47 protein-coding genes (1 of these 47 running past the window's edge) are annotated in these 57671 nt (G+C 63.0%); 17 read left to right on the forward strand and 30 right to left on the reverse strand.

Translation table 11 applies throughout. From position 1 onward, the window contains the following. Positions 1–481: 481 nt before the first annotated feature. Genes V8352_RS11745 through V8352_RS11755 form a run of 3 tightly spaced genes read left to right on the forward strand, consistent with a single transcriptional unit; the run spans position 482 to position 4358 of the window. Positions 482–1096, forward strand: a complete 615-nt coding sequence (locus V8352_RS11745) for a (2Fe-2S)-binding protein (RefSeq protein WP_336424483.1) — start codon at positions 482–484, stop codon at positions 1094–1096. Between the two features lie 2 nt (positions 1097–1098). Then, positions 1099–2100 (forward strand): FAD binding domain-containing protein, encoded by a 1002-nt coding sequence (locus V8352_RS11750; protein ID WP_336424484.1) that lies wholly within the window; start codon positions 1099–1101, stop codon positions 2098–2100. Beyond that, a complete protein-coding gene (locus V8352_RS11755) occupies positions 2100–4358 on the forward strand; it encodes a xanthine dehydrogenase family protein molybdopterin-binding subunit (protein WP_336424485.1) in 2259 nt (752 codons plus the stop codon). The genes V8352_RS11750 and V8352_RS11755 overlap by 1 nt, the downstream gene beginning before the upstream one ends. 343 nt (positions 4359–4701) lie before the next feature. Here V8352_RS11755 and V8352_RS11760 read toward each other — a convergent pair whose 3' ends face one another. The 7 genes from V8352_RS11760 to V8352_RS11790 form a co-directional block, all read right to left on the reverse strand. Then, the gene (locus V8352_RS11760; RefSeq protein ID WP_336424486.1) at positions 4702–4935 is read right to left on the reverse strand and encodes a trypsin-like peptidase domain-containing protein; all 234 of its coding nucleotides are present in this window, start codon (positions 4933–4935) and stop codon (positions 4702–4704) included. A 42-nt stretch (positions 4936–4977) separates the two neighbouring features. Beyond that, positions 4978–5733, reverse strand: coding sequence for a molybdopterin-dependent oxidoreductase (locus V8352_RS11765; protein ID WP_336424487.1), 756 nt, complete (start codon positions 5731–5733; stop codon positions 4978–4980). Beyond that, entirely contained in the window at positions 5730–6572 is an 843-nt protein-coding gene (locus tag V8352_RS11770) for a cytochrome b/b6 domain-containing protein (RefSeq protein ID WP_336424488.1), read from the reverse strand. Before V8352_RS11770 ends, V8352_RS11765 begins: the two co-directional genes overlap by 4 nt. Positions 6573–6632: 60 nt before the next feature. Then, on the reverse strand, positions 6633–7058 hold the full coding sequence (locus V8352_RS11775; protein WP_336424489.1) for a hypothetical protein: 426 nt from the start codon (positions 7056–7058) through the stop codon (positions 6633–6635). Between the two features lie 219 nt (positions 7059–7277). Next, positions 7278–7517, reverse strand: a complete 240-nt coding sequence (locus V8352_RS11780) for a hypothetical protein (RefSeq protein WP_336424490.1) — start codon at positions 7515–7517, stop codon at positions 7278–7280. Between the two features lie 447 nt (positions 7518–7964). Further along, the gene (locus tag V8352_RS11785) at positions 7965–9254 is read right to left on the reverse strand and encodes an MFS transporter (protein ID WP_336424491.1); all 1290 of its coding nucleotides are present in this window, start codon (positions 9252–9254) and stop codon (positions 7965–7967) included. Positions 9255–9540: 286 nt separating this feature from the next. Further along, positions 9541–10149, reverse strand: coding sequence for a LysE family translocator (locus V8352_RS11790; RefSeq protein WP_336424492.1), 609 nt, complete (start codon positions 10147–10149; stop codon positions 9541–9543). A gap of 201 nt (positions 10150–10350) precedes the next feature. On the opposite strand from V8352_RS11790, the gene V8352_RS11795 reads away from it, so the two are divergent. Beyond that, entirely contained in the window at positions 10351–11418 is a 1068-nt protein-coding gene (locus V8352_RS11795; protein ID WP_336424493.1) for a GlxA family transcriptional regulator, read from the forward strand. A gap of 403 nt (positions 11419–11821) precedes the next feature. Here V8352_RS11795 and V8352_RS11800 read toward each other — a convergent pair whose 3' ends face one another. The 5 genes from V8352_RS11800 to V8352_RS11820 form a co-directional block, all read right to left on the reverse strand. Then, positions 11822–14368: a hybrid sensor histidine kinase/response regulator gene (locus V8352_RS11800; RefSeq protein ID WP_336424494.1), complete on the reverse strand. Its 2547-nt coding sequence runs from the start codon at positions 14366–14368 to the stop codon at positions 11822–11824. Positions 14369–14390: 22 nt separating this feature from the next. Further along, complete coding sequence (locus V8352_RS11805; RefSeq protein ID WP_336424495.1) at positions 14391–14909, reverse strand: oxidoreductase; 519 nt, start codon at positions 14907–14909, stop codon at positions 14391–14393. A 601-nt stretch (positions 14910–15510) separates the two neighbouring features. Further along, positions 15511–15951 carry a hypothetical protein gene (locus tag V8352_RS11810; protein WP_336424496.1) on the reverse strand — a complete coding sequence of 147 codons (441 nt, stop codon included), beginning with the start codon at positions 15949–15951 and terminating at the stop codon, positions 15511–15513. Positions 15952–16030: 79 nt separating this feature from the next. Next, complete coding sequence (locus tag V8352_RS11815; RefSeq protein ID WP_336424497.1) at positions 16031–16438, reverse strand: hypothetical protein; 408 nt, start codon at positions 16436–16438, stop codon at positions 16031–16033. Between the two features lie 500 nt (positions 16439–16938). Continuing rightward, complete coding sequence (locus V8352_RS11820; protein WP_336424498.1) at positions 16939–19239, reverse strand: adenosylcobalamin-dependent ribonucleoside-diphosphate reductase; 2301 nt, start codon at positions 19237–19239, stop codon at positions 16939–16941. A 293-nt stretch (positions 19240–19532) separates the two neighbouring features. Between V8352_RS11820 and V8352_RS11825 the strand changes: the two genes are divergently transcribed. Beyond that, entirely contained in the window at positions 19533–19967 is a 435-nt protein-coding gene (locus tag V8352_RS11825) for a DUF1489 family protein (protein ID WP_336424499.1), read from the forward strand. Between the two features lie 304 nt (positions 19968–20271). Then, positions 20272–20865 (forward strand): outer membrane protein, encoded by a 594-nt coding sequence (locus V8352_RS11830; RefSeq protein WP_336424500.1) that lies wholly within the window; start codon positions 20272–20274, stop codon positions 20863–20865. A 114-nt stretch (positions 20866–20979) separates the two neighbouring features. On the opposite strand, the gene hisG is transcribed toward V8352_RS11830, so the two are convergent. Genes hisG through hisS form a run of 3 tightly spaced genes read right to left on the reverse strand, consistent with a single transcriptional unit; the run spans position 20980 to position 24271 of the window. Next, positions 20980–21675 (reverse strand): ATP phosphoribosyltransferase, encoded by a 696-nt coding sequence (hisG, locus tag V8352_RS11835; protein ID WP_336424501.1) that lies wholly within the window; start codon positions 21673–21675, stop codon positions 20980–20982. Beyond that, on the reverse strand, positions 21672–22787 hold the full coding sequence (locus tag V8352_RS11840) for an ATP phosphoribosyltransferase regulatory subunit (protein WP_336424502.1): 1116 nt from the start codon (positions 22785–22787) through the stop codon (positions 21672–21674). The genes hisG and V8352_RS11840 overlap by 4 nt, the downstream gene beginning before the upstream one ends. Beyond that, complete coding sequence (hisS, locus tag V8352_RS11845) at positions 22784–24271, reverse strand: histidine--tRNA ligase (protein ID WP_336424503.1); 1488 nt, start codon at positions 24269–24271, stop codon at positions 22784–22786. Before hisS ends, V8352_RS11840 begins: the two co-directional genes overlap by 4 nt. Positions 24272–24451: 180 nt before the next feature. Here hisS and V8352_RS11850 point away from each other — a divergent pair, with 180 nt between their 5' ends. After that, positions 24452–24646, forward strand: a complete 195-nt coding sequence (locus tag V8352_RS11850; protein WP_336424504.1) for a SlyX family protein — start codon at positions 24452–24454, stop codon at positions 24644–24646. A gap of 43 nt (positions 24647–24689) precedes the next feature. Here V8352_RS11850 and dnaE read toward each other — a convergent pair whose 3' ends face one another. Continuing rightward, positions 24690–28217, reverse strand: a complete 3528-nt coding sequence (gene dnaE, locus V8352_RS11855) for a DNA polymerase III subunit alpha (RefSeq protein ID WP_336424505.1) — start codon at positions 28215–28217, stop codon at positions 24690–24692. Positions 28218–28377: 160 nt separating this feature from the next. On the opposite strand from dnaE, the gene V8352_RS11860 reads away from it, so the two are divergent. Further along, positions 28378–29058, forward strand: coding sequence for a DUF938 domain-containing protein (locus tag V8352_RS11860; RefSeq protein WP_336424506.1), 681 nt, complete (start codon positions 28378–28380; stop codon positions 29056–29058). Here the strand turns inward: V8352_RS11860 and V8352_RS11865 are convergent. Next, positions 29046–30710: an amidohydrolase gene (locus tag V8352_RS11865; RefSeq protein WP_336424507.1), complete on the reverse strand. Its 1665-nt coding sequence runs from the start codon at positions 30708–30710 to the stop codon at positions 29046–29048. The genes V8352_RS11860 and V8352_RS11865 overlap by 13 nt on opposite strands. Before the next feature lie 236 nt (positions 30711–30946). Between V8352_RS11865 and V8352_RS11870 the strand changes: the two genes are divergently transcribed. The 9 genes from V8352_RS11870 (at position 30947) to V8352_RS11910 (ending at position 44736) form a co-directional block, all read left to right on the forward strand. Further along, positions 30947–32053 carry an ABC transporter ATP-binding protein gene (locus tag V8352_RS11870; RefSeq protein ID WP_442971021.1) on the forward strand — a complete coding sequence of 369 codons (1107 nt, stop codon included), beginning with the start codon at positions 30947–30949 and terminating at the stop codon, positions 32051–32053. Then, entirely contained in the window at positions 32053–33033 is a 981-nt protein-coding gene (locus V8352_RS11875) for an ABC transporter permease (RefSeq protein ID WP_336424508.1), read from the forward strand. Before V8352_RS11870 ends, V8352_RS11875 begins: the two co-directional genes overlap by 1 nt. A gap of 70 nt (positions 33034–33103) precedes the next feature. Next, positions 33104–33898 (forward strand): ABC transporter permease, encoded by a 795-nt coding sequence (locus tag V8352_RS11880; RefSeq protein WP_336424560.1) that lies wholly within the window; start codon positions 33104–33106, stop codon positions 33896–33898. A 37-nt stretch (positions 33899–33935) separates the two neighbouring features. Next, complete coding sequence (locus V8352_RS11885; protein WP_336424509.1) at positions 33936–34970, forward strand: extracellular solute-binding protein; 1035 nt, start codon at positions 33936–33938, stop codon at positions 34968–34970. An 83-nt stretch (positions 34971–35053) separates the two neighbouring features. Next, a complete protein-coding gene (locus tag V8352_RS11890) occupies positions 35054–36406 on the forward strand; it encodes a serine hydrolase domain-containing protein (protein WP_336424510.1) in 1353 nt (450 codons plus the stop codon). Positions 36407–36520: 114 nt separating this feature from the next. Continuing rightward, positions 36521–37735 carry an exonuclease subunit SbcD gene (gene sbcD / locus V8352_RS11895; RefSeq protein WP_336424511.1) on the forward strand — a complete coding sequence of 405 codons (1215 nt, stop codon included), beginning with the start codon at positions 36521–36523 and terminating at the stop codon, positions 37733–37735. Positions 37736–37738: 3 nt separating this feature from the next. Continuing rightward, positions 37739–41470, forward strand: coding sequence for an AAA family ATPase (locus V8352_RS11900; protein WP_336424512.1), 3732 nt, complete (start codon positions 37739–37741; stop codon positions 41468–41470). 220 nt (positions 41471–41690) lie between these two features. Further along, entirely contained in the window at positions 41691–43259 is a 1569-nt protein-coding gene (locus tag V8352_RS11905) for a Re/Si-specific NAD(P)(+) transhydrogenase subunit alpha (RefSeq protein ID WP_336424513.1), read from the forward strand. Positions 43260–43272: 13 nt separating this feature from the next. Next, complete coding sequence (locus tag V8352_RS11910; protein WP_336424514.1) at positions 43273–44736, forward strand: NAD(P)(+) transhydrogenase (Re/Si-specific) subunit beta; 1464 nt, start codon at positions 43273–43275, stop codon at positions 44734–44736. A 158-nt stretch (positions 44737–44894) separates the two neighbouring features. Here the strand turns inward: V8352_RS11910 and V8352_RS11915 are convergent, their stop codons facing one another. From V8352_RS11915 to bchB, 13 genes are all read right to left on the reverse strand, one after another. Beyond that, entirely contained in the window at positions 44895–45350 is a 456-nt protein-coding gene (locus tag V8352_RS11915) for a c-type cytochrome (RefSeq protein WP_336424515.1), read from the reverse strand. A 102-nt stretch (positions 45351–45452) separates the two neighbouring features. Beyond that, positions 45453–46667: a 5-aminolevulinate synthase gene (gene hemA, locus V8352_RS11920; protein WP_336424516.1), complete on the reverse strand. Its 1215-nt coding sequence runs from the start codon at positions 46665–46667 to the stop codon at positions 45453–45455. Further along, a complete protein-coding gene (gene puhE, locus V8352_RS11925) occupies positions 46657–47466 on the reverse strand; it encodes a putative photosynthetic complex assembly protein PuhE (RefSeq protein WP_336424517.1) in 810 nt (269 codons plus the stop codon). Before puhE ends, hemA begins: the two co-directional genes overlap by 11 nt. Further along, positions 47466–48596 carry a magnesium-protoporphyrin IX monomethyl ester (oxidative) cyclase gene (acsF, locus tag V8352_RS11930; RefSeq protein WP_336424518.1) on the reverse strand — a complete coding sequence of 377 codons (1131 nt, stop codon included), beginning with the start codon at positions 48594–48596 and terminating at the stop codon, positions 47466–47468. Before acsF ends, puhE begins: the two co-directional genes overlap by 1 nt. Continuing rightward, a complete protein-coding gene (locus V8352_RS11935) occupies positions 48593–48889 on the reverse strand; it encodes a hypothetical protein (protein ID WP_336424519.1) in 297 nt (98 codons plus the stop codon). Before V8352_RS11935 ends, acsF begins: the two co-directional genes overlap by 4 nt. Before the next feature lie 24 nt (positions 48890–48913). Then, a complete protein-coding gene (gene puhC / locus V8352_RS11940; protein WP_336424520.1) occupies positions 48914–49372 on the reverse strand; it encodes a photosynthetic complex assembly protein PuhC in 459 nt (152 codons plus the stop codon). A gap of 5 nt (positions 49373–49377) precedes the next feature. After that, the gene (gene puhB, locus V8352_RS11945) at positions 49378–50010 is read right to left on the reverse strand and encodes a photosynthetic complex putative assembly protein PuhB (protein WP_336424521.1); all 633 of its coding nucleotides are present in this window, start codon (positions 50008–50010) and stop codon (positions 49378–49380) included. 24 nt (positions 50011–50034) lie between these two features. Then, complete coding sequence (gene puhA / locus V8352_RS11950; RefSeq protein ID WP_336424522.1) at positions 50035–50808, reverse strand: photosynthetic reaction center subunit H; 774 nt, start codon at positions 50806–50808, stop codon at positions 50035–50037. A gap of 18 nt (positions 50809–50826) precedes the next feature. Then, a complete protein-coding gene (locus V8352_RS11955) occupies positions 50827–52254 on the reverse strand; it encodes an MFS transporter (RefSeq protein ID WP_336424523.1) in 1428 nt (475 codons plus the stop codon). Next, on the reverse strand, positions 52251–52943 hold the full coding sequence (gene bchM / locus V8352_RS11960) for a magnesium protoporphyrin IX methyltransferase (RefSeq protein ID WP_336424524.1): 693 nt from the start codon (positions 52941–52943) through the stop codon (positions 52251–52253). The genes V8352_RS11955 and bchM overlap by 4 nt, the downstream gene beginning before the upstream one ends. After that, positions 52943–53839 carry a ferredoxin:protochlorophyllide reductase (ATP-dependent) iron-sulfur ATP-binding protein gene (bchL, locus tag V8352_RS11965; protein WP_336424525.1) on the reverse strand — a complete coding sequence of 299 codons (897 nt, stop codon included), beginning with the start codon at positions 53837–53839 and terminating at the stop codon, positions 52943–52945. The genes bchM and bchL overlap by 1 nt, the downstream gene beginning before the upstream one ends. Positions 53840–53859: 20 nt before the next feature. Then, on the reverse strand, positions 53860–57402 hold the full coding sequence (locus tag V8352_RS11970; protein ID WP_336424526.1) for a magnesium chelatase subunit H: 3543 nt from the start codon (positions 57400–57402) through the stop codon (positions 53860–53862). After that, positions 57392–57671, reverse strand: partial view of a ferredoxin:protochlorophyllide reductase (ATP-dependent) subunit B gene (gene bchB / locus V8352_RS11975; protein ID WP_336424527.1) — the 3' end only. 1265 nt of this gene lie beyond the right edge of the window; 280 of the gene's 1545 nt are visible here — the last part of the coding sequence; the start codon falls outside the window, past its right edge — the gene reads right to left on this strand; its stop codon occupies positions 57392–57394. The genes V8352_RS11970 and bchB overlap by 11 nt, the downstream gene beginning before the upstream one ends.

A 57671-nucleotide genomic window follows, 5' to 3' on the forward strand; every position in this document is an offset into this window, starting at 1 on the left:
GTCGCCGGTCGGCTCAAGCACCTGCCCGCGTCACCCTACGACACAACATCTGGTGTGGTCGTGAACTGACCGGAGACCCGCACACCCACACAAACCGCGAAGAAGCCCTAATAATGCCCATTTCTCGCCGAGAGCTTGTCGCCATCGCTGCGGCTATGGGGGCCGGCCTCGCGGGTCCGCTCGGGTTCAGCCCGGCGCGCGCTCAGGGCGGCTCTAACGTGTGTTGAATGCAATCATTCATCACCACAACCCGGTAGCTCGCCATATGTTCAGCACGTCGCGTTGAGCCGCTCCGGATGGCCAATGCCAATTTAACATTTCCATCAGCTCCGAACTTAGCGCACCGCATCAATGACAAATCTGGTGTTGCGCTTTGCAGATCAAATTCGGGAACGCAGTCGATGGAACAGCGTTTGAAAGATTATCTGACACGATGACAAGCCGTACTTTTTTTACATTCAGACATGTCGCAGGAGTTCGAATGACCCATAAAGCACCCCCGCCGCGCGCCGGTCTTTCACGGCGCAGTTTTCTTGGCACATCCGGCGCGGTCGGTGCTGTTCTGGGTGTCGGCACACAGAGTGCTGTGGCGCAGCAGTCCGAAACGGCTGTCGCCTTCGATGCATGGCCAAAGATTGAACTGAGCGTCAACGGCAAGCACCGAACTTTGACGGTCGAGCCGCGCACAACCCTTGTCGAGGCGCTGCGCGACACACTGGGGCTGACCGGCACCAAAATCGGCTGCAACCAGGGGCAATGTGGCGCCTGCACCATCCTGATGAACGGCAGCCGCGTGAACTCCTGTCTGATCCTGGCGCTTTCCGCTGACACGGCAGAGATCACGACAGTAGAAGGCCTCGCCAATCCTGACGGCTCCTTGCACCCGATGCAGACCGCCTTTGCCGAGCAAGACGCATTCCAGTGCGGCTATTGCACGCCCGGGCAAATTCTTTCGGCCATCGCTTGCATCGATGAGGGGCACGCCGGGTCTGCGGATGAGATCCGAGAATACATGAGCGGCAACCTCTGCCGCTGTGGCGCCTATCCAAACATCGTCGCCGCCGTCGAGTCCGTTCGCAACAGCAGGGGGGGGTGAGCATGCGCAATTTCGTCTACCACAGCCCAAAAAACCTGTCAGACGCCATTGATGCCGTCACCGAAAGCGGTGGCGATATCTTGGCCGGTGGCACCACAGTGATCGACCTGATGAAGATCGGCGTGCGCGAGCCTTCTGCGCTGGTGGACATCACCGGTCTGACGGACCTGGAAGGTCACGAGATCGGCGCCGACAGCCTCCGCTTCGGCGCGCTGGCCCGCATGGCCCTTGTCGCTGACGATCCGGATCTGGTGACGGCGGCACCGGCTCTGACAGAATCTCTCTGGAAAGCGGCCAGTCCGCAGCTGCGCAACGTCGCGCGTCTTGGCGGCAACATTTTGCAACGCACCCGGTGTCCTTATTTCCGCGACACAGCCTATGCCCAGTGCAACAAGCGCGATCCGGGATCGGGCTGCGCGGCGCTGGACGGGGGCGTGACCAGCCATCACGCCATCCTCGGCGGATCGTCCGCTTGCGTGGCGATGTATCCCGGCGACTGGGCGCAGGCGCTGATCGCATTCGATGCCGCGGTTCACACGCACGGCCCCGGTGGCCGCCGCACGATCCCATTTGCCGATCTGCATGTCCTGCCCGGTGACACGCCCGACGTCGAGACGATCCTGAAATCCGGCGAGATCGTTACCGGGATCACCGTGCCTGTCGTGCCAGCCCTGAAGGCCAGCCATTACCTCAAGGCCCGGGACCGCGAAAGTTACGCCTTCGCCAGCGCCTCGGCCGCCGTCGGGGTCGAGATGGACGGCGACACCGTGCGCGACGTGCGCATCGCCCTCGGCGGCGTTGCCACGACACCGTGGCGCGCCCGCGCGGCCGAGGACAGCCTGAAAGGCAAGCCGCTGACAGAGGAAACCGCCCGCGAGGCGGGACGGATCGCCTTTGCTGACGCCTCGGAACTCGAAGGTTCGGCCTACAAGATCAAGCTCGGCGCGGATGTCGTCGCTGGGGCACTGATGACCGCAAAATCACGCGCGCCGGGAGGGAAATGATGGCCCAGACGATCAACACAGCCGTGACCCGCACCGATGCCCCCCGCAAGGTTACTGGTACCGCAACCTATGCCGCCGATGTGATGCCTGCGGGCATGCTGCACGGCGCGCTGGCGACATCGTCCGTGGCCGTCGGCACACTGACCAAAATCGACATCTCGAAAGCCGAGGCCGAACCTGGGGTCGTCGCGGTTTTCACGCACGAAACTTTGCCGGATTACAAATCGGTCAAGGGGTTCTATGCGGGTGGCCCCGGTTCGGCCAGCTTCTGGCCGATGGAAGATGGCCGGATCCGCTATGCCGGGCAGCCCATCGCCTATGTCGTTGCGGAAAACGCGGCGGCGGCGCGCCGGGGCGCACAGCTCATCGAAGCGAGCTATGACATCGCCGACAGCCACATCGCCATTAATCCCGCGGACAGTTTCGTCGTCGGGGCGAGCGACGACAGTGAAGGTATGATCACCACCACGGGCAATCTGGCAGAGGGTCTGTCCGGCGCGGCCCAGACCGTCGAGGCGGAATACATCACGCCGTTCCAGCACCACAATCCGATAGAGATGTTTTCGGCCACCGCAGAGTGGCATGGTGATCGGCTGACCGTCTGGATGCCGTCGCAATCCGTCAGGACCCTGCGGGCGGGCATCGCCCTGGCCTACGGCATGGCGGAAACCAGCGTCCGCGTGATCTCGCCCTTCGTGGGTGGCGCGTTCGGGTCCAAGGCAGGGATCACGCCCTACACCATGCTGACCATCGCGGCGGCCAAGGCTGTGGGCGCGCCCGTGCGGCTCATCGTAACACGGCCGCAGATGTACACGGTCGCCACCTTTCGCCCCGAATCCGTACAGCGGTTTCGCCTCGGGGCAGATGCCGAGGGCAGGCTGACCGCCTTCGAGCATGTCGAGATTTCCCAGACCTCGCAATTCGACGAGGTGGTAAACCCTGGCACCCACATGACCCGCGCGATGTATGCCTGTCCGAACATCCACACTGAACAGCGCCTGTCGCGGTCCGACACCAACACCGGCGGCTTCATGCGGGCGCCGAACGAAATGCAGACCTTCTTCGGTCTCGAACAGGCGATGGACGAACTTGCGATCAAGCTGGCCATGGATCCTGTCGAGCTGCGCCGCGTCAACGACAGCGACCGCCATCCCGTCGCGGACGTGCCGTTCTCGTCCCGCTCGCTAATGGAAAGCTACGACGCGGTGGCGGGCAGCTTCGGCTGGGCCGACCGCACGCCCGAGGTCGGGTCGATGACCGACGGTGACTGGCTGGTCGGCTACGGATGTGCCACGGCAACCTATCCGACGAACATCCTTGCGTCGAACGCGCGGGTGAGGATGCAGGGGACTGGCCACGCCTATATCGAGCTGGCGGCCCACGACGTCGGCACCGGCACCTATACCATACTGGCGCAGATCGCGGCTGCGCGTCTGGGCTTGCCGGTCGGTGCTTGCGACGTGGTGATGGGCGAAGGCGATCTGCCCGTTGCGCCGATTTCCGGCGGCTCGACCACGGCCGCCTCGGCCGGGTCGGCTGTTCACGACGCCTGCCTCAGGATCGGCGGCCAGATCGCGGCGCAGGTCTCGGCGATGTCCGAAGGCCCGCTGTCGGGCGTCGATCCGGCGCAGATCAAGCTTGAGAACGGTATGCTGACGGGGCCGGACGGCCAGACCCAGCCCCTGACCGACGCGGTGGCCTCGACCCCCCAAGGGGAGATCGAGGTGATCGGAGAGTTCCGCCACAAGGCGATGACCGACCAGATGATCAAATCGACCTTCAAGGGCGGCTATGGCAGCGCGGGCCCCGTGACCCCCGAGATGGCGATGTTCGCCTTTGGCGCGGAAATGGTGGAGGTGCGCGTGCATCGCTGGACCCATGAAATCCGTGTGCCGCGTCTGCATGGCGCCTTTGCGGCAGGAACGATCCTGAACCGCAAGACCGCCCATTCGCAACTAATGGGGGGCATGATCTGGGGCATCGGTTCCGCGCTGCACGAGGTGACCGAAATCGACAAGCCACGGGCGCGTTTCCTGAATACCAACATCGCAGAGTACCTGATTCCGGTGAACGCCGATGTGCGCGAGGTCCGGGTCGAGATGCTGGATGAGCGGGACGACTACGTGAATCCTCTTGGCGTCAAAGGCATCGGAGAGCTGGGCATCGTCGGCACGGCCGCGGCGATCGCCAACGCCGTCCACCACGCCACCGGCAAGCGCCTGCGCCACCTGCCGATCCGCATGTCCGATCTGGTGTGAAATAGTGGAGAATCTCGACGCGATCCAGGGCCTGATCGACTTCGGGCGTGACCTCGACATCCCGTTTCACGCGCGGTTCTTCGAAGGTGGCAATGGGGCGCCACCACATCAGGCCTTCGCTGGTTGCCGTCTTTTGCCGCACGTTCACCGAAGACTACAGTGCCCTTCCGATTGGACGTCCGACCGAATTGCGTGTCCGTTATTCCGGAGAGTCGTGACCTCCACGTCCTGAATAGGGAGTTTTGCCTCAAACCGATCTCGAAGCCGAGGGGATGGCCTGATGCTATCACTATCTTCTTGCGCTCAATTGCGGAGAACTGGACAGGCCAACTGATCGCGGTCATCATTTCGGGCTTCGATCGTGGTTGTCGGGCTCAATCCTGAGCAAGGCGATATTGGTGCCGGGATCGCCACTGACCAGTTCAACATCGAAACGGCGGCGATCCTTGAGCGTGACGATGATCTCTTCGCCATTTTCGACGACGTGATTATTGGTCAGGATGTCCCCCTTGTCGGAATCCATGATGACGCCAGAACCGGCACTGAGGCTCGTAATTGCCTTGGCGCGCCCGTACAACGCTGACCTTCCGAAAAAATCGCCGCAGGCCTGTGAATCCCATCAGATTCCGGCGTACCAGTCGTAGAAGCCGACATCCTCCCAGAAGCCGCCGCGTCCGCCCGCAATGCCGTCGAGAGAGGCCACCGCCTCGATCTGCATGATGAACTTGGCGTGCTTGTAGCCGAGCTGTCGCTCGACGCGGAGACGAAGCGGCGCACCATGACCAGTCGGCAGTTCGGCGTCGTTCATGCCGTAGGCGAGGATTGTCTGCGGATGGAAGGCGTCGATCAGGTCGATGCTCTCGTAATACGGGCGGTTTGAGAAGCTGTCGGCGCAATGGAAGACGATGTAGCGCGCCTGCGGTTGCAGGCGGACCTCGTCGAGTAGCGTGCCCAGCGGAACGCCGGTCCACTTGCCGATCGCCGACCACCCCTCGACGCAGTCGTGACGGGTGATCTGGCTGCGGGCCGGCTTCGACTTCAGCTCGGCGAGCGAATAGCCTCGCGGCGCAGCGACCAGCCCGCCGACGGAGAGCGACCAGTTGGCGAACGCCTCTTGCTGGTGGCGGCGGTATGCCGCGTCCTGCGGCTGGGTGTTGCCGTTGGTGCGGAAGTCGGGCGACATCTCGGACGGCTCGTACTCGCGCGCCAGCGCATTCGAACCAATCAGGCGGTGGACGCGGTAGGACAGCCACTCGCCCGAGCTGAGCACGGTGTTGCGAAAGCTCTCGGCCTGGCCAAGCCGGTCGCAGCCGGCGAGCACCGCTGGCGCCGCGAGGCCGACGAGCATCCGGCGACGGGTAATGAGGTGGGTCATTCGGACTTCTCCTTTGGCAGGCGGAACCAGCCTGTGATCATCGAGCGGACTTCGTTGAACGGTCCCGCCAGCAGGACCATCACCAGATGAACGATGACGAAGAGGACGAGGAACATCGCGACGATGAAGTGGATTGAGCGCGCCGACTGACGACCGCCGAACACGTCCAGCAGCCACGGCCAGCTTGCGACCATCGACGGCGACATCGTTAACCCGGTCAACACCACGACCGGGATTGCCACAACGACGACGGAGATGTAGCTCAGCTTCTGCAGGACGTTGTAGCTGGCCGCCGCAGCGCCCTTTGGGAAATTCAGCGTCGCGTGATGCCTGATTTCCCGCCAGATGTGGGCGAGTCTAAGCTCGCGCCGCTTGGGCAGGAGGTCGCGGCGGAAGTGACCGTTGACCAGGCTCCACGCCGCGTAGCACGTGATCCCGAGCGCCAGCACCCAGGCGAAGGTCAGATGCCAGCGTCGCGCCAGCGCCAGGTTGTAGCTCGACGGGATTGTCGACCAGGACGGAAAGGCGCGCGTCTGGATACGCCCGGAGCCATCGCTCCAGCGGCCGAGGACGCCGGTGGTCTCGATCTGCACGTCGCCGATCCGAAGGTAGCCCTGATCCCCAGCCGACCCTATCTCAAGCCAGGCGGGATCGGGGTTGGCGCCATACTGGCCCCAGTAGAGCCGGGGATGCGCGTTGAAGATCATCAGTCCGCTCATCAGCAACACCAGCAGTGTCGCGGCATTGATCCAGTGCCAGATCCGCGTCGACAATCGGTGCCGTCGCACCAGGTCGCCGCCAGCAGGCGAAGTGGAAGTCGGTATTGTTTTGGCGCTCATGCCGGATGCCTCCTTGCCGAAGCGGGGACGCAGGATACCCACGCCCCCGGGACCAATAGATCATTGATCCATGGCCGACATCATGGCGTCCATCGCCATCATGTCCGGATTGCCTTCACAAGCCGCGCTCATCGCAGCCATCTGCTCCTCCATCATCCCGTCGCCTTCGGCCATCATGGCATCGTCACCGCCGTCGGCCATCTCACCTTCGGTAGCCATTTCGCCTTCCGCGGCCATCTCACCTTCGGCAGCCATCTCGCCTTCCGCGGCCATCTCACCTTCGGCCATCATGCTGTCGGACGAAGCCATCTCCATGACCTGCATTTGTCCATCGGAGTCCATCGCCATGAAGTCGGCGCATGTCATGGAATCCGCGCTCATCGCGTCCTGCGCGAACAGCGGTGAGGCAAAGAGCGCTCCCATGAGGCCTGTGATCGCGAGGGTTCCAGTTCTACGAAACATCTTTCTCTCCATATATTCGAGCAATCCCAGCGATCGCCCACGCGATCACCCTGTCGCAATTCACGGCTCGCGATTGCTCACGATCGCTTGAGGGCACGGTTTTGTGTAAATCACGTGTTGTCCCTTTCGATCGTCGACAACGACCCAGTCCCAAACCGTGTGACCGTATGCAGTGTCGGGGTGGCACATTTCTTTCAGCTTGACGGCGTAAAGTTCCAGCGCAGCAAAACATCGATGCGGTTGTCATTTTTCGAATAACGAAGCGATGCGGCCCCAGGCTTTTCCACCCTCGTTGAGTCGAAAACGGCGCTCTTTTCGATTGAAGGCGACCGAGTGGATCATGTTTTCCACGATGTTGGATCCGATCTCGACACAACCAGACCCAAGGACGGTTTGCAGGCCTCCCCAGAGGTTGTTAACGGCCCCAAACCGCCGCTGGTCGACCCAGCTCAATGCTGCGGTGCGGCCCGTCGAAGCGGCCATTCATGCCCCGCGCAGCATTTTCAATCGGCAAAAGACGGCAAAGCGGACTTTTCTGCCGTTGGCCCTGCGGCAGCCTAAGACCATTCATTCGACTCTTGGGTGGTCCACTTGCGTCGGGTCGCCAATTCGGCTGGACCAAAACCAGATGAACCATCCGGCTAAACCCGGAATGTGCGAGCCAGGGCATGCAACCTCTTCATGTGATCGTCGTGGATCCTCAAGTCGTTCAGATACCTGACCAGCGAGTCAAGATAGTCGAAATTGGAGCCAAGCCCGCCTTCCGGCAACCGACACATCCTCGCCTCTCTTTTCGTTGCACGCGACTTAAATGATGCAGTGAGGGGTCACCGAACCGGCCGTTCACCTTTGCTGCGATTTTTGTAGGCAGCCATGCGGGCAATCCGAGTGCAGGAACCGTCACTTTTGGCGAAGACAATACACTCTCATCTAATCACGTCGAGACAGCGCTATTGCGACAAGGCCCAACGCACCTAATGTCGCCGCGATGGTCGCCGCCAGAATTGCGAGGGCATAGCCGCCATGCTCCCAGAGCAGGGCGGCACCATAAGGTGCAGCGGCGAGCGCCGTGAAACATGGAAGCGCCAACGCGCCTAAAATCGCACCGATCGAAAGGTAGCCCAGGCATTCGGAAACCAGAATGGGCTTGAGCACGATGATCAGCCCATAACCCAGCCCGAATACTGACATGGCAATCAGCCCGATACCCACATGCTCGCCCGAAAACGGCAACATCGCGATACCCGTGGCCATCCCCATTGCGGCGATGACAGCAATCGCAAAACTCGCACCGTTGGGCTTGAACCACAACATACACAAACGACCCGCAGTCATGCACGGACCGAGTATGGTCATCGCCAGCAGCGCCACGGCTTCGATCTGGCCGAACTCCACCATAGCTGAAACCGCGTGGCTCAAGATCATTCCTTCAGCAATGGCCAGCAATGCAAAAGAGATCATCAAGCCCCAGAATGCCGGGCGCCGCCTTGCCGAAGCCAGCGCGAGGCGACCAGCACGATTGCGGGTTTCGCGGTCCAGATGCAGCGATGCCGGCTCCAGCAGCGCGCCACCCGCATACATGAGCGGAGCCATAACAAATGCTGTCATCAATGCGAAGCTGCCCACCGCGATGCGCCACCCGTATAGGTCTGTCAGGAGGGCGGCAGCAGGATAGGCCAGAAGCGTGGCCAGCCCGCCTATAAGGGCGACCAACAGGATCGCGCGCCGGGCGCGCTGTCGCAATACTCGCGCAAGGAAGGTAAATGTCGGCTCAAAGAGGCAGGCACCTTGGCCGGCCCCGACCACCATCCAGGCCAGAACGAAACTCTTGTGTCCCACCGACATCGACAGCCCGGCAAGTCCCAAAGCGCCAACCAATGCGCCGCCACCAAGCAGCAGTCGTCCATGACCATCATCGATCAGACGCCCGGCGAACGGGGCAATGAGCGCGGCAACGAGGATTGCCGCCGTCAGTCCGAGCGACAACTCCGCCTTGGAGAGGGCTGTTTCCAACTCCCAGGGCACAAGAAGCGCCCCGAAAAGATAAAAGAGAGCGCTCCATCCTAAAAAAAGGCCAGCCCCAAGGCAAAGCAGCGCAATCAGCTCAGAGGGGCCGGGCTCATCCGCTGGATCGGGCAGAGGCGATAATGGTGCAATACTGCAAACCGCCTCACCCACTGCAACGGCGTGGCTGATGGACGTATCCAGCTGCCGGTTCATGTCGATTTTCCACATCCTGAATGGATAAAAAAGTTAGCGTGATCCGAGTTTCACACTGACCGCAGGTCCGCTCACCGACAAAGGTTCGGTGCAAACTTTGGCTTCAGATGCGCCGAATTTGGCGTGAAGCGTTTCTTATGGGGTTTTGGAATATGCATGGCTGCTGCGGCGCGGCTCCACCAAACCGCTTGATCGGGACGTCTTGCCGCGCGCATTGATGCAACATTCTGGCGCGGGTCTTGTCTGATTTACAGGCCGGTCAAGACACCGAGACCGTTCACAGGAGTCACGAAAACAGGACCCAGACAGCCGAAAGCAAAACAGTCAGCGACATACCCCGCCCCCACACTGCGACGGCCGCCGGCGAGCGCAATGCGCTTTGCAAGGTTGCCGCCAGCAAGATGACCAACAGAAACACGCCGAAAAGCGCCCCGATTGTAGCAAGGATCAACAAAATCGCATCCTGCAAACGGATCACCGTTAGATCCACCACACGGGGAAGAAGGACAAGGTACATTGCCACGGTTTGCGGACTGCTGAGACAAATTGCGAAGCCCGTGAACAGCGAAACCGCCATCCCACTGACCGGCACAGTATGATCAGGCACCACTTTAGATTGAAGCCATATGCGCATTGCCATCCAAAGCAAAAAACCGACACCTGCATATTTGGCGAACGCAAACACTTCAGGATGCGCTTGCAGCCAGTACCCGAGCCCCGCGTAGATCGCCAAAACCACAACAATGTCGCCTGCGCAGATTCCCAGTGCCAATGCGCAGGCACCGCGCCGATCGCGGCTGGCGGATCGCGCGGCCAGCACGGCAACAAGCGGCCCCGGCGCCAAAGTCAGCGCAGCAAGCGTAGCTGTGTACGTAAAAAGCGCTGTCGGTTCCATAGATTCTGCCACAGCTGAATTAGATTGCTTGTTAGAGTACTGTGCCATGGTTCGACTTGCTGGCCACGAATCGCGAACGCATTTGGCCGGGAGTGCACGATCTTTGGCGTCAACTGTTTCTTGTGTACTGGGCGGAGGTTTAGGATAAAAATATTGGATTTGCCTTTTTAATAAAAGGTATGCCCAAAAAGGAGGAGATACGTGAGCTCCAGACCTGTTTTTGACCACCAGCGTCGGGTTGCTATGTTGATTTATCCACAAGTGGCCTCCGTTGATGTGTGTGGGCCACTGGAACCCTTCGGTCTTGCCAATTTCCTGACAGGGCGCCGTCTTTATGATCCGTTCACCGTGTCGGTGGATGGTGCCCCAGTGCCAGTCGCCGGAGGTTTTGTAAGGCTCGAACCGTCCTGCAGCTGTAATGATCTGCCAGATCGGCTCGACGTGTTATTGGTGGCCGGCGGACCAGGATGCTTTGCCGCTGCTGAAGACGCGGTCCTGACGACTTGGATACGCAACCTCGAACCGCGTTGCACGCGCATAGGGTCAGTCTGCACAGGATCAACGGTCCTGCTGGCCTCGGGCATCGCAAACGGGCAAAGGATCGCCACCCATTGGCTCGAAGCGTTGCGCCTGACTTCAAACGGCTCTGGTGGCGCGCTGGTCGAATCCGATGCGATCTTTGTCAATTCTGGAAAGTTCTGGACGTCGGCGGGCATGCTGGCAGGCATCGACCTTGCCCTCGCGCTGATCGAGGCGGATCACGGGCGTCACCTCGCGCTGGATATCGCACGGTTCATGGTTCTGGTGCTGCGGCGCCAAAGCGGTCAGTCACAATACAGTCCTCAGTTGATGGCAGATGCGACCGAAGACCCGAAAATTCGCCGCGTGCAACTGTATATCTGGGAGAACCCGACGGCGAGGATGTCTTTGCCAGAGTTGGCCAAGCTTGCGGCGATGAGTGAGCGATCGCTCAGTCGCCGCTTCAAGGACGTCACGAGGACTTCGATTTCCAGCTATATCGAGGATGTCCGCCTCGGGTTGGCGCGGCGGTTGCTGGAGACATCGAACCAATCCATACAATCCGTGGCTATGAATTCCGGGTTTGGTACAGCCGCAACCTTACGTCGGGTGTTCGGGCGACGGCTTGGCGTTTCTCCTGGAGTCTACAAGTCCAATTTTGGGACTGACAACGCCGAGCTAAGCGCCGGGGTTACAGATGCCATCCAGATGGATCTTGAAAGTGTAATTAACGGGAAATCAGTCTGGTAAAGGCTGTCTGACATCAGGGCGCCCGGTAGGTTTGAGGTAGGCAACAGCCAAATGTGGGTGCAGCATTCGGGGTATCGGAAACCGGTAGGACGGGTTCTGAGCCAACCTCGGATGCGCCGCAGCAGGTACCTTTGATTTCAAAGCAATCGAATGTCGGCTTTCGTCTTGGCAACTTGAGAAAGTTGCACATGCAGCGAATTCACACTTTCCGCCGATTCTGGTGAAAAACTCATAGTCTCACCTGAAGACACCAGGTCGCCAGAAAATCTTTCCACGCAATGGCTTTTCTACAAACCGCGCTTGCAAAATAATCTGTTACGAGAACGCATTCCCTGGTTTTCAAGGCGATTTACGCCTAACGGAGTTTTTCAATAGAATAGGCCCATAGCACCGTGCTGCGCCTTCACTCTTGAGCCGGTTCAACGATTTCAGCAGGCAGCATATCTGCCAACCTGTGCGCAAGTTCTCTCTTGCGAAAGGGCTTGCGCAGAAAGCCAATGCGCGGGTCGAGCTGCCTGTCAGGCGCGGCAATCTCTTCAGCGTGACCAGAAACGAGGAGCACGGGAAGACCTGGCCGTTCCGCGAGCACCGCCGCCGCCAGTTGATGACCGCTCACCCCGCCAGGCATGACAACGTCGGAGAGCAGAAGATCGAACGGCTCGCCGGCGCGCAGCCGCGCCAATGCTTTGATTGCGCGCGGCTCGGCCTCGACCTCGTATCCCAGCGATTGGACGACCATACAGATGTAATCCCGCACATGGTCCTCATCGTCGACCACAAGGATACGCGCGCGCGGCGTGGCTGTGAGCATAGGGGGCGCGTCCTGCGGCAGATCGCGACCCTCGGGGACACGCTCACTGCGCGGCAACAACAGCTCGACCGTCGTGCCCACACCAGGACTGCTTTCAATGCGCAGGTCCCCACCGGATTGGTGAGCAAAACCATGAACCATGCTCAGACCCAGGCCACTTCCTGCACCGACAGACTTGGTGGTGAAGAATGGCTCGAATGCCTGGGCCAATGTGGCCTCATCCATCCCTGCGCCGGTGTCCGAGACGGTCACGCGCACGTATTCGCCCTCTTGCGGCATGTCAGGAGTGCTTGGCCCACTCAATGTAACCAGGTTTGTCTCAATGCGGAGCGCCCCACCGTCTGGCATGGCATCGCGTGCATTGACGCAAAGGTTGAGCAGCGCGTTTTCGAACATTGCTCGGTCGACATAGACCGAGCCAAGGCTGTCATCGAGTTCCAGCTCCAGCGTGATCGCCGGGGTTATCGAGCGCTCAATCAGCACTCGCATGCCTTCAATGAGCTCATTTGCCTCGAAGATGCCGGGTGAAAGCGGCTGTTTGCGCGCAAAGGCAAGCAAGTGGTGGGTCAAGTCGGCAGCGCGCTCGGAAGCGATCATGATCTGCCGGGCCATGGTTGCGTTCGATTGGTCGGCAGCGAGCGTGTCGATCAGCACTTCGGCATTGCCCAGGATCACGGTGAGTAGATTATTGAAATCGTGTGCAATTCCCCCTGTCAGCTGGCCTACCGCATCCAGCCGTTGTGATTGGCGCAACTGCGCCTCAAGCGCCTTTTGCTCGGAAAGATCGATGATGTTCCCGATCACGCGAACCGGCTCTCCGGCATCATCGCGCAGAAGGCTCGCCCGTTCGCGGACGGGAATATACGCGCCGTCGGGCCTCCGCAGCCGATACTCAACCTCCCAGAAATCCTGAGCACTTCGGATCGCTTCCTCGATGGTTGCCTCAATCCCGGTGCGATCATCGGGATGGACGCTATCGACCCATGCGCTTCGTGGGATTTTTTGGGACCCCGGTGGGATGTCAGGTAGCCAAAAATCGGCGTCATTTACCCAAGTCAAGTTAGTCACAAGGTCACGGTCAAAGATGAAGTCGCTTGATACATGCGCCACGCGGCGGAATCGTTCTTCGACGCGGCGCTGCGCGGTCACATCCCGCAGAAAGATCATCAGCTTTTCAGGCGCAGGATGAACCTGCACTTCGAACCAGCAGCCCAGTCTTGCGTAGTACAGTTCGGTTTTCTCCGGGGTCTGCTGCTCCATCACCCTGCGAAATAGACTTTCAAACCTGCTGCCCGCGAGATCCGGAAGCAGTTTCCAAAGGGAAACCCCCTGAACATCGCGGCTTGGCAGTAAGGTATCGATGGCGCTTTGGTTTGCGTAGGTAACGCGCCAATCAGTATCCATCACCAGCACGCCATCTGTTGTGCTGGCCAAGAGGGCCGACAGTTCTGCCTCTCGTTCGGCAAGCTGCCTGGCGCCGCCCGCAATGGCAGCGTTGGCTCGCGCCAGGGAGCGTTTTTGCCAGATCGTAACCAGCAACAGGATCAATCCGGCCGCGAACAGGGAGCCGTTCAGCACTTTCTGGGCGGTTTGCCTGGTGCGCAAATCTTCTCTGGCCTGTGTCCTCTCGCTCAGACCGTGTCCAAAGGCGCTAATGGCCAGCCGGTCGACGGGGTCCTTGATAACGCCAGCCTGTTCGATCGCGTCTGCAATGTTGCCAGCCTCGGCAGGGGCATCTGACGCTGCGCGCTCAGCGCCCCATTGCAGCAGCGTTCTGCCGAAGCTGTCCATGTCCGCGACCAGCGCGCCGTATTGGGCCACGAGGCGCGGATCTTCTTCGATGAACAGGCGGAAATCGCTGTTACCCCAGTCTCTAATTCGGCTCAGCAGAATCTGGTGCCAAAGGACAGCGGCATCGCGGCTGGCCTGGTCGTCCTGCAACACAAGTTTTAAGACGTGGCGCTCCATCTCGCCGGCTTCATTGCGGCCCTGAAGGGCCGACGTCGGCCAGTCGTATGCCGTCACCCTGTCGAGGGCGTCTTGCGAAACCCCGACTGCATAGGAATAGACTATCGCGGCAACGAATAGGAAGATGCCCGCCGCACCGGTGAACCAGCGGAACCATTCAAGGCGATTCATGACGCGATGTAACTCTGAGCGATCATTCGATCTCGATGGTATGGATTTGCCAGACGGAACGGGCATAGAAGAGCTCGTTGCGGACCTCACTTACGTCGTCATAAGGGAAAACGATAAACAGCGGCCCCTTGTCGGCGATGCCCATGTAGTTGCCGTCCGTCTTGACTGCCATGATCGCATCGAAGCGGGTCAGGTCCGACAGCGGAATGTCGATGCTGAAGTCGTTCAGGGCGTGAACATAGGCCGTTGTGCCCTGCGCCCCGACGGCGTCAAGGAAACGCGCCATGGGAACGCCCTCGAAGGTCGTCAGGCCATCATGCCAAGGGGTGGTTGTCACGATGCTGGCGCTGCCCATGGCCTCGATCTGTTCCAGCGTCAGGTTGATTTCGCCGCCGGTCACTTTTCCAGTGACTGACAGGATCGTGTCGTCGGCGCTGGCAGGTGTCGCGAACACGAGTACGAGAGAAGCCGCAACTGAGGCGGCAAGGCAGCGGATATTCATAAATCCTCCAGCGGTCTGGTTCGCGCCAGCGAATGCCACGTCTGGCAGAACCGCGATAGATGGACATCTGGCCAGTGCTCACTCGCGTTCGCCTAACCCAATGGTCTGTTCTGTTTCTGGCGTTTGTTACGGGTCTTCGCGGACTTCATCGAGGGCGTCACATGCAGCGTTGTTTTGAGAGCATAACTTATGGCCTGAGTCCAGCATAGAGAGGTGGAAGCTGGAACGCCTTTGCGCTCGGCGCACTCCGGCACGGCGACGACTGTCCGCAAAAGACCGGGAGCCATCGACTTTGCCCCCAGCATCTGAGGTGGATTGACCGATAAAGGCTTGGCCCGTCATGCGGCGTTGCGGCATGTGGCCGAATTTCGATGTCGTGCCAATGTCGGCATCTAATTGCTCGGTGTGGTCGTCTCGCGCTCGCGGCGAATGACCGGAGTCCGCCCAACCTGTCGATGCCCCCTTCTGTCAAGGGCTGGGGAAGGCGGGCGGGTTTGGGCTGGCTCTGAACCTGCACCTCCCTTAGCAGCAGCAGTGCGCAGAAAAACATCATGATCAGCTCAGACTTGGGACTAACGGTAAATCGGCTTTTGGGGGCGATACCCCCAACTGGTTTCCCGGTCGGGGGCATCCTGTTTTTTCATGCACTCATAAGTTTCAGAAGCGTCCTATGCGCAGCGACTTGATCGAAAACTGCATTTCGGTTGGAGAGAAAATCTTGGAGAAGATCATGAAGTTTGATTAAAGCGGAACCTCGGTCGGAGTAGATGGGTCTCCGGCGCATTTCGCCCTGTTGGCCAAGTTCGTCGAAATGAGTTGCGACAAAGCAATCTTCACTACCAACAACCTCGTCGGCAATATCCTTGCTCAGGATATCTTGCACAGCTTTTAAACTGCCATCGTCGGACTCGACAAAGGGCTGGCGCTCACTCAACCGCGCAAGGCAACGGCTCACGAACGCCGCATCTTTTGCATTTCCTCCAACATGTAATGTGGAGGCGTGTTCCGCCACTTCACGGCCGAGCCGCACGGCGTTCCTGGCAAGATCATCCAGATTGTTAAAGTTCTCAGAAATGTGCATTTCGGATCTCCCCGAATTTGACCTACCGATCTGGCAGACCTTCAAGGCGGCCGGTCAAGCGGGACCGGCCGTGTCTTATTCACGCAACCTTCGTAGAGGGGGTCGCACTGATGCCGCTCCCAAGAGCGGGCTCTTCACCAGAAATCTGCAAAAGAAGCCTTTGCAGGTTTTCTGCGAGCAAACAGATTTCCTCGACGACAGGAGAGGAAGGATGGATTTCCGAGAACAGCCCGCTCTCAATTCGCTCGGGATCGCCAACATTTTCCAAAGTGAGCAACCGATGCAGATCGACCAGCTGGCGGCGTTGCGCCACGGTCAGGCGTCGCGCATGAAGAACAGATTCGCACAACAGGAAAACGCGGGCACTCGCACCGCCTCCCCCGAGCAAATGAGCCGCTTTGGCCAACGCCGTTCCGTAAGTACTCAGGAACTTGCGCACATGTTTGAGATCCAATCCAGCAGAGATGTCGATGTGGTGGTAGGTCATGGGGGATACCCTTTTTCAGGCTGCACCAAAGCGGCAGCGTCAAGACGCCCGTTTTCCTCCTTTCAGATAGGCGACATGGCCGGACACACTGTTGCAGCAGCACGTTCCGGGTCCGGCCAGTATCAAACATTTCTTATTTTCAGGCCCCGTCGGATTTCCCGATCCTGCGCGGCCTCACAAGAAGGCCGCTCAGGATAGGGAAAGCAGAGGGAGCGCAGGATACCACGAATTTCATCATCTTCATGGCATCCAGATCAAACAGCCCAGACGGCATTTTAGACCACCCACTCCGTTGGCCAATAATTTTTCAGCCGCGAATCCTAACAAAGAACCCACCAAAGAGGTCGACAGCTTCCAAAACCCCGCCAAGACGGCGCTCGTCTAAAGCTTAGCGTTTTCAGCTGTTTAAAACATTTGGCAAAATTAGACCAACCTCGTGGCAAACCAAAACCACGATTTTGGCATAACTACGCCTGCTTCGACAGAGGCGTCATTGCCCCTCACCCGCATTTCGAATGTCCGCAACTGGCGCAGGTCATGCAGCCCTCGATCATGCGCATCGCGTAGTCGCCGCACGCGGGGCAGGCCGCGCCGCGTCCGGCGCCAAGGTTGACGACCTCTGCCGTCGGATCGGCCCTTAGGCCCAGCCCCTCGCCCGCAAGGAAGCCGGTGCGCACCATGTGTTGCTCGAGGATGCCGCCGATCGCCGCAAGGATGGACGGCACGTATTTGCCCTGCATCCAGGCGCCGCCGCGCGGATCAAACACCGCCTTCAGCTCTTCGACGACAAAACTGACGTCACCGCCGCGCCGGAACACCGCCGATATCATCCGCGTCAGCGCGACCGTCCAGGCGAAATGCTCCATGTTCTTGGAGTTGATGAACACCTCGAAGGGGCGCCGCCGCCCGCCGAGGATGACGTCGTTGACGGTAATGTAGATGGCGTGATTGCTATCGGGCCATTTCAGCTTGTAGGTCATGCCCTCCAGCTCGGTCGGGCGATCCAGAGGCTCGGACATGTAGAGGATCTCGGCGCCGTCGCCGGCGCGCGACTGGGCCTGTTCGGGCGCCTCGCCCGGCGCCACATCGGCGGTCTCGCTGACCGTCAGCACCGAACCGGTGACGTCATTGGGCCGGTAGGTCGTGCAGCCTTTGCAGCCGCTTTCCCAAGCTTGCATATAGACATCCTTGAACGCGGCAAAGCTGATGTCCTCGGGGCAGTTGATCGTCTTGGATATGCTGCTGTCGACCCATTTCTGCGCGGCGGCCTGCATGCGCACATGATCTGCGGGCGCCAGCGTCTGGGCGTTGACGAAATGATCGGGCAGCGGGGCGTCACCAAAGCGGTCGCGCCACATCTGCACCGCGTAATCGACGACTTCCTCCTCGGTGCGCGTGCCGTCTTTTTGCAGCACCTTGCGGGTATAGCTATAGGCGAAGACCGGCTCGATCCCGCTGCTGACGTTGCCTGCATAGAGGCTGATGGTGCCGGTTGGCGCGATCGAGGTGAGCAGGGCGTTGCGGATGCCATGCTTGCCCACGGCGGCGCGCACGTCCTCGTCCATGCCCTGCATCGTGCCACTGGCAAGGTAGGCGTCGGCCTCGAAGAGGGGGAACGCGCCTTTCTCCTTGGCCAGATCGACGGAGGCGAGATAAGCCGCCCGTGCAATCGCCTTCAGCCAGGCTTCGGTCTGTGCGGCCGCCGCGTCCGAGCCATAGCGAAGGCCCACCATCAACAGTGCATCGGCAAGGCCCGTGACACCGAGGCCGATCCGGCGCTTGGCCTGCGCCTCGGCTTCCTGCTGCTCCAACGGGAACTGGCTGGTATCGACGACGTTATCCATCATCCGCACCGCCACAGCCACCAGATCCGCCAGTGCGGACGCGTCCAGCGCGGCGCCCTCCCCGAAAGGATCGCTCACCAGCCGCGCCATGTTGATGCTGCCCAACAGGCACGCGCCATAGGGGGGCAAAGGCTGTTCACCGCAGGGGTTGGTTGCGGATATGGTCTCGCAATAGGCAAGATTATTGGCCGCATTGATCCGGTCGATAAAGATCACGCCCGGCTCGGCATAATCATAGGTTGCCTGCATGATCGTGTTCCACAGATCACGCGCCTCGACGGTGCGATAGACCTTGCCGCCGAACTCCAGATCCCAAGGGCCATCCGCCTCGACGGCCGCCATGAAGGGGTCGGTCACCAGAACGCTCAGGTTGAAATTACGCAGCCGGGCGGGATCGCTCTTGGCGGCGATGAAATCCTCGATATCGGGGTGATCGCAGCGCATCGTTGCCATCATCGCGCCCCGGCGCGCGCCCGCGCTCATGATGGTGCGGCACATCGCATCCCACACATCCATGAAACTCAGCGGCCCGCTTGCGTCCGCGCCCACACCCTTGACCAGCGCACCGCGCGGGCGAATGGTCGAAAAATCATAGCCGATGCCGCCGCCCTGCTGCATGGTCAGTGCCGCCTCGCGCAGCGCGTCGAAGATGCCGCCCATGTCGTCGGGCACGGTGCCCATCACAAAGCAGTTGAACAGCGTTACCTTTCGCTCGGTCCCGGCCCCTGCCGTGATGCGCCCGGCCGGCAGGAATTTGAAATCCTCCAGCGCCGCATAGAATCGCTCTTCCCATTTATCCGGCTCCGCTTCGGGCGCGGCGAGGGCGCGCGCGACGCGGCGCCAGCTATCCTCGACCGAGGCGTCCCCCTGCCCCTTTGCCATCTGGCCTTCCGCAGGCTGGAACCGATATTTCATGTTCCATATCTGTTCGGAAATGGGGGCAGCAAAACGGCTCATGATGATGAACTCCGGCGGATTATCGTGGAATGGATTGAAGGCGAGCGTTCACATTACGCACGCCGCCCGATCCGGTCAACGGCTCTGGCCCGCGCAGCGCCCCTGCCCCGGCGTTAATCGCCCCCGCATATCAATCCGCAACAGCCGCCACTTTTTCTTGGCCCAGATACCCGAACTCCCGCGGCCAGCCATGTGCGCGACCACCAGATTGGTTTGACTCGGGCGCATTTTGCACTGGGCGTATTGAACATGGAGGCATTGAACATCTCGCGCAGCGCCATAGAATGACGGTCATGGCACCCGCACCCCTAAACCTCATCAAGCTCAGCGTCGGATCGGACAGCATCGAAAGCATGGTGGCATGGCAGGCGTCACGCCGCGCGCAGGGTGCCGACGGGCTGCCGCGCCACGTCACCCGCATGTGGCCAAGGCGCGAAGCCGAATTGCTGGAGGGCGGCTCGATCTACTGGGTCATCCAAGGCGTGCTCCAATGCCGCCAGAAGATTCTGCGCCTCGATGAGGTCATCGGCGCCGACGGCATCCGCCGCTGCGCCATCGTGCTGGACCCAGAGGTTGTGCGCACCGCGACAGCGCTGAAACGGCCCTTTCAGGGATGGCGATATCTGGCCGGCACAGATGCGCCTGCAGACATCAGTGGCCAGCGCGCGAATGAAGAGGCCCTCCCGCCGGGGTTGAGCGCCGCATTGGCGGACATTGGTGTGCTCTAAACGCAACAGTCGCAGATGCCTTCAGGTGCGCAGAATCACGGATTATCACGAAATCTGGCGTATTTTTGCCGACTGAAAGCCAGAGCCAAGCCCTTATTATAATGGCGAAAAACAGCCATTAACAGCATGTCTATCCGGAGATGAAATGAACTGGGCAGTTTACCGCCTATCAACATCACATTTTCTTGAAACCAATGCCTCGCGCAGATCGTTGCATCACGTAAGCCGATGCTAAATATGGGCTTAGAAGACACGTTAACGGTGAGTTTCACCAGCGTGTCTGAACACGAAGAAAGGACACAACATGAAATACCTCCTCTCCGCAGCAGCAGCCTCCGCCCTGATGGCAGGCACCGCGTTTGCTGGCAACATCGAGCCCGCACCCGCAGAGCCCGTCATCGCTCCGGCGCCGGCGCCCGTCTTCTCGTCCCCGAACTGGACCGGCTTCTACGCTGGTGGCCAGCTGGGTTACGCCAACATCGACACCGACATTGCCGGCGTTGATGGCGATGGCCTCATCGGTGGTCTGACCACCGGTTACGACTACGATCTGGGCAACTGGGTCGTCGGTGCTGGTCTGGACTACGACTGGACCGACGTCGGTCTGGGCAACGTTCCCGAAACCACTGTCGACAACGTCTTCCGCGCGAAACTGCGCGGCGGTTACAAGCTGGGCAACGGTCTGCTCTATGCAACCGGTGGCTATGCTATGGCTGAAACCAACAACCTCGGCGACGAAGACGGCTATTTCGTCGGCGCTGGCTATGAGCACCTCGTCACCGAGAACGTCTCGATCGGCGGCGAAGTCCTGTACCACGAGTTCGACGGCTTCAACACCGTTCCGGACACCAATGTCGAAGCAACCACGGCGCAAGTCCGCGCGACGTTCCGCTTCTAATCTGGTCGCTTCCAATCCGGCAGCCGGGCCACATGGCCAGGCATACCGACCAAACGACAAACGCGCGGCCCCACCGGGTCGCGCGTTTTTTTATGCCTGCATCGCCTCTGGCTTTCAGTCCACGCCCAGCTTGGAGACGAGCGCCGCCATGACGGCCCGCTCATCATCGCTCAGATTCACACGCCGCGCACGAAAGAGCGTTGCCTGACTGCGCAAGATCACCCCATCCTCAAGCAGTTTCAGATGGTTCGCCCGCAAGGTATCCCCCGTCGACGTGATGTCGGCAATCGCCTCGGCGGTCTCGTTCTTGACCGTGCCTTCCGTCGCGCCCTGACTGTCGACCAAGCGGTAATCGGCAACCCCGTTCTCGCGCAGAAAGTCACGCACGAGGCGATGATATTTGGTTGCGATGCGCAAACGGTGCCCATGCGCCTCGCGAAAGGCCGCGGCGACAGCGTCGAGATCATCGAGCGTGCCCACATCGACCCAGGCCTGCGGCACCGCCAGCACCAGATCCGCATGGCCAAAACCCAGCTCGGCCAATGGCTCGACGGTGTCCTCCCATGCGGCCAGAGTCTCGCACACCAGATCCAGGCCCGTCACGCCCAGATGAATACGCCCGGCAGCCAGCTCGCGCGGGATCTCGCCCGCCGATAGCAGCACCAACTCAACATCGCCCGCGCCCTCGACGATGCCCGCGTATTCCCGCTCGGACCCGGTCCGGCCCAGCGTCACGCCGCGCGCACCGAACCAGTCAAAGGTTTTCTCCATCAACCGCCCCTTGGAGGGCACGCCCAGTCGCACGCTCATGCGGCACCTCCTGCTTCTGCGGTCAGGCGCGCCACCAATCCGGGGCGGATCACACCGCCCACGGCGGGGATCTCGCGCCCCGCGCCCAGCCGGCGCGTCAGCGCATCATAGCGCCCGCCCGTAGCGATGGGCGGCAGATCCGGATGCGCGTCACTGGTAAAGCCAAAGACAAAGCCGTCGTAATATTCCATCTGCGCGCGCCCGTAAGATGTCTCGAACGGCAGCGCCGCCACATCGACGCCGCGCGCATCCATCGCGTCCAGCCGCGCGGCCAGCGCTGCGACCGCACCGCGCAGCGCAGGCATATCCACGGCGATATCGCGCAGCTGCTCAAGCGCATTGGGGCATGTCTCGCGCACGGCCAGCATCGCCGACAAAAGATCGACCTCGCCCTCCGCGATCGGCGCGGCCACGGCATCGGCGCGCAGCGCGTCTATTCGCGCGGCGATCTCAGATGCGCTGCGCAGGCCAATCAGCGGCCCCGCCTCGGCCATAGGATCCGCCGCGCCGAGCAGCGCGGCGCGGCTCGCCGGAACAGGCGCGCGGCCAGAAAACCGGTCGATCAGTGCCCGAAACCGGCGCGGGCGCCAGACATGACGGCGCAGCGCCGCCTTGCGCGCGTCCGTGGTGCCCAGCCCATCGATGGCAGCCATGAGAATCCCGATGTCGCCCGTCGCAGGCGTCAGGCCCAGCGGCGCAAGGATGTCTTGCATCAGGGCAAAGACCTCCGCATCCGCCTCTGCAGGGGCGGCGGCGCCCATCACCTCGTAGCCGACCTGAAAATACTCGCTGGCGCGGCGCGGATCATCCTCCTGCCGGCGAAACACCTCGCCAGAGTAGGTATAGCGCGCAGGCTCGGCCCCGCTGTCCATATGCATCTGCACGACCGGCACGGTGAAGTCCGGGCGCAGCATCTGCTCGCCCTTCAGCGGATCGGAGGTGACATAGGCGCGGGCGCGAATATCCTCGCCATAAAGGTCCAGCAGGACTTCGGCGGGCTGAAGGATGGTCGTCTCGACCACCTCGCCCCCTGCCGCCTCGAAGACCGCGCGCAGGCGCTTTGCCTCGGCGCGGACAGCGGCGCGGCTGGGCGATCCGGCAAGATCGCTCACGGCGCGCCTCCATCCAGTATTTCGCGCACCTTGGCGACCATATCCGCCCGTGGCACCTCATACTGGCTGGGCCGTTCCTTCCACTCCTCAAGGGTCGCGTTTTCGGCCATCTGCGCGCCCAGCACCAGATCCTTGATCTGCACCATGCCTGCCGCCTTCTCGTCGGCGCCTTCGATGATGGCCACGGGGCTGCCGCGTTTGTCGGCGTATTTCAACTGGTTGCCGAAGTTCTTGGGATTGCCGAGATAAACCTCCGCCCGGATGCCCGCCGCGCGCAGCTCGCCCACCATGGCCTGATAATCGGCCATGCGCGCACGGTCCATCACCGTCACGACAACTGGCCCCGGTGCCTCGCCGCCCGCGCGGCCCTGCGCCCGCAAGGCGGCAAGCAGGCGGTCGACCCCGATGCTGACCCCGGTCGCGGGCACGGCCTGCCCGGTGAAGCGCTTGACCAGATCGTCATAGCGCCCGCCCCCGGCGACGCTGCCGAACTGCCGCTTGGCGCCGTCCTCGTCCAGAATGTCGAAAGTCAATTCGGCCTCGAACACTGGGCCAGTGTAATAACCAAGGCCGCGCACCACGCTAGGGTCGATCTCGATACGGTCCGGGCCATAACCTTGCGCTGCGACCAGCGCCGCGATCTCTTCCAGCTCGTTCACGCCCTCGGCCCCGGTGGCCGATCCCTCGACCGCCCGGCGCAGGTTTGCCAGCGTCTCGTCTGCGCTCGCGCCCTTCGATGTCAGAAAGGCAATCACCGGCTCGGCCTGGCCCTCGCTCAGACCCACCCCGTCGATATAGGCCCCCGACGCATCGAGCCGCCCCTTGCCCAAAAGCTGGCGCACGCCCTCGCTGCCGACCTTGTCGAACTTGTCGATTGTCCGCAGCACTGCGTCCCGCTGGGCCTGATCGTCGAGCCCCATGACTTCCAGCACGCCGTTCAGAACCTTGCGGTTGTTGACGCGCACCACATAGTCGCCGCGCGCAATCCCCACGGTTTCAAGGCAATCGGCCAGCATCGCACAGATCTCGGCGTCGGCGGCCACACTGGGCGCGCCAACGGTATCCGCATCGCATTGATAGAACTGGCGAAACCGCCCCGGTCCCGGCTTCTCATTGCGCCAGACAGGCCCCATCGCATAGCGCCTATAGGGCGTCGGCAGCTCCTCCTTGTGCTGGGCATAGACCCGCGCCAGCGGCGCTGTCAGGTCATAGCGCAGCGCCAGCCAGTCACCGGGCTTTTCGCCCTCGTCCTCTTGCCAAGCAAAGACGCCTGCATTGGGCCGCTCGACATCGGGCAGGAACTTGCCCAGCGCCTCGACCGTCTCGACGGCCGAGCTGTCGAGCGCATCAAACCCGTAGTGATGATAGACGCGCGCAATCGCCTCCAGCATGGTGGCGCGCTCCACCACTTCTGCTCCAAAGTAATCGCGAAAGCCCTTGGGCGTCTGCGCCTTGGGGCGGGGCGTCTTTTTCTGCTTGGCCATCACATGATTTCCCGGCGCTGCCTCGATTGCTGCGCGGTCTAGCCCAAGCACCGCCCCCCGGCAAGCCGGGCACCGCGCCCAGCGCATCGCCCGCGTGTTTTTTCTTGGGAAATGCCTATCACCGGCGGCCATGCCGCGCCGCGCTTGACGCGGTGCCCGCGGGTCGCCACAAGGTGCGTCATGGAACGCCTCGAAGAACAGATCGCCCATCTCAGCCGCGCCGTCGATGATTTGTCGGACACGGTCGCGCGGCAGGACATCGAGATCGCCGTGCTGACGCGGCGCGTCGATATCCTCATGCGCCGCGAGGCCGAGCGCGAGGCCGATGGCGGCGGCTCCGTCACGCTGGGCAACGAGCGCCCGCCACACTACTGAGCATTACAAAAGCCCGAGTCCCGCTACATCCCGCGTGCCGGGCTCAGATATCCTGAACGTCCATAACGCCATCGAGGCTCTTGATCGCGCCCTTGATCTGCGGCGTCACTGGATAGTCGCGCCCCGCCGACAGCTCGACCTCACCGGGCAGCCCCTCGGCCATCAGGCAGAACCGGATCGGGCCGGGGCGCGCGGCGCGGGCGGCGTCAGCAGCGCCTTCGAGCACCCGCGCGACCGAGGCCACAGCCGAGGGCGCGTCGACAAAGATCATTAGCCCGAGGCTGCCCGCATCCGCGACAACCCCGTCGATGGGCGCCACGGATGTTGCCAGCAGCTTGAGCTGCTCGGACTCCATCGTCGCCTGCACGGTGACGACCACCTGCGCGCCCGTTTCAATATGCTCGCGGCATTTCTCAAGCGTTTCCGAGAACATCACGACCTCATAGCCGCCTGTCGTATCGCTTAGTTGAACAAAGGCGAAACGGTTTCCGCGCGCCGATTTGCGCTCCTGCCGGCCCGCAACAATGCCGGCCATCTTGACCACGCAAGGGGCGCGCGCCGCCTGCACCATGACCTCGTCCAACGTTTTCACCTGCTTGCGCTTCAGCGCCGCCATGTAATCGTCCAGCGGATGCCCCGAGAGGTAGAATCCGACCGCCTTGAACTCCTCGGTCAGCCGCTCGGCAGGCAGCCAGTCGTCGACGGGGGGCAGGCGCGGTTCGGGCAGATCCTCACCCGCCTCGCCAAAGAGCGAGACCTGCGCCGAATTCTTCTGATCGTGGATGGCAGCCGAGTAATTCATCAGCGGCTCGATGGCGTCAAAGACACGCCGCCGGTTGCGGTCGATCTCGTCGAACGCACCGGAGCGGGCCAGCATTTCGAGAGGCCGCTTGCCGATCCGCTTGATATCCACTCGGCGGGCGAAATCGTAAAGCGTGGCAAAGGGCTTGCCGCCCCCCGTCTCGCCTTGCGGGCCGTCGGCGCGGCCCTCCACAATCAGCTTCATCGCCTCGACGCCGACGTTTTTCAGCGCGCCGAGGCCATAATGCAGCACCCCGCCGCGCACGAGGAACTGTGCGCCCGAGCGGTTGACGCAGGGCGGCGCCCAAGGCAGCTCCAACCCCTTCTTCACTTCTTCGAAATAAACCGCCAGCTTGTCGGTGAGATGGATGTCGCAATTCATGACCCCGGCCATGAACTCGCTGGGATGGTTCGCTTTCAGCCATGCGGTCTGATAGCTGACCACCGCATAGGCCGCCGCGTGGGACTTGTTGAAGCCATAGTTGGCGAATTTGTCCAGAAGGTTCCAGACCTCCAGCGCCTTGTCGTCATCGACGCCGTTTTCCTTGGCGCCCGCGATGAACTTGGGTCGCTCGGCGTCCATCGCCGCCTGAATCTTCTTGCCCATCGCGCGGCGCAAAAGGTCGGCGCCGCCCAGGCTGTAGCCCGCCATTTCCTGCGCGATCTGCATCACCTGTTCCTGATAGACGATGATGCCTTGGGTCTCGTCGAGGATGTGGTCGATCGTCGGGTGCAGCGTGTCGCGCCCGGAAATCCCGTTCTTGACCTCGCAGAACTTCGGGATGTTCTCCATCGGGCCAGGCCGGTAGAGGGCGACCAGCGCGATGATGTCCTCGATGCAATCCGGCTTCATGCGCTTGAGCGCATCCATCATGCCCGAGCTTTCCACCTGAAACACCGCGACCGTCTTGGCCCGCGCATAAAGTGCATAGGTCTTGGCGTCGTCCAGCGGGATCTGGCCGATATCGTTCTCGGCGCCCTCGAACGGCTCGTAGATCGTGCTGCCATCGGCGGCGGTGTGCAGATCGCGCCCCTCGCCATGGATCTGCTGGATCGCGTTCTGGATCACCGTCAGCGTCTTGAGGCCCAGAAAGTCGAATTTGACCAGCCCTGCCTGCTCGACCCATTTCATGTTGAACTGGGTCGCGGGCATGTCCGAGCGTGGGTCTTGATAGAGCGGCACCAGCTCGTCCAGCGGGCGGTCGCCGATCACGACACCCGCCGCGTGGGTCGATGCGTTGCGCAGCAGCCCCTCGACCTGCATCCCGTATTTCAGCAGGCGGTCCACGACCTCCTCGTTCCTCGCCTCCTCGCGCAGGCGCTCTTCCTGAATCAGCGCCTGCTCGATGCTGACCGGCTTGACCCCTTCGACCGGGATCATCTTGCTGAGGCGATCGACCTGCCCGTATGGCATCTGCAAGACGCGCCCGATGTCACGCACAGCGGCCTTGGACAAAAGCGCACCAAAGGTGATGATCTGGCCCACGCGGTCGCGGCCATATTTTTCCTGCACGTATTGGATCACCTCCTCGCGGCGATCCATGCAGAAGTCGATGTCGAAGTCGGGCATGCTGACCCGCTCGGGATTGAGGAACCGCTCGAACAGCAGTGAATAACGCAAGGGGTCGAGGTCCGTGATGGTCAGCGCATAGGCCACAAGGCTGCCCGCGCCCGATCCACGCCCCGGACCGACCGGAATGTCGCGGTCCTTGCTCCATTTGATGAAGTCGGCAACGATCAGGAAATAGCCAGGAAATCCCATGCCCTCGATGATGCCCAGCTCGAACTCCAGCCGCTTTTCATACTCTTCCACGCTGACCGCATGGGGAATGACAGCCAGCCGCGCGGCCAGCCCTTCCTTGGCCTGCCTGCGCAGCTCGTCCACCTCGTCATCGGCGAACCTGGGCAGGATCGGATCGCGCCGATAGGCGGCAAAGGCGCAGCGGCGCGCGATTTCGACCGTGTTCTCGATTGCCTCGGGCAGATCGGCAAAGAGGGTCGCCATCTCGCCCGGCGTCTTGAAACTATGCTGCGGCGTCAGGCGGCGGCGCGGCGCGGATTGGTCAACATAGCTGCCCTCCGCCACGCAGAGCATGGCATCATGCGCCTCATACATCTTGGACTGCGGGAAATAGACATCGTTCGTGGCCACCAGCGGCAGGTCCATCGCATAGGCCATCTCGACATGGCCCCGCTCGGAGGCGGCCTCGGCCTCGGGCAGGCCATCCTCGCCCGGATGGCGCTGCAACTCGACATAAAGGCGGTCGCCATAGATCTCGGCCAACTGGCGCATCAGCGCCTCGGCGGCGTCCCGCTGCCCCGCGCGCAGCTGGCGGCCAACAGGACCGTCCGGGCCGCCTGTGAGACATATCAGCCCTCCTGCATTCTCGGCCAACTCGCGCCGCGTCACATGCGGCAGCGATCCGTCGCCGCGCAGGTAGAGGCAGGTATTGAGCTTCATCAGGTGCTCATACCCCTCCTCGTTCTGGGTCAGAAGGACGATGGGCGCAGGCGCGGCGGGGCGCTCGCCGGGGGCCACGTCGATGTATTCCAGATCAATCTGGCATCCCATGATCGGCTGAATACCCGCATCAGCCGCCGAAACGGCAAATTCCAGCGCGGCGAACATGTTGTTCGTGTCGGTGACGGCCACGGCGGGCATGCCTGCCTCCCGGCACAGTCCCGGCAGTTTTTTCAGGCGCACGGCCCCTTCCAAGAGGGAATATTCGCTGTGAACGCGCAAGTGAATGAATCGGTGGGGGGTGCTCATCAGGTCACTTTAGGCGAGGGCCGCGCGCACTGCCAGAGGACTTGCAGAGCAATTGGCACCCTGTCGCCGCGTCACCCGCCATTGCGCCACTGCCCAACCCGGCGCGTGACAGGCGCGCAGAATTTTGGCACTCTTTGGCCTTGACCTGAAAGGGACGCCCATGCCCCAGCGCACGCATCTTCCCCCGACTGCATCACTGGCCGAGCCCGATCCGTCCAATACGGGCCTTTCCGATACGGGCTCAAGCGCACGCCTCATCGCGCCATCGGCCGAGCGCAACGCAGCAGTGATCGCCGAAATGCTGGCCGTACACGGCCCGCATGAGGGCCGCGCGCTGGAATTGGCCAGCGGCACCGGTCAGCATATCGTCGCCTTCGCCGCCCACCTGCCACATGTCGACTGGCAACCGAGCGACATCGACCCCACCCGCCGCGCCAGCGTCGATGCATGGGCCAGCGCGGCCAACATCCGCCCTGCCATCGCCCTTGATGCCACTGCATCCGGATGGGGGGCCGAGCACGAGGGGCAGGACATGATCGTGCTGGTCAATCTGATGCACCTCATCAGCGAGCGTGAGGCGCATATCCTGCTGCACGAGGTGGCCGTCGCACTGAGACCCGGCGGGTTTTTCGCGCTATACGGCCCCTTTTTGCGCGACGGGTGCACGGTTTCGGATGCCGATGCCAGTTTTGACGCCAGCCTGCGCGCCAGCGACCCCGAGATCGGCTACAAGGATGCCGAGGCGATCAAGCGCTGGATGCGCGATGCGGGTCTGCACCCGCTCGAACCGTTGCCTATGCCCTCGAACAACCTGATGTTCCTTGCCCATCATCCGCTATAGGTGATGGCCCCGCCGCAGATCGTGACCATGGCGCGGGCGGCATGGATCTGCTCTGGCTCGCACGCCTCCAGATCGCGGTCCATCACCACCACATCGCCCATCTGGCCCGGCGCAAGCTGACCCTTGCGGCCCTCGTTGAATTCCACCCATGCGTTGCCACTGGTGTAGGAGGCCAGCGTATCCATCAGCGATTGGGGCCGCACATCCCATGGCGCGCCGGGCTGCATCGGCGCGATGGCGCACTGGATATTGCGCATCACATCGACCGGCACCACCGGCCAGTCGGTCGAGAAGATCACCGGCGCGCCCGTGTCGCGAATCCGCTGCCATGCGAACGCGTATGGGTATTGATCGTCGTGCAGGATGGTGCCCTGCGGGATCAGCGGAAAATAGTCGCCCAGCGCCGAGTGACGCGGCTGGAGCGAGGCAACGGCACCGAGTTGCGCGATGCGCGGCAGGTCGTCGGGATGGATCACCTCGATATGCTCGATCCGGTGACGCGAATCGCGCACACCGTTCTTGGTGCGGGCAGCGGCATAGCCATCAAGGGTGCGCCGCGTCGCCAGATCGCCAATGGAATGGACGCTGATTTGCAAGCCCATCGCATCGGCGCGGATGCACGCCTCGTTGAAATGGTCAGGCTCAAAAACAGGCTCGCCCACCGTTTCGGTGCCGGGATAGGGCCGCGTCATCAGCGCGGTATGCGTGTCGATCACCCCGTCCATGAACATCTTGATCCGGCCCGACCAGACACGATCGCCGGTGTAGAGGCGCTTCATCTCGGCGGCCTCCTCCAACCGATCGAGCGGGTCGTAGTTCTTGAGGTGAAAGGGCACCTGCATCCGGCAGTGCAGATCGCCAGACGCCTCCAGATCGCTCAGCAGTTCCAGCTGATAGAAGTTGCCGTCCATGTTGTGCATCGTCGTGATGCCATGGCGCGCCGCATGGGCCAGCCCCTTGGCGATCAGGCGGCGGTCGGCGGCGCGCTCGGCCTCGGTGGCGGGCGGCTCGGGCTCGGCGCCGGTGACATAGCCCAGCATGTCGCGCCCGCCCGTCCGGCTGAGCTTGAGCACGGGGCCGAACGCCCCCGTCTCCTGCAATTCGCCCGTGGCATTGCCGCCGGCCTCCATCACGATCACGCTGCCTTCGGGCACCGGCGCGCCATGCAAGAGGCCCGCCTGCCGCAGCGCCATCGTGTTGGCCCAGAGCGTATGGATGTCGGGCGACAGCAGCGCCAGCGGGCGGTCCGACAGAATCGCGTCCAGATCGTGGCGCGTCGGATTGCGCCCGCCGATCAGGCCGTAGGCCGTGCTGGTGCCAAGGATCATCGGCTCATCGGGGTTTGCGTCGGCGTAGGCGCGGATGGTGCGCGCAGCGTCTTCGGCACTGGCCACACCCTCCATCGCCATGAATTCAAGCGCGGCGGAGCCCTGAAAAAGATGCACGTGGCTGTCGATGAAGCCGGGCATGACCGTGCCGCCCGCCGCGTCGATCACTTTCGCGCCGGGCGCAGCCAACTCGCGGATCTCCTCGGTGGTGCCCACGGCAAGGATCGCGCCGCCTGCCAGTGCCACCGCCTCGGCGCGAGGCGCGCCCGCATCCATCGTCAGAACCTTGCCATTCAGGATCACCAGATCCGCGTTTCGTGCCATGCCGAGCCTCATTTTGCAGTGCGGGCAGCGCCCGCAGATCATACCATTCTATGGGGCTAACTTGGGCTATAGCGCTGCGTGCGTAAATACCCGGCGTCGCCACCGGGCGAGGCCACGCTCAGGAACAATCAAACGCGAAGGGGTATTTACCTTTCCGTTCGCCGCGCCCTAGTCTGAGCGAAAGCCTTGGGTGAGGAATCGCGCCCAAGGTCATGAAAAAAGGGAAATGACTCCGAATGGGACAAGAGGCCAGCATAGCCGAAGAGGCATCCACCGACCCGAATGACGTGATGGTTCACGCCGGAAGCGTCACCAAAACCTTCGGTCAGGGCGCCGGAAAGATTACTGCGCTGGACGCGGTATCCGTCGATATTCGCAAGAACGAGTTTTTCACACTTCTGGGTCCCTCGGGATGCGGCAAGACGACCCTCTTGCGCCTCATCGCCGGGTTCGAGCTGCCGGACGAAGGCCAGATCCTGCTCGACGGGCAGGAAATCGGGCATCTGCCCCCCTACAAGCGGCCTGTGAACACCGTCTTTCAGTCCTATGCACTCTTTCCGCACATGAGCGTCGCTCGCAACATCGGCTTTGGCCTCGAGATGCAGGGCCGTCCCAAGTCCGAGATCAAGGAGGCGGTCGAGCGCATGCTGGCGCTGGTGCAGATGGAGCATCTCGCGGACCGCCGCACAGATCAGCTCTCGGGCGGGCAGCAGCAGCGCGTGGCGTTGGCCCGCGCCCTCGCGCCGCGTCCCAAGGTGCTCCTGCTGGACGAGCCGTTGTCGGCGCTGGACCTCAAGCTGCGCAAGGAAATGCAGATCGAGCTCAAGCGCCTGCAAAGCGAGACGGGCATTACCTTTGTCTTTGTGACACACGATCAGGACGAGGCGCTGACGATGTCGGACCGCATCGCGGTAATGAAGTCAGGCGCCATTTTGCAGGTGGGCCGCCCCAAGGAGATCTACAACAACCCCGCCCGCCGCTTCGTTGCGGATTTCATTGGCGATATCAACATTCTGGACGGCGATCTTACGGATAATGGCGCGCACGTCATCCTGCCCAGCGGCGTGCAGGTTGGTGCGCTTCTGGCCGAAGGGGCCGCCCGCGAGGGGCGCGTTTCTGTTGCGGTCCGGCCCGAGAACATGGGCCTGACGGAGCCGGGTGCGCCCGACGCCGCGCTCAAGGGCCGCGTCAGCAACATCGTCTATTTCGGCGCCGGGCATAACATTCATGTCGAGCTTGACGGCGGCGGCGAAGTTCTGGTGCGCCGCGCCCAGACCAACGCCCAACTGGGCAGCGAAGTGGGCCTGACGGTGCCGGACACCGTTCAGGTACTGGTGGACTGATGACAGATATCTCATCCTCTCCGCAAAAGGGCGCCGGGCAGACCGATGCCGCCCGAACGGCCGCCCGCCTTGCCGAGGCGCGCGCAGAGCTGGAGGGCGCGGCACGGCGCCGCCGCTGGGGGCTTCTGGCTCCGGGCCTCATCGCCATCGGCCTCTTTGGCATTTTTCCGCTATCCATCACGCTGATCTACTCGTTTCTCAGCCCCGGCACCTATGGTGGGGTCACCTGGGAGTTTTCCACTGACGCCTACGTTCAATTCCTCTTTCAACGCGACATCTTTGACGACACGCTGGAGTTCACGGGAACATACTTGAGCATCTATGGCCGCTCGATCGGGCTGGCCTTCGGGGCCACGGTCGGCGCGCTCATCATCGGCTTTCCAACCGCGTATTTCATCGCCTCCAAGCCGCTGGAGCAGCGCAATTTCTGGCTGTTCCTCATCACGCTGCCCTTCTGGGTCAACCTCTTGATCCGCACCTACGCGATCTTGCTCATCATCCGCGACGAGGGGTTCATCAATCTCGGCCTGATGTCGGCGGGGGTGACCGACGGACCCATCGGCATGCTCTATACCGATTACGCGATCTTTGCGGGCCTCATCTACAGCTATCTGCCCTTCATGGTTCTGCCCCTCTACGCCTCGCTTGAAAAGCTGGATTTCCGCCTCGTCGAGGCCGCCTATGACCTTTATGCCAGCCGCTTGAAGGTGCTGCGCCATGTCATCATCCCGATGGCCAAACCGGGCATCGTGGCGGGCTGTATCCTTGTCTTCATCCCCGGCCTCGGCGCCTATATCACGCCAGAGCTGCTGGGCGGCGGCAAGGAACTGATGATCGGCAATCTCATCGCGCTGCAATTCAGCGGCTCGCGCAACTGGCCCTTCGGCTCGGCTGCGGCGCTGATCCTGATGGTCGTCGTCCTCGTGTCGCTGATCGTCTATGTGCGCTACTCGGGCAAGGAGGCCAATGGTCATGGCTGATACCCCAATCAGAACTCCCGCCACCGAGGCAAGCCCCGATCCCGCCGAGCCGCGCCGCCGGCGCCGCAAGATGAAGGATCTGCGCAAGCAGCCCGGATTTGATACGCTGGCGTGGATCTGCCTCTTTTTCCTCTATGCGCCCATCGTCGTGCTGATCGTGTTTTCGTTCAACGACAACCGCTCGGTCGTGAAATGGACGGAATTCAGCCTGCGCTGGTATCAGGCCGCGTTTGAAAATGACGGCATCCGCAAGGCGACGGTCGTGTCGTTTCAGGTGGCAGCCGTCGCCACGGTCTTTTCGACCACCTTCGCCACGATGGCGGCTTTGGCAACGACACGCGTGCGCCCCTTTCGCGGGCAGACCCTGGCCTATGCGGTCATCAACCAGCCGCTGATGGTGCCCGAGATCGTCACCGCTGTCGCCACGCTGGCCCTTTTTGGCATCATCAAGCAAGCGACGGGCCTCACGGGCATCGGCTATCTGATGCTGGCCCATACGGTGTTCTGCATCCCCTTCGCCTATATGCCCATCCGCGCGCGTCTGGAGGATATGAACCTCACGCTGGAGCAGGCGGCGGCAGACCTCTACGCTACACCGTTTCAAGTGTTTCGGCGGGTCACCATGCCGCTGATGGCACCGGGTATCGTGGCGGGGGCCATGCTGGCCTTCGTGGTCTCGCTGGATGATGTCATCATCACCCTGCTGGTGGCCGGACCGGGCGAAACGACACTGCCGGTCTATATCCTCGGCCAGATCCGCCGCGGAATCACCCCTGAAATCAACGCCGTCTCGACGGTCCTTTTGGGCCTGTCAGTGGTGCTGGTCTCGATCTTCTTTCTGATCGGGAACAAAAAGCGGGCATGAGGCCCGCGACAAAGTCAACCAACCGGAGGACAATCCTATGACGACATATCACAAGCAGACGACTGCGATTCTCGCCGCCGCCGTCGCCCTCGCCGGCCCCGCATGGGCCGAGGGCGAGCTGAACATCTACAACTGGGGCAACTACACCAACCCCGAGCTGATCGAGAAATTCGAAGAGGAATTCGATGTCGAGGTCAATCTCGACGGCTATGACAGCAACGAGATCCTGCTGGCAAAAGTCCGCGAGGGGAACACCGGCTACGATATCGTCGTGCCCAGCGACTCGACCGCCCAGATCATGATCGAGCAGGGCCTCCTCGCAGAGGTCAAGCCGAACGAGATGGAGAATTTCAGCAACATGGATCCCCAGTGGATCGACGTCTATTGGGATGAGGGCCGCAACTACACCGTGCCGTGGCAGTGGGGCACCACGTCCTTTACCGTGGACACAGAAGTGTTTGACGGCGATATCGACACGCTGGCGCTGATGTTCGAACCCCCAGAGGAACTGCAGGGCCGCATTAACATGCTCAGCGACATGCCCGAGGTGATCAACGCCGCGCTGCGGTATCGCGGCTACGAGCGCTGCAACAGCAACACCGATGAGCTGCGCGACATCACCGAGCTTTTGACAGCCGCCAAAGAGCATTGGCGCACGATGGACTACGCCACTATCGAAAAGTTGACTTCGGGTGATGTGGACCTCAGCCAGACATGGAACGGCGCGGCCCTGCGCGCGCGCGACCAGCGCCCGACGCTGGAATATGCCTATCCCGTCGAGGGCTTTACTGGCTGGATGGACAACGCTGCCGTTCTGGCCGACGCGCCCAACATGGAAAACGCCAAGCTTTTCATGAACTTCATCATGGAGCCTGAGAACGCAGCGTTGATTTCGGACTTTGCGAAATATGCAAACGGCATCTCGGGCAGCGAGGAATTCATGGACGACCAGCTCAAGAACGCGCCCGAAATCGTCATGCCAGCCGGTGCGCCGACGCCTGACTTCGTCAAGCCCTGCCCGCAGGAAGTGACGGATATGTACAACCGCATCTGGACGCGGCTGAAGCAATAAGGCACTGCACGCAGGGTGGGGCGCATACTGGCGCCCCACCCTTTTTCGTGTCCGCACGTCCCAATTCCAAGGATCCTTTCCGCATGACGCCCCCCAACGCCGCTTCTCCCAAGGGCACGGTTGCACACGCACCTGCTGCCGCCGCACCCGCAGCGGCGGCCCTCCACCCCGCTGCTGCGCAGGGCGCCGTTCCGCCTGCCCCAGCGTCCGCGCCGCGCGCGGCGCCCGCGCAGCCAGCGCCGACAGCGCGCGACCACGGCATCATGCAAGGCTTTCCGCCCGCCCCCGAAGCGATCCCCGGCGCCAGCAACTGGGATCTGCCCCCGTTCAACCGCTGGTCGTTCTGCAACATGCGCAATCTCTTTCCGACCGCAGACGTGCAGCGTGGCACCGGCCCCGTGCGCACCCTGCCCTCGGCCCAGCAAGAGCTGCGCGCCATCCGCTTTCCCACGCTCGCAGGGACGCAGCAAACCGTCGGCGACTGGCTTGGCAGCAGCTATACCGATGGCTTCATGGTGATGAGCCGGGGCCGGGTTGTCCATGAAAGCTACCACAACAACATGGCCTCGCATCAGCTGCACCTGTCGCAGTCGGTGGCCAAATCGGTGGTCGGCACTCTGGCGGGTGTGATGCATGGCGAGGGCCTTGTGGATCTCGACACGCCGATGCCCCGCCTCGTGCCCGAGCTGGCCCATTCCGGCTATGCAGGCGCAACGCTGCGCCACGTGCTCGACATGCGCTCGGGCGTGCGTTTCAACGAGGATTACGGCACGCCCGGCTCGGACATGACGCGCATCGACATCGCCAGCGGCTGGCGCCCCACCGAAGGCGGCCATCCGCCCGCCACGATCCGCGACGTGATCCTGTCCCTGCCGCAAGAGCGCGGCCATGGCGAGGATTTCCACTATCGCTCGATCGAGACGGATGTGGTCGCCTGGGCGCTCGAACGGGCGGCAGGCGCATCGCTGGCCGATCTTCTGTCAGATCGCATCTGGTCGCGCATGGGCGCCGAGCGGGACGCCTATTTCACCGTCGATGGCGCCGGAACCGCGCTCGCCGATGGGGGCTTCAACGCGACGATGCGTGACTACGCGCGCATTGGCCTTCTCCTCCTTGAGGGGGGCGCATGGAACGGCGATCAGATCGTGCCCGAGGACTGGATCCGCGCCAGCGCATCGGGCGACCGCGCCGTCTTTGGCGAGCCCTATACCGCCACCTCGCCCAAAGGTGCCTATAGCCGGCAATGGTGGGTCCACGATGCGGCGCGCGGCGATTTCATGGCGCGCGGCGTCTTTGGCCAGCTGATCTATCTGGACCCGAAAACCGAGTTTCTGGCCGTCAAACTGTCCAGCTGGCCCGATTTCCTGATCCACAGCTATACGGTCGACATGCTCAGCGCCGTGACCACCATCCGCGACGCGCTGTCGCCCAGCTAAGACGCCCTGTTTTTAGGCCCTGTTTCGAGGCCCTGATGATTGCAGCGCCCCGCGCGCCCTGCCACAGTCGGCCGGGCGCGCCGGGCATCGCGCGACGTTTCTGAAGGCGGGACCATGCGCATCATCCACACCGCAGACTGGCACCTCGGGCACAGCCTCAACGGCTGGGGCCGCGAAGAGGAGCATCGCCTCTATTTCCAGCGCCTCGCAGATGTGATCGAGCGAGAAGAGGCCGATGTCCTGCTGGTCGCAGGCGACGTATTTGACAGCTCCAACCCCTCGGGCGAGGTGCAGGGCCTGCTTTATGATGCGCTGGCCGAGTTCAAGCGCCGCCGTCCCGGCCTGACCACCATCATCAGCGGCGGCAATCACGACCCGGCCCAACGCCTCGAGGCACCGATGCCGGTGCTGCGGGCCATGGATGTGCATGTGGTTGCCACCGTCCGCCGCAGCGAGGGGCAGATCGACATCGCGCGCCATCTGTTCGGTGTCGGCGGCACCGAGGGCGCGCCCGCGCTCTACGTCCTTGCGATCCCCTTCCTGCGCGCCTCGGACCTCACCGGGCTGAATGCCGAAGGCGCCGATCCGGTGGTGGATGCCGCCAGCCGCTTTTACGCCGAGATCACCGCAGAGGCGCAAAAGGTTGTGGGGGACGCCCCCCTCATCGCCACCAGCCATCTGCATTGCACAGGCGGGCTGGAGAGCGAGGGCGCCGAACGGCGCATCCTGATCGGGGGCGCGCACGCCCTGCCGCCCAGCGTATTTCCCGAGTGTCTGGCCTATGTCGCGCTGGGGCATCTGCACGGGCAGCAGACGCTCAAGGGCGGGCGGGCGCGCTATTCGGGCGCGTGCTTTCCGCTGTCGTCCTCGGAAATCCGGCACGACCAAGGCGTCACCCTGATCGAGATGGAGGGCGCCACAGCCACGCATCGCCACATCTCGATCACGCGCCCTGCCGAGGTGCTGCGCGTTCCCGCCAGCGGCACGATCGACATCACCGATCTGCCCGCCGCGCTGGCGCACGTCACCTATGATCCCGCGCTGCCGATGGGCCTGCGCCCCCTCGTCTACATCGAGATCGCGCCGACCGATGCCGCCTCGGTCCTCATGACAGATGCCGCACGCCTCGTCGCCGAACGGGGGCTGCGCCTGGGCGGCGCGCGGGTGCAGCGCAAGCGCGACCCGCAGGCCCCCGCGCCCGCGCCGGTCTCAAGCCTGCGCGAGACGGACCCCGAGACACTTTTCACGGCGGCCTATGAGGACAAGAACGGGATTGCGCCGGAGGCGCGCCACATCAGCGCCTTTCGCGACATCGTGGCCGGAGAGTAGCGCATGGACATCCTGCAAATCCGGGGCGAGAATATCGCCAGCCTCGCGCGCGCCTTCGACATCCGCCTCGATGCGCCGCCCCTCCTTGGTGCGGGGCTATTTGCCATCACCGGCCCCACCGGATCGGGCAAATCCAGCCTCCTTGATGCCATGTGCCTTGCGCTTTACGGCGATTGCCCGCGCCTTGGCAGCGCGGGCGTCAGCGACACTGTGCCCGATGTCAGCGGCGAGATGCTGCAATCGTCGGACGCGCGCACCATCCTCAGGCGCGGCGCGGCCTCGGGCCATGCCACAGTGCGTTTTGTCGCGCGCGACGGCGCGGAATACGAGGCCAGTTGGTCGGTCCGGCGCGCTTACGGCAAATCCTCGGCCAAGCTGCAAAGCGTGGACCGCAGCGTCACACGGCTCAGCGATGGCAAAATCCTGGAAAACCAGACGCGCGCGGTGAACGAGCGCATCGTGGCTCTCACAGGGCTGACCTACGACGAATTCCGGCGCTCGGTGCTGCTGGCGCAGGGCGATTTCGACAGCTTTCTCAGCGCCAGAACGTCCGAGCGCGCGGCGATCCTCGAAAAAGTCACCGGAACCGGGCTGTATCGTGACATCTCAAAGCGCGTCTTTGCCGCCCATGCCGCCGCCGAACGCAAGGTGCAGGACCTCGAAACGAAGCTGGGCGAGCATAACGTGCTCAGCGACGAGGCGCGCGCGGAGCTGCAGGCGCAGATGGACCGCCTGACCGCAGAGCGCGCCAAGGCCCGGATCGCCATCGCCGCGACGCAGCAGGGTATCGAGCGTCACGAGGCGCTGGAGGGCGCGCGCCTGCGCAGCGCGCAGGCCGCCGAAGCCCTGAGCGAAGCCACCGCCATTTGGGCCGCGCGGCAGGGCGATGTGGCGCAGCTGGCCCGGCTGGAGCGCGCGGCAGGAATACGCGCCGAGCATACCGAACTGACGCGCGCACAAGAGGCAGAGGCCGAGGCACGCGGCATCGAGGCCGCGCAGGCAGAGGCAGCGACGCTAGCAGAGGCAGCTCTCTTCACAGCCGAAGCCGACCTCGCGCGCCACCGCGCGGCGCATGACCAGATCGAGGCGCGCTTTGCCGAACTGGGCAAGATATGGGACCGAGCCGCAGCCCTCGACGTTCAGGTCGAGCAGGCGATGGTCGAGGAAGGCAAGGCGAAGGACGCATATGAAGCCAGCCACGCCGAAGCAAAGGCCGCGCAGGCAGCGCTGGAGGAGGCGACCCGGCTGCGCGCGGGTCTCGACGCGCAGATGGCGCCGCTGCGCACCCAAATCGAGGCTGACCCGCAGGGCGATGCCCTGATCGCGGCCTGGCCCGTATTGAGCGACCGGATCGAACGGCGCATCGCGGCTTGCGCTGCCGGCGCCAAGGCCCGCACGCGGCACGCCGAGCTGCGCGGCCAGATGCAGGGCGCGCAGGCGCGCAAGGCCGCCATCGCCGAGGCGCTGGAAAAGGCCCGCACCCGAACCGCAGCGATCGAGGCCGAGGCGCTGGCCCGCACCCCTCGCCGCGATGCCTTGCACGCCAAGGCCCCGGCCCAGCGTCTGGCCCGGCTGGAGCGCAGTGCGAGCGCGGTGCGCAATCTGCGCGCCCTGGCGCGCCAATACATCGAGGAGGCGGGCCACGCCGACGCCCATCTGCGGGGCCAAGAGGCGGCGCGCAACATCATCACGGCCAGCGAGGCGGCGCAGACCGAAGCGCAAGAGGAGCGCACCCGCGCCGAGGCGCAGATCGCAGCGCTTGAGGCGCCGGCGGGTCTGGCCGAGGCGGCGCTGTCTGCCGAGGCACACGCGCTGCGCCTGCATCTTGTGGATGGCCAGCCCTGCCCTGTCTGCCACGCGCGGGCGCACCCTGTGCACGACGACAGCGCCACGCGCACCCTCGCCGAAGATCTGCGAGCCAAGCTGAACGCAGCGCGCACTGCCTTGCGCCGCGCCGTCACCGCGCAGGAGGCCAGCGCGGCACGCGCCGATCAGGCGCAGGGTGATCTTGCCCAGCTTGGGCAGCGGCATCAAAGCGCGCTGGACCTCTTGCGCGGAATCGAGGCTGAGTATGCCCGCGCCTGTGAGGCCGAGGCAGAAGGGCCGATTGCAGATCGCATTCCGCCTGCGCCGGCTGACGCCGGGCCAGACCTTGATGCCCTTGCGCAGACGCTGGCCGGATGGCAGGCCAGCCTTGAGGCTGAGCTGGCCGAGCTTGAAGCGCTGGATGCGCAAGCGCAGGCCGATGAGGCGCAACTGACCGAATGCGCCCGCGAGATGCGCGCCCTCGAACGTGAGCGCGCCGAGATCAATGAGGCGGGCGGCGAGGCGCAAAGGCATCTGGATGCCGCCGCCTCGGAGGTGGACACGCAGGCACGCACGCGGGAGGATCTGGATGCCGCCCTGAGCCGCGATTTCGCGGATCTGGGCCTAAGCTGGGACAGCTTCGATGCCGAGGGCGCGGCGAATCTGGCCGATCTTGCCCAGCGCAAGGATGCCCATGCGGCGGCGCGGGACGCGCTCCAATCGCTCGCAGAAGAAAAACGCGCGGCAGAGCGCGCCGTCGAGACGGCGCAGGCGCATCATGAGACCCTGCAAAAGGCCGCTGCCGAGCTTGAGGCCGCATGGCGAGAGCGACAGAGCACGCGCGAGACCGCCGAGGCCCAGCGCGCCGCGCTTCTGGGCGGCGAGGAAACATCCTCGCATAGAACCGCCTTCAACCAGCGCCGCAAGGCGGCACAGGACGCCAAGGAGGCTGCCACCGAGGCGCATGGCGCCGCCGCGTCGGCCCTCTCGGGCGCGAAGGCCAGCCATAGCGCGGCAACCCGCGCACTGACCGAGGCGACCGCGCGCACCGCCAAGGCCGAGGCCGCGCTCAGCGCCGCGCTGGCGCGCGCGGGCCTTGAGCCTGCCGAGGCAAAGGAGTTGCTGGGCTGGAGCGCTGAGAGCGCAAGCGCCCTGAGCGACGCGGTAGAGGCGGCAAGGGACGCCCTCGTGAGGGCTCAGCAAAGCGCCGAGAACCGGAAGGCGGATCTGGCCGAATTGGAAAAGGCGGGTGTGCCCGAAACACCCCTGCCCGATCTTCGGCAAACGCTTGAGGCGCAGAAGGCCGAGGAGACCCAGCGCGTCGAGGATCAGACGACGATCCGAAACCGCCAGCAGGCCGACCGCGAGACCCGCGCGCGCATGGCCGATATCGCCGCCAGGATCACCGCCGCCAAGGCCGACTGCGATACACTGGCCGCCATCAACGACACGATCGGCTCGGCCAGCGGCGACCGCTTTGCGACCATCGCGCAGGAGGTCACGCTGGCCCTTCTGGTCGAGCAGGCCAACCATCACCTTGCGGACATCAAGCCGCGCTACCGGCTGGCGCGCGGTCAGGGCAAGCTGTCGCTGCATGTGGTCGACGAGGATATGGCGGGCGAGATCCGCTCGACCCGCAGCCTGTCGGGGGGCGAGCGGTTTCTCGTGTCGCTGGCGCTTGCGCTCGCGCTGGGGGCCGTGGGCGGCTCGGGCACGATATCGGGCACGCTCTTTATCGACGAAGGCTTCGGCACGCTGGACGCGGGCAGCCTCGACATGGCGATCGACGCGCTCGAGGCGCTTCAGGCACAGGGGCGCATGATCGGCGTCATAAGCCACGTTCAGGCAATGCAGGACCGCATCCCGGTGCAGATCCAGATCAAGTCACGCGGCGCGGGCGCCAGCGAAATGGTGCTGCGCGCCGATTAATGCCTCATGGCCCCTCCCGACATTGCCCAAGATAATATGCCAGAGCAATGTTGCGCCTTTGCCTAGTCCAAACGCGGCCTTCATCGTTGCCAAATTGCGAGACAAGTGCATATTGTGAAAGATTGTTAGGCAGGCAGAGCTTTCTGCCTGAAATTCTTTAGACCTTCAGCGCCTAGATCGAGGGCGTCCGGGGTCCTGCGGAACGGGGGGAAAGCGCGACGTGAAAATTGGTGTTCCAAGTGAAGTGATCGAAGGTGAGGCGCGCGTTGCGATGACGCCCGAAAGCGCGGCCCAACTGCAAAAACTGGGGTATGATTGCGCGATCCAGAGCGGCGCAGGCAAGCAAGCGGGATTTACCGACGCCGCCTATGAGGCCGCCGGGGTCGAGGTGGTCAAATCCGCCGCCGAACTGTGGAAGACCAGCGATATCGTCGCCAAGGTGCGCGCGCCGAACGCCACCGAGCTCAAGCGGTTGCGGCAGGATCAGACGCTGATCTCATTCTTCAATCCGGGTGGCAACGAAGAGGGCATGGAGGCCGCGCGCAAGTCCGGCGCCAGCGTCATCGCGATGGAAATGGTGCCGCGCATCAGCCGCGCGCAAAAGATGGATGCGCTGTCGTCCATGGCCAATATCGCGGGCTACCGCGCGGTGATCGAGGCGGGCAACAACTTCGGCCGCTTCTTCACCGGCCAAATCACGGCGGCGGGCAAGATGCCCCCGGCCCGTGTGCTGGTCATCGGCGCGGGCGTCGCGGGCCTTGCGGCTATTGGCACCTCAACCTCGCTGGGCGCGATCACGCTGGCGTTCGACGTGCGCCCCGAAGTGGCCGAGCAGGTCGAAAGCATGGGCGCCGAGTTCGTCTATCTCGACTTTGAGGAGGCCGCAGACGGCGCGGCGACAGGCGGCTATGCGTCGGTTTCGAGCCCCGAATTCCGCGAGGCGCAACTGGCCAAGTTCCGCGAGTTGGCGCCCGAGGTCGACATCGTCATCACCACGGCCCTCATTCCAAACCGCGAGGCGCCCGAGCTGTGGACCGAGGACATGGTCAAGGCGATGAAGCGCGGATCGGTCGTCGTGGATCTTGCCGCCGAAAAGGGCGGGAATTGCAAGCTGACCGTGATGGACGAAAAGATCGTCACCGACAACGGTGTGACAATCATCGGCTATACCGATTTTCCCAGCCGCATGGCCGCGCAATCGTCGAGCCTTTATGCGACCAACATCCGCCATATGATGAGCGATCTGACCCCAGAGAAGGACGGCAAGATCAAGCATGACATGGAGGATGATGTCATTCGCGGCGCTACCGTGGTGCACGCGGGCGAGATCACCTATCCGCCCCCGCCGCCCAAGGTGAACGCGATCGCGGCCAAGCCCAAGCAAAACACGCCCGCCCCAACCGCCGAAGAGAAAAAGGCGGCCGAACTGGCGCTCTTCAAGAAACAGACCAAGAGCCAGGTGACGCTTCTGGTCGTGGGCGCGGCCGTGATGATCCTGATCGGCGCCTTTGCACCGTCCAGCTTCATGAGCCATTTCATCGTCTTCGTGCTGGCCTGCTTCATCGGCTTTTCCGTCATCTGGGGCGTGTCGCACTCGCTGCACACCCCGCTGATGGCCGTAACGAACGCCATTTCCGGCATCGTCATCCTCGGCGCGCTCTTGCAGATCGGGTCCGGCTCGTGGCTGGTCGTCTTGCTGGCCGCCATTTCGGTCTTCATCGCCACCATCAACATCGTGGGGGGCTTCCTCGTGACGCGCCGCATGCTGGCGATGTTCCAGAAATCCTGAGAGGACAGCACATATGACCCTGGGTATCGTTTCCGCCGCCTATATTGCGGCGGCAGTCCTCTTCATCCTGTCGCTGGGCGGCCTTTCGGGGCAGGAAAGCGCCAAGCGTGCCGTATGGTATGGCATTTTCGGCATGGGCGCGGCGGTGGTGGCCACCGTCTTTGGCCCCGGCGTGGGCAACTGGTTCATCGTTCTGGTGATGATCGCCGGCGGCGCGGTGCTGGGCTGGTATGTGGCCAAGCGGGTCGGCATGACCGAAATGCCGCAACTGGTGGCCGCGCTCCACTCCTTCGTGGGCCTTGCGGCTGTCTTCATCGGCGTCAATGCCTACCTGGAGCTGCAATATGTGATCGCGCTGCGCCCGATGATCCCGGCGGCCGGCGCCGAGGCATGGCTGGCCGAGCAGGGCTTGACCGGCTTTGCCGAGTCGCTGGTTTACAAGGATGCAGCCGAACAGGCGATCCTGCGCTTCGAGGTCTTCCTCGGCGTCTTTATCGGCGCGGTAACCTTCACCGGCTCGGTCGTCGCCTTCGGGAAGCTGGCGGGCAAGATCACGTCCAAGGCCGAGAAACTGCCGGGCGGCCATATGCTGAACGCGGCGGCCGCGGCGGCATCGCTGCTTTTGCTCATCCTCTTCATGAATGGCGCGGGCATCTGGACGCTCCTCATCATGACGCTGCTGGCCTTCTTCATCGGCTATCACCTCATCATGGGGATCGGTGGCGCGGACATGCCCGTCGTCGTTTCGATGCTGAACTCCTATTCGGGCTGGGCAGCGGCGGCGATCGGCTTCAGCCTTGGCAATGACCTCTTGATCGTGACAGGCGCGCTGGTCGGCTCATCGGGTGCGATCCTCAGCTACATCATGTGCAAGGCGATGAACCGCTCGTTCATCTCGGTCATCCTTGGCGGCTTTGGCAATACCACCGGCCCCGCGATGGAGGTCGAAGGCGAACAGGTGCCCATCGACGAGGCAAGCGTTGCCGCCGCGCTGAACGATGCGTCCAGCATCGTGATCGTGCCCGGCTACGGCATGGCCGTTGCACAGGCCCAAGGCGCCGTGTCCGATCTGGTGAGCAAGCTGCGCGCCAAGGGCAAGACCGTGCGCTTTGCCATCCACCCTGTCGCGGGCCGCCTGCCCGGCCATATGAACGTGCTCTTGGCCGAGGCCAAGGTGCCCTACGACATCGTGCTGGAGATGGACGAGATCAACGACGAGTTGAAGGACACCGACGTGGCGATCGTCATCGGCTCGAACGACATCGTGAACCCGGCGGCGCAAGAGGATCCCAACTCGCCCATCGCCGGGATGCCGGTGTTGCGGGTGTGGGAGGCGCGGCAGGTCTTCGTGCTCAAGCGCGGTCAGGGCACCGGCTATTCGGGGATCGAGAACCCGCTCTTTTACCGCGAGAACACGCGCATGTTCTACGGCGATGCCAAGGCGTCGATCAACGGTCTGTTGCCCCAGATCGACTGAAACGCTCAATTCTGCGCGGCCCGTTTCGACACATCCTCGACACAGGCCGCGATCAGACCCTATGTGACCGCCAGAACGAGAGCGCCAGAACGAGAAAGGCCCCCGATAGCACCGGGGGCCTTTGTTGCCTTATGAAGGCCGAACCGACGGAGAGTTGATTACTCGGACGCTTCTTCGCCCGCTTCGGGATCGAGCGAGACGATATAGGCCCAGACGTTGGCCGCATCCTCTTCGGAGCGCAGTTTGTAGGCCATGTTGCCACGGGCGCGATTGTTGTCCAGTTGTTCCTTCAGCCAGCCTGTGGGGTCCTGAACGTAGCCAACAAAGGTTTCTTCGTTCCACTCCAGCCCCTCATCTTCACCAGCTGCGGCCATCGACTTGGAGTAACGGAAGCCCTCGACGGACCCGAGCGTGCGACCGGAGATCCCGTAAAGATTGGGGCCGACCTGGCCATTGCGCCCTGCCAGCACCTCGCCATCGTCATTTTCGACGACATGGCATGCCTGGCACTGGTTGAAGATGGATTCGCCTGCTTCCGCATCGCCGCTGGCGACATCTTGGGCAAAGGCCGGTGCTGCCAGCAGCACCGTCGCGGTAAGGGTCGCTTTAAACATGTAAATCTCCTCAGTTCATGTTCAGGTAATAGTTTATCTTAGGTCAAGTAGAGCAATCCATCTGTGAAGAAAGTCATGCACGGATAAATTTGCTATGCAATGTCACGCGACCGCGCGGGATATCGCGCATTGCTTCCACAGCATCACCAGCGCGCTCATGAGATAGTCGATGTCGGTATCTTTATGCAGCGGCGATGGCGTAAAGCGCAGTCGCTCGGTGCCCTTGGGAACGGTCGGATAGTTGATGGGCTGCACGTAGATGCCCCATTCATCCATCAGGTAATCAGCCAGCATCTTGGTCTTGATCGGATCCCCGATGAGAACAGGCACGATGTGGCTGTCGTTTTGCATATGCGGGATACCGGCCGCATCAAGGCGGCGGCGCAGCGATGCGACCTGCCGGCGTTGCTGCATCCGCTCAAAGCTGGAGACCTTGAGATGCGCAATCGAGGTGCGCGCGGCGGCGGCCACGGCGGGCGGCAGGGCCGTAGTAAAGATGAACCCACTCGCAAAGGAGCGGATGAAATCGCACAGCGGGGCCGAGCCGGTGATATAGCCGCCCACGACGCCGAAGGCCTTGCCCAGCGTGCCCTCGATCAGGGTAATGCGATGGGCCAGCCCCTCGCGCTCGGAGATGCCGCCACCGCGCGGGCCATAAAGGCCAACGGCATGAACCTCATCGAGGTAGGTCATGGCGCCGTATTTCTCGGCCAGCTCGACGATCTCGCGCATGGGGCAGATGTCGCCATCCATCGAATAGACCGACTCGAAGGCGATGATCTTGGGCACATCCGCAGGCAGCGCCTGCAGCTTGGCCTCCAGATCGGCGACGTCGTTATGCTTCCACAGCACTTTGGTTGCGCGAGAGTGGCGAATGCCCTCGATCATGCTGGCATGGTTGCCCGCATCCGACAGGATCACGCAATCCTTGAGCCGGCTGCCAAGGGTCGAAAGCGCCGCCCAGTTCGACACATATCCCGAGGTAAAGAGCAGCGCCGCCTCCTTGCCATGCAGATCGGCCAATTCGGCCTCCAGCAGCAGGTGATCGTGGTTGGTGCCCGAGATGTTGCGCGTGCCCCCTGCCCCTGTGCCGGTGCGCTGAACGGCCTCGCACATCGCGTCGATGACGGCCGGGTTCTGGCCCATGCCAAGGTAGTCGTTCGAACACCAGACGGTGACATCCTTCACGCCATCCCCGCTGTGCCGCGCCGCTTTGGGGAATTTGCCGCATTTGCGCTCGAGCTCGGCAAAAACGCGATAATTGCCCTCGTCTTTGAGAGTGTCAATCTGCGCTTGGAAAAGGCTATCAAAGTCCATGGGTCTTGCTTTCTTTTGAGGTCGTTCTGGTGGGCGCAGGCAACATCCAGCGCCACAGTCTAGCATCAGGAAGCGGCACGATCATCAGCCAATGCTCGACCAAGGCGAGCGCGGACAGGGATGAGAGCAGCGCGGCGGCGACAAGGCCCGCATCACTTTGCGCCATCCAGAGCTGGCGCAGGAAAAAGGCAGTGCCGAAGCTGAGGATCGTGATCGACAGCGGAAACATCAGCGTCACGGAACGCTGGCGGAAATAGCTGGTCAGATGCGCCAGCGGCTCTGGCACGAATTCGGTATTGATGCGCGGCACGCCGAAAAAGACATTCAGCTTGGCCGAAATGCGCGCCACGAACAAAATGAGATAGGTCCAAAGCGCGATATCCGTCGGCTGCCCATAGCTGAGCGCCGCGACGATCAGCAGCCCGGCAAGCAGGGCCATCTCGTGATAGGCAACCGTCCACCAGGCGCGGAAAAAGCGCGCGCCGGTGGCCAGACCCTTGGGGCATGCGCGGCGCTCGGGGCCGGTGATGACACCCGACAGAAATGCCAGTTCGACCCAGCCCCAGATCGCAAGCGCACCGATAAAGCCGCTGTAGGCTGCCGTGACGCCCAGCCCTGAGGCCGAGGTGCCGACCATGACAAGGCCAAGAACCAAAAGAGGCAGGCCGAGCAAAGTGTTCATCAGATGCGCCCTGCCTCGCTGACGGTCGGCACGGCGCACCGCAATCAGGATCGCCCCGGTGGAGAACCACCAGACGAAAAGGGCCGTGCAGGCCGCGATCCAGACTTCTGCGAACATCAGTATGCGGGCTCCAGTCGGCTGCTTGCGGGCAGCTCATTGGGGATCGACGGGATGGTGTAGAGCGCGGCAAAGGCGAAGGTCGCCTTGGCCATGCCCGCCAGCCTCGATGCCGTGCCCGCGATGCCGCCGCGCGCCTTGCCCTTGGCCACCTGCACCGATGCCCGTTCGAGCCGGTCCAGATTGGGGCGCCAGCGGGGGTGGTCGATGTCGAGGGTAAAGGGAAAAGCTTGCTTGGAGATCTCGGATGTCTTGCGAAAGACCTCCTGACCATACCAGGTCGTGTCGACACCCAGCGCCTCGTGAAAGAGGGGGCGTTGATGGTCGCGCACCCACATCGTGCTGTAGACCGCCGTCAGAAAGAACTTGATCCACAGCTTGTTGGAAAAGCTCTGCGTCAGCTTGGGATCGGTGCGCAGCAAGAGGGCAAAGGCCTCGCCATGGCTGAACTCGTCATTGCACCACTCGCGGAACCACTTGAAAATCGGGTGAAAGCGATACTCGGGGTGCTGCTCGAGATGGCGATAGATCGTGATATACCGCGCATAGCCGATCTTTTCGCTGAGATAGGTGGCGTAATAGATGAACTTCGGCCGGAAATAGGTGTATTTCTTTTGCCGGGTAAGAAAGCCCAGGTTGACCGCGATGCCCGCCTCGCGCAGCGCATCGTTGATGAAGCCGGCATGGCGCGCCTCGTCGCGGGCCATCAGCTGAAAGAGGGTCGTGATATCCTCGTTCGAGCCACGCCGCTTCATTTCCTTGTAAAGGACGCAGCCTGAAAACTCGGCGGTGCAGCTTGAAATCAGAAAGTCGATGAACTCGCGTTTGAGCTTGGGCTCCATCCCGTCCCAATCGACCTCGTCCCAGTCCTCGTTCTTCTTGAAGTGGCCCCGGTTGGGGTCGGCCTTCATGCCCGCGATCATCTGGTCCCATTCCTCACGGACGGGGCTGACGTCGATGGCATCCATCTCGTCAAAATCGGTCGTATAGAACCGCGGCGTCAGCAGCGTGTTCTGCATGGCGACATCTGTCGCGGCCTCGTTGCTGAGGGGCGGCAGCGCCTCCTGACGGGCGATGGCCTCTTCGGCGGTCGCGGCGGTCGAGGAGTGCGGAACGTTCTGGGTATTCATGACATCACCTCTTCGGAGAAGGAGAATTCGCAAAGCTCCATGAATTCGAAATCCCCGGTCGCGCGGGTCCAGAGCTGCTCCAGCTTGCTGGCGCGGGTGATCGTCGCCTCGCGGTGCTCTTCGACGACCTCGCCGTAGGGCGCCATGATCTCGGCGCCGTGAACAAGCACGCTGTCACCGGGGTTGATGATTGCTCCGTTCTCGAAACGCACATGCGCGCTGAGCTCTTCAAAGCGGTGCGACACGGTAACGGTGCACGGCGCTTTTTCCTTGGTTCTCGTTATCAGTCCCATCAGGTTCCCTCCTTGTGATGGTAATCAGTCGACCAGCTTGGCGAAGGCGGCGACGTTATCTGCTCCATATCCAATGAGTTCTATGGACCAGTCGGTTGCGGTGTCTTGGATGGCGATGTTGCCGTTTTCGCGGCGGATCAGCCGCACGGGGTCTGTGTCGGGAACCCCTTGTACGTAGCGGTGGCGCGCAAGCACGCGCCAGACCACGCCAACAAATCCCATCTTGTCCTCGGACGAGAGTGCGATGACGTTGTCCTGCGCGTCCAGCACCGTCACGTTGCCGTCACGGGTGCCGACCATCTTGATGACGCGTTCGGCCTCGATGGGTGCCTCGATCAGAACGCCTGATTTGGGCATGTCGGTCAGCTGGGCATAGCCCGCAAGTCCGAGCGTGAGGCCCATCAGCGTGAACATGGCGATCACCATGAAACGCGGGACCATCTCGGGCTGGGGCGGTCTTGATCTTAGGTCTGTGGCTGTCATGTCGTTCACTCCGCTGCGATGGCTGTCGGCGCGGGGCTGCGCGTGATCTGCGGGACGCTGGTGCGGATCTCGGCGGCCTCGGCAAAGATCTCGGCGACCTCCCTAGCGTTCGGGATGCAGCGCAGCGCGGGCTGCGTGCGGGCCATGTGCCAGGGCCGGATATGCGGCCAGGTCATCGCATAGGAAAGCCGCGTGTCCCCCAGCAACTCGAACGCGATGGTGCCCTTGCCCGAGCGGCGCGTGGCCAGGCTTGCACTGCCGATCTGCGTGTAAGGCAGGTTCAGCGTCATGGTCAGCGCGGCGCCGATGCGCATCCCGACGCGCTTGTTGGTCAAGGTATAGACCGTCGCGCGCGACTGGACGAAGGCCAGCCCCATGATGACCGCGCAGCAAACCGCGCCAATCAGAAGGAACGGCACCGCATGCAGTATCGCCTGCCCCAGCGGCAGCTGCGTCGAGGAGACCCCGACGCGCCACACCGCCAGCAAGACGAAATATCCGGCGACCCAAGGCAAAGACAGGGCCTCGACGGACAGCCGCCACGCGGAGGGCCTGCCCTGCCACAAGATATGCTCGCCCTCTGGCAGAGCCTCGGGCAGGCCCCTTACGGGTTCGAATTTGAAATCATCGTGGTTCATGACATCTCCCCTTTCGGCTATGGATCACAGCTGCGCTTCGACGCGCTTGGGGTCGGCATAAAGCGTGCCGCCCGCATACCAAGCCATGATCTTTTCTTCTTCCAGCATGGTGATTTGACCGTCACCCTTGGTTTGCGGCACCCCGGCGAATTGCGCGGAATAGATCGACCGCACCTTGACCCGATCACTCTTGATCCGGCACATGTTGATCGGGATGAGGCGTGTCTGGCCCGAACCTTCGGGGTTCAGATCGACCACAAGGAAGCGCACGAGGCTTTCGGGCACGTCGATCCACATGTCGATGATGCGCCCCACGACCTCGCCGTCACCTGCGACGACGGCTTTGCCGCGCGGATCGCGCCCGGCGCTAACGTGGAAATCGGGCAGCGATGCCATTGGCTTGATCTTGGCATGGCCGTGGCCGTCCAGTTCGGGCAGATCGCGGCGCGGTGCCCATGCGGCGGGGCCGACACCGGCCACCATCGGATCACCGATCGGCAGATAGGGCGAGCCCGCGCTGTCCGACGACCGCTCGAGCGCAAGACTTGCGCGATCTGCGCGCTGGCCCGACGGCACAGTGACCTCCCCGCGCCCATGGGGCAGCTTGAACGTCTTGTCCGACGGCAGCGAAAAGAGGCCCTCGCGCGGTTTGCCGTGACCTGTTTCGTCCTCCAGCGGATAGCCTTCGCGCATGTTCTCGGTCTGAAGGTAATAGACCAAGAGGGCGAAGAAGAGCCAGAAACTCCAGATTGCGGCGCTGGCCAGATCGAAATCGCCGAAGAATGTTTGACTGAACATTTTGATGTCCTCCCGGATTTATGTCGGAAAATCCGCAAGGCCGATCGGCCCAGAAGATTTGTGACGGGCCCTGATCCGCACAAGCGGACCCAAGGCGATGAGCGTTAAGAAAAGCAAATACATTTCAAGGTGGTAGACGAATGAATAGCCGGTGGCCGGCGTGGCCAGCGCCGCGCCCAGCTTGCCCGACATGGCGAGCGCATCGACAAGATCGCGCAGCGCACCCCCGGCGAAGATGGCAAGGCCCGCCGCAGTCGCCTGCGCCGCGCCCCAGGCCCCAAGGGCAAGGCCACGGTCGGCGGCGCCCTTGGTGCTCATCGTCATGGCCGCGTTCAGTGTCGAGACCGCAAAGAGACCGCCGCCGAAACCGATGCCCGCCGCCCCGACGAAAAAGATCGTGGCCGAGTCCATCGGTGCGGCAAAGACAACGGCCGAGAATCCCGCAAGCCCCGCCAGAAGGCCCCGCGCCGCAAGGCGGTAGGGATCCTGGCCGTGGCTCAGCCAGCGCGCGGCCAGTGCAAAGGCAATCAGCGCACCCGCAGCCCAAACCGCCGTCAGCAGCGTCGTCGCCGACACGCTAAGCCCCAGGATCTGCCCGCCGAACGGCTCCAGCAGGATGTCCTGCATGTTGAAGGCCATCGTGCCGAGAAACACCACCACAAGGAGGCGCCCGGCGCTGCCGCCGCCAATGAAATCGGACCATGCGTCGCGAAATTGCGGACGCGGCGCGGCACGCTCGGTCTTGGTCATCGGCTTGACCTTTTCCTGCTTCCACAGGGCCAGCATGTTGAGCGCAACGGTCACGACCGCCGCCCCCTGCACCACCTGAATCAGGCGCAGCTCGCTGAAGTCGCGCAGGAGCGTGCCGAGGATGATGGACGATACCAGCATGCCGACGAGGAACATCACGTAAAGGAGGGCAACGACACGCGGGCGCGTCTCATCATCGGCGCGGTCAGCGGCCAGCGCAAGGCCCGCCGTTTGGGTCATATGCATACCGATGCCGGTCAGAAGAAAGGCAAGGCCCGCCCCCAGCTCGGCCGCGAAAGGCACGTCCATCGCCTGCCGACCGGTAAAGAGGACGAGACCCATCGGCATGATCGCCAATCCGCCGAACTGCCAGAGCGTCCCGAACCAGAGGTAGGGAACGCGGCGCCAGCCAATGGCCGAGCGGTGATTGTCAGATCGGAACCCCAGCAGCGCCCGGAAGGGCGCCGACAGGACCGGGATCGCAATGAAGAACGCCACGATCATCGCTGGCACCGAAAGCTCGACGATCATCACGCGGTTGAGCGTGCCCAGCAGCAGAACCGCCGCCATGCCCACCGACACCTGAAAAAGCGACAGGCGCAACAGCTGGCCCATGGGCAGACCCTCGCTGGCCGCATCCGCGAAGGGCAGCAGACGAGTTGTCAGACCTTTCAGGGATTTGGCGCGAAAGATCATGGGCGGAACTCCAGGGCCGACGAGATGTAGAAGCCGGAATTCACCCGCTCGACCGCGCGCAACGTGCCGGCAACATCGGCAGCATACATGGCCCGCTCGATCCCGCGCAGATTATGCGGGACCATCGTGGGCGAGCGATCAGACCGTGGAAACATCTGCCCGACGCGCCACATCGCCATCAGAAGCGGCGTGCGCGGCGCGAGGGTAAAGACAAAGCTGTTCGCAAGGCGCGGCGCGAGGCGGTCCAGGCAGCCCGCGATGTCGCCTGCGCCGTAGTAGATCATGCTGTCCATCGCCAGCGCGTAGTCGAAATCGCCCAGCTCGGGCATCAGCATGTCGCCCGCGCGGAACGTGATGCGCGAGCGCACCTCGGCAGGGCAGCGCTTTTGTGCAATGTCGATCAGCGCGGGCGAGATGTCGATCGCAACCACATCCGCGCCCCGCTCGGCCAGCGCCACGGCCATCGCCCCGGTGCCGCAGCCCGCATCGAGAACACGCGCGCCCCTCAAGTCGCCCGGCACCTGCGCCAGCATCACATCGCGCATCCGGTCGCGCCCGGCCCGCACCGTTGCCCGGATGCCCGACACGGGCGCGTCCGATGTCAGACGCTCCCACGTGCGGGTGGCCGTGCGGTCGAAGTAATCCTCGACCCGTGCGCGCGTGCGCTCATAGGTGGGGGCAGCGTCCATCAATCGAATCCCAGCAGTTCAAAGATTTCGCGGTCCGGCAGGGGCGCGGGCGCCAGCGGCTCGGTCCCGTTCCACAGCGTCTCGGCGAGGCGCATGTATTCCTTGCGGACCTGCACAATCTCTTCGTCGTCGGGCATCTCGAAGAGGGTCTTCTTCTTGAGGCGCGAGCGGCGGATCGCATCCAGATCGGGCATATGCGCGATCCGGTTGAAACCGACTGTCCGGCAATAGCGGTCCACCTCGTCCGTCTCGCGTGAGCGGTTGGCAACGCAGCCCGCGAGGCGCACCTTGTAGTTCTTGGACTTGGCCTGCACCGCGGCAATGATGCGGTTCATCGCATAAATGCTGTCGAAGTCATTTGCCGTGACGATCAGCGCGCGGTCGGCGTGCTGCAAGGGCGCGGCGAACCCGCCGCAGACCACATCACCCAGCACGTCAAAGATCACCACATCGGTGTCTTCCAGCATATGGTGCTGTTTGAGCAGCTTGACCGTCTGGCCGACCACGTAGCCGCCACAGCCGGTGCCCGCAGGCGGCCCGCCCGCCTCGACGCATTTCACGCCGTTAAAGCCCTCAAAGACGAAATCTTCGGCGCGCAGCTCTTCGGGGTGGAAATCCACCTCCTTGAGAATGTCGATCACCGTCGGCACCAGCGTGCCGGTCAGGGTGAAGGTGCTGTCATGCTTGGGATCGCAGCCGATTTGCAGCACCCGCTTGCCCAGCATCGAGAATGCCGCGCTGAGGTTGGATGATGTGGTCGACTTGCCGATACCGCCCTTGCCGTAGACGGAAAAGACCTTGGCGCCGGTGATTTCGGCGCCCTGCTCCTGATGCACCTGCACCGAGCCTTCGCCATCTTGGCCGCGCAGGATCGGGGGGGATTTGTCCAGTGCCATCGTGTAGTCTCCTTTCGGGCCTATTCGGCCGCAATGCCTTCCAGCCGATCCTCGAGCGCGTAGGCCGCGTTTTGAAGCTCGGTCAATGTGTCCTCATCAGGCGTCCAGTAGGATCTGTCGGACGCCTCAAGAAGTCTGCTGGCCATGCGCATGGATGCGCGTGGGTTGAGCGCGGCCAGCCGTTCGCGCATTTCCGTGTCGAGAACGAATGTCTCGGTCAGGCGGTGATACACCCAAGGCTCAATCTGCCCTGCGGTGGCGGACCACCCCATCGTGTTGGTGACATGCGCCTCAAGCTGGCGCACACCCTCGTGACCATGCTTGAGCAGGGCCTCGTAGAATTTCGGGTTCAGGCTGCGCGATCGCGTCTCGAGGCTGACCTGATCGGCCAGCGTGCGGACCTTGGTGCCGCCCAGCGTCTGATCGCCGATATAGACAGGCGTGTCGGTGCCGCCCCGCGCCCGCTTGACCGCGCGGGCGATGCCGCCCAGCGTGTCGAAGTAATGATCGACCGTGGTCACGCCCAACTCGACGCTTTCGAGGTTCTGATAGGCCAGATCGACATCGCCAAGCGCATTTTGCAGCAGCTCGCTGTTTTGGGCGGCCTTGCCGTCCACGCCGTAGGCAAAGGATTTTCGCGCCTGATAGGCATCGGCCAATTCGTCCTCGTCGCCGAACGCCGAGCTGTCGACCAGCTGATTGACGTTGGAGCCATAAGCTCCTTCGGCATTGGAGAAGACGCGCAAGGCGGCGGTCGGCATGTCGCAGCCCATTCTCTCGGCATAGCTGAGCGCATGGGCGCGGATGAAGTTCTGCTCCAGCGGCTCATCAGCCTCGGCGCATTTCAGCGCGGCCTCGGCCAGCATGCGGGTCTGCAAGGGCAGCAGATCGCGAAAGATGCCCGAGAGCGTCATGATGACGTCGATGCGCGGGCGGCCCAGCATCTCCAGCGGGATCAGATCGGCTCCGCAGAGGCGGCCATAAGCGTCAAAGCGCGGCGCGCAACCCATCAGCGACAGCGCCTGCGCGATCGGCCCGCCATCGGATTTGATGTTGTCCGAGCCCCAGAGCACCAAGGCGATGCTATGCGGCAGCGTCGGATGCGTCTCCAGCAGCGCCGCCGCCTGCTTGGCGCCGTCCTGCATGGCAAAGGCGGTGGGCATGCGGAAGGGGTCGAAGGCGTGAATATTGCGCCCCGTCGGCAGGATGGACGGATTGCGGATCAGATCACCGCCCGGCACCGGCGCGATGAACCGCCCCGCAAGAGCGCGCATCAGGCCGCCAAGCTCGGTCTCGTCCTGCAAGAGGACATCCGCATTCCGGCGCTCGGCGTCGGTGCAATGGGTCATGAGGGCGATCATGTCGGCGCGCTCTTCGTCGCTCAGCCTCTTTCCGACGATGTGCAGTCCGCTGGGGATCAACGCCGCCTCGGTTTCCAGCAGCTTCAGCCAAAGGCGCGCAGGATCGGCGCCGTCCAGATCGACCAGCTCGGCCTGATCGGCGATCAGCGCCTCGAGGTCCACGCGGCCCGCGTCATCGGCAGCCATTTCGCGCCAGCGCGACAGGCTGTCCTTGAGCGCGGTCAGCCCCTTGTAGAGGCTCGCCGCAGACAGCGGCGGCGTCAGATGCGTGATCGTGATCGCGTTCGACCGGCGCTTGGCCAGTGTCGCCTCGGACGGATTGTTCGCGGCATAAAGATAGACATTGGGCAGCCCCCCGATCAGGCGGTCAGGCCAGTCCGCGCCCGAAAGGCCCGACTGTTTGCCCGGCATGAATTCCAGCGCGCCATGCATCCCGAAGTGCAGCACGACATCGGCCTTCAGGTCGGTCTTGAGCCAGTGATAGAAGCCCGCGAAGGCATGCGTGGGCGCAAAGCCGTGTTCAAAAAGAAGGCGCATCGGATCGCCCTCATAACCGAACGTGGGCTGCACGCCGACAAAGACGTTGCCGAACTCGGCCCCAAGGATAAAGACGCCGCGTCCGTCGGACTGGATCTTGCCGGGCGCCGGTCCCCAGACCGCCTCGATATCACTCAGCCAGGGCGTCTCGGACACGATGCGGTCCGCGCTGAGCGTGGCGGCCACATTGGCTTCCTGCCCATAGGTGGCGGCATTGCCCTCCAGCACGGTGGCGCGCAATTGGTCCACCGTTTCGGGGGGCGTCACGTCATAGCCTTCGGCCTTCATCCGGTGCAGCGTATTGTGCAGCGATTCAAACACGCTGAGGTAGGCGGCGGTGCCCACGGCGCCTGCATTGGGCGGAAAGCCGAAGAGGACGATGGCCACCTTCTTGTCCGCGTTCCTGGTGCGGCGCAGATGGGCCAGCCGCATCGCCTTGTCAGCCAGCACGCCGATACGTTCGGGGCATGGTGCCATGGCGCGCGTCTCGCTCTCGGAGGCGCACTTCTGCGCGCATCCGGTGCAGCCCGCCGTGCCATGCCGCCCGGCGAAGACCGTCGGATTGCTTGCGCCGTCGATCTCGGGCAGCGCAACCAGCATCGTCGTCTCGACCGAGCCGAGGCCCTGCCGCGAGCGGGACCACTGATCGAGCGTCTGAAACTCCAGTGGCTGCGCCGAGATATATGGCACGTCGAGCCCGCCCAGCGTCACCGCCGCCGCCTCACTGTCGTTATAGGCCGGGCCGCCCACAAGGCTGAAGCCCGTCAGGGACACAAGCGTGTCGATGCCCTTGAAATAGGCGTCCATCGCCGGGCGCGCATCCAGACCACCGGCAAAACCGGGAATGACCCGAATTCCCTTTGCCTCGAAGGCGCGGATCACCGCGTCATAGTGGGCCGTGTCACCGGACAGGATGTAGGAGCGCAGCATCACCAGACCGACCGTGGGCCGCCCCGCCGCGCCCTTGGGCAAATGCGACAGGTCCGTCACGATCCGCTTGGGCAGGTCCGGGTGATATAGACCGACCTCGGGGTATTCCACCGGCAGCGCGGCGCGCGTGCCGCGCCATTCGGGGTTGGATGCATAGCGCGAGATGAGGCTGCGCACCATGTTTTCGACATTGTCGTCCGAGCCGCCCAGCCAATACTGCATGCTGAGGAACCACTGGCGCAGGTCCTGCGCCTTGCCCGGCATCATCCGCAAGATCTTGGGAATGCGGCGCAGCATCTTCATCTGCGAGGCGCCTGCCCCGCCCTTGGCCTTGGGGGCTGGCTTGAATTTCTTGAGGAAGGCCATCGTGGCCGAGGCGGGCTTGGACATGTCAAGATCGCCCATGCGCGTCAGGCGCACGATTTGCGCATCCGCGACCATGCCAACGAAGGCGTCGCAATGGGTCCGGCGCGCCTCGAGGTCGGGCAGGATGGCGTTGATATGCTCTTCGAGGAAGAGGATATTGACGATCAGGATGTCCGCCTTGGCGACGGCGGCCTTGGCCGCGCGCAATGCGCCCGGGTCTTCGGCCCATTCGGCGGCGGCGTGGATGTCGAGGTGCAGGCCGGGGTAATCGGCCGCAAGGCGCGGGGCAACCCGTGCGGCAGGGCCAGCGGCGTGGCGGTCCAGCGTCACGATCACGACGCGGTACATCTGGGTCATGTCATCGCGCATAATGTGCTTTTGCCTCGTAGAGCGTATCAACGCTGATTTCCTGCAAGTCTCTGGATTGGGCGAAACTTTCGGTATTGCGCCGCGCCTTGCCGCGCACAAAAAACGGGATCTTCTTGAGCTCGCGCTCGGCTGCATCCAGCCAGACAACCTCGGACGGTGCCGCAGGCTCTGACGGTGCCGGGGTTGCGGGCTGCGCGCTCGGCGCCGTCTCGGAGTTTGCAGGCGCGTGCCCGCCATGATGGCTGGGCCCGGCCGCATCGTGGAATTCG

It is taken from the genome of Roseovarius sp. D0-M9 (assembly GCF_037083805.1).
Taxonomy (GTDB): Bacteria; Pseudomonadota; Alphaproteobacteria; order Rhodobacterales; family Rhodobacteraceae; genus Roseovarius.

Bases quoted from the DNA above. Each gene is read 5' to 3' on its own strand.
- V8352_RS11865 (WP_336424507.1), bottom strand. From the start codon at position 30,710: ATGGCACGAAACGCGGATCTGGTGATCCTGAATGGCAAGGTTCTGACG.
- V8352_RS11815 (WP_336424497.1), bottom strand. From the start codon at position 16,438: ATGACCTACCACCACATCGACATCTCTGCTGGATTGGATCTCAAACAT.
- V8352_RS11770 (WP_336424488.1), bottom strand. From the start codon at position 6,572: ATGAGCGCCAAAACAATACCGACTTCCACTTCGCCTGCTGGCGGCGAC.
- dnaE (WP_336424505.1), bottom strand. From the start codon at position 28,217: ATGAGCACCCCCCACCGATTCATTCACTTGCGCGTTCACAGCGAATAT.
- V8352_RS11860 (WP_336424506.1), top strand. From the start codon at position 28,378: ATGCCCCAGCGCACGCATCTTCCCCCGACTGCATCACTGGCCGAGCCC.
- V8352_RS11915 (WP_336424515.1), bottom strand. From the start codon at position 45,350: ATGTTTAAAGCGACCCTTACCGCGACGGTGCTGCTGGCAGCACCGGCC.
- V8352_RS11755 (WP_336424485.1), top strand. From the start codon at position 2,100: ATGGCCCAGACGATCAACACAGCCGTGACCCGCACCGATGCCCCCCGC.
- bchM (WP_336424524.1), bottom strand. From the start codon at position 52,943: ATGGACGCTGCCCCCACCTATGAGCGCACGCGCGCACGGGTCGAGGAT.
- V8352_RS11825 (WP_336424499.1), top strand. From the start codon at position 19,533: ATGGCACCCGCACCCCTAAACCTCATCAAGCTCAGCGTCGGATCGGAC.
- V8352_RS11970 (WP_336424526.1), bottom strand. From the start codon at position 57,402: ATGCGCGATGACATGACCCAGATGTACCGCGTCGTGATCGTGACGCTG.
- V8352_RS11785 (WP_336424491.1), bottom strand. From the start codon at position 9,254: ATGAACCGGCAGCTGGATACGTCCATCAGCCACGCCGTTGCAGTGGGT.
- V8352_RS11890 (WP_336424510.1), top strand. From the start codon at position 35,054: ATGACGCCCCCCAACGCCGCTTCTCCCAAGGGCACGGTTGCACACGCA.
- V8352_RS11820 (WP_336424498.1), bottom strand. From the start codon at position 19,239: ATGAGCCGTTTTGCTGCCCCCATTTCCGAACAGATATGGAACATGAAA.
- hemA (WP_336424516.1), bottom strand. From the start codon at position 46,667: ATGGACTTTGATAGCCTTTTCCAAGCGCAGATTGACACTCTCAAAGAC.
- hisS (WP_336424503.1), bottom strand. From the start codon at position 24,271: ATGGCCAAGCAGAAAAAGACGCCCCGCCCCAAGGCGCAGACGCCCAAG.
- V8352_RS11880 (WP_336424560.1), top strand. From the start codon at position 33,104: ATGAAGGATCTGCGCAAGCAGCCCGGATTTGATACGCTGGCGTGGATC.
- sbcD (WP_336424511.1), top strand. From the start codon at position 36,521: ATGCGCATCATCCACACCGCAGACTGGCACCTCGGGCACAGCCTCAAC.
- puhE (WP_336424517.1), bottom strand. From the start codon at position 47,466: ATGTTCGCAGAAGTCTGGATCGCGGCCTGCACGGCCCTTTTCGTCTGG.
- V8352_RS11830 (WP_336424500.1), top strand. From the start codon at position 20,272: ATGAAATACCTCCTCTCCGCAGCAGCAGCCTCCGCCCTGATGGCAGGC.
- V8352_RS11750 (WP_336424484.1), top strand. From the start codon at position 1,099: ATGCGCAATTTCGTCTACCACAGCCCAAAAAACCTGTCAGACGCCATT.
- V8352_RS11765 (WP_336424487.1), bottom strand. From the start codon at position 5,733: ATGACCCACCTCATTACCCGTCGCCGGATGCTCGTCGGCCTCGCGGCG.
- puhA (WP_336424522.1), bottom strand. From the start codon at position 50,808: ATGTTCAGTCAAACATTCTTCGGCGATTTCGATCTGGCCAGCGCCGCA.
- V8352_RS11810 (WP_336424496.1), bottom strand. From the start codon at position 15,951: ATGCACATTTCTGAGAACTTTAACAATCTGGATGATCTTGCCAGGAAC.
- V8352_RS11935 (WP_336424519.1), bottom strand. From the start codon at position 48,889: ATGGGACTGATAACGAGAACCAAGGAAAAAGCGCCGTGCACCGTTACC.
- V8352_RS11900 (WP_336424512.1), top strand. From the start codon at position 37,739: ATGGACATCCTGCAAATCCGGGGCGAGAATATCGCCAGCCTCGCGCGC.
- puhC (WP_336424520.1), bottom strand. From the start codon at position 49,372: ATGACAGCCACAGACCTAAGATCAAGACCGCCCCAGCCCGAGATGGTC.
- V8352_RS11870 (WP_442971021.1), top strand. From the start codon at position 30,947: ATGGGACAAGAGGCCAGCATAGCCGAAGAGGCATCCACCGACCCGAAT.
- V8352_RS11800 (WP_336424494.1), bottom strand. From the start codon at position 14,368: ATGAATCGCCTTGAATGGTTCCGCTGGTTCACCGGTGCGGCGGGCATC.
- V8352_RS11910 (WP_336424514.1), top strand. From the start codon at position 43,273: ATGACCCTGGGTATCGTTTCCGCCGCCTATATTGCGGCGGCAGTCCTC.
- V8352_RS11850 (WP_336424504.1), top strand. From the start codon at position 24,452: ATGGAACGCCTCGAAGAACAGATCGCCCATCTCAGCCGCGCCGTCGAT.
- V8352_RS11955 (WP_336424523.1), bottom strand. From the start codon at position 52,254: ATGATCTTTCGCGCCAAATCCCTGAAAGGTCTGACAACTCGTCTGCTG.
- bchL (WP_336424525.1), bottom strand. From the start codon at position 53,839: ATGGCACTGGACAAATCCCCCCCGATCCTGCGCGGCCAAGATGGCGAA.
- V8352_RS11885 (WP_336424509.1), top strand. From the start codon at position 33,936: ATGACGACATATCACAAGCAGACGACTGCGATTCTCGCCGCCGCCGTC.
- acsF (WP_336424518.1), bottom strand. From the start codon at position 48,596: ATGAATACCCAGAACGTTCCGCACTCCTCGACCGCCGCGACCGCCGAA.
- puhB (WP_336424521.1), bottom strand. From the start codon at position 50,010: ATGAACCACGATGATTTCAAATTCGAACCCGTAAGGGGCCTGCCCGAG.
- V8352_RS11790 (WP_336424492.1), bottom strand. From the start codon at position 10,149: ATGGAACCGACAGCGCTTTTTACGTACACAGCTACGCTTGCTGCGCTG.
- hisG (WP_336424501.1), bottom strand. From the start codon at position 21,675: ATGAGCGTGCGACTGGGCGTGCCCTCCAAGGGGCGGTTGATGGAGAAA.
- V8352_RS11875 (WP_336424508.1), top strand. From the start codon at position 32,053: ATGACAGATATCTCATCCTCTCCGCAAAAGGGCGCCGGGCAGACCGAT.
- V8352_RS11780 (WP_336424490.1), bottom strand. From the start codon at position 7,517: ATGGCCGCTTCGACGGGCCGCACCGCAGCATTGAGCTGGGTCGACCAG.
- V8352_RS11745 (WP_336424483.1), top strand. From the start codon at position 482: ATGACCCATAAAGCACCCCCGCCGCGCGCCGGTCTTTCACGGCGCAGT.